This is a genomic window from Pontibacter harenae (assembly GCF_020907245.1).
Lineage (GTDB): Bacteria > Bacteroidota > Bacteroidia > Cytophagales > Hymenobacteraceae > Pontibacter > Pontibacter harenae.
On record NZ_JAJJWH010000036.1, the window covers coordinates 1 to 44,017 of the forward strand.

Sequence of the window (44,017 nt, forward strand, 5' to 3'; positions counted from 1 at the left end):
CAGCACTCTACAAATCCCCTCCAGGGAGAGCCGTTCAAGCAGAAGAAGCTCAATGAGCCTCTTCTGCTCTGGACTCAGACTACAGTTTTGCCGGTGAAAGACAAACTGCCTTCTGCAGTCCTTGCACTTGCCTCTGGCCTTACCATAGTAGGTTTTGCCATTTTTGACTATATTCACACTGCCGCAGTAGTAGCATGACCTGTTCATGATGGTGTAAAAGTTGTTCGCACTCCTTTTTACCACTACTGCGGTCTTTTTTGTTATGCCATCATTACTTCTGTAGGACTACCTTGATTGGGACTGGGATTAGGTTATAAAGACACAGGACGTAAGACACAAGACACAGGATTCTTTTTGAAGACAAGAGCCGCTGAAATATTTCAGCGGCTCTTGTCTTTATGTCTCAAGAACTATCTCGTGATATGAGGGGTTTGAGTAAAACTCAGTTATATATAAGACTATAAAACTCGGCTTCTGTGAAAAAGGTCACAAGCCGAAGGGCCTTCTTTGTGCTCTGCGAACCCGTGTAGTCAAAGACTCCACCTTATCCTTAAGTCATTAATCTGGAGATTCGCGAGAGTGCAAAAGTTTTTTGTCTTATGTCCTTCGTCTTAAGTCTTTTCTAATTCTGAAGAATCATGTCCTTTACTGCATCTACCCACATCGGTTCAGAATTCAGGCTTTCTACCAGTTGCCATTTCTCACCACCAGCTTCTAAAAACATCTCCTTAAATTCTTCGCCTACTTCTATAGTTGTTTCCAGACAGTCTGCTACAAAGGCGGGACTGTAGGCCAGTACTTTCTTGATGCCTTTAGCAGGTAAGTCCTGCAGAATGACATCGGTATAGGGCTTCAGCCAAGGGTCTTTACCTAAGCGTGACTGAAAGGCTACGGTATATTGGTCTTCGCGCAGACCAAGCTCAGCAGCCAGCAACCTGGACGTGGCATAGCAAGAGGCGCGGTAGCAATACTTGTTTCGTTTATTATAGGTGTTGCAGCAGGCACCTAACTGGCAATAACCTTTGTCGCTACCTTTTAGTACATGTCGCTCTGGCACTCCGTGGTAACTGAAAACTACAAAATCGTAGTTGTCTTTGGCCATGTGCTGTTTGCCAAGTTCTGCAAAAGCTTTTATAAAGCCAGGGTCGTCGCAGAAGCTGGAGATGAAGCTGATGTTTGGAATAACCCACCAGTCTTTTACAATCTCCATAATTTTATCCTGTACAGAACCTGTAGAGGCAGAAGCATATTGCGGAAACAGCGGCAGAACTATAATTCTATCCACACTCTGCTCGCGCAATTCTTCCAGTGCGCTTTTTATACTTGGGCTCTGGTAACGCATACCAAAGGCTACATAATAGCCATTGCCAAGCGCTGTTTGCAGCTTCTCTTTCAGGTCCAGGCCATGGTAAAGCAGCGGCGAGCCTCTTTCCGTCCACAGTTCTTTATAAATCTTGGCCGATTTTGGTGCCCTGAACGGAGCAATCACACCATTAATCAGAGCATAACGCGCAATGGCGGGTATATCTATCACACGCTTGTCCAGCAGAAACTCACGCAGGTATTTTCTTACGTCAGGGGTATTAGGTGTATCTGGGGTACCAAGGTTTACCAGTAGCACGCCAATTTTACCAGTGTTCTTTTTGCTCATTTACTTACAAATGCTTTTCTGATACAAAGATACGAAGTATAAACTGTTTGTTGCCCATCGAAAATTTCTATGGGAGATAGAGAAGTGTCTATTGCTAAAGCAGAAACAATAGAGAAAGTTTTAGTAGTTCCGAGTTCTTGGTTCCGATAAACAAAGTATTAACTGAGCTAAAACCGACGCTAGAACACTAAAGTTTTGTAAATGAAGCGCTATAAAAGTAACGGCTGCACGTGTCGTCGCTGCTACAGTACGCCAACTCCTTCGTGTATCGTCCATATTAGCACATTATCACAATTCTACCTGTCTGAAAATCAATAATTAAAACATTCGTACGGCATCTCGTAAAAAAGAAGTACTTTTGCATCCTTAAATTTAAGAGCATGGCCGAAACACCTCATAAAGCTGGTTTTGTAAGTATAGTAGGTAAACCAAACGTTGGTAAATCTACGCTGATGAATGCTTTGGTAGGGGAGAAGCTTTCCATTATCACGTCCAAAGCACAAACTACCCGCCACCGCATTATGGGTATACTTAACGGAGATGATTTCCAAATTGTATATTCTGACACGCCTGGTATTATAAAGCCGCAGTATGCGCTGCACGAATCCATGATGGGTTTTGTACGCACTTCGCTGGAAGATGCCGACGTGATTCTGTTCGTGACCGATATTTATGAGAAGCACGACGAGGACGATGTGATTAAGCGCCTGCAGCATGCGGAGGTGCCTATTCTGCTACTGGTAAATAAAATTGACCAAGCCACAGAAGAGGAGCTGACCGAGAAGGTGGCGTACTGGCAGGAGAAAATGAATCCGACGGAAATACTGCCCATTTCTGCGCTTCATAATTTCGGTTTAGAGCACTTATTTGGTCGCCTGCTGCATTATTTGCCCGAACATCCTGCTTTTTATCCGAAAGATGAACTGACTGACAAGCCTGAGCGTTTCTTTGTGTCGGAGATTATTCGGGAGAAGATTCTGCTCAACTATAAAAAGGAAATTCCTTACAGCTGCGAAGTTGTCATTGAGGAATTTAAAGAAGAAGAGGAGATTATCCGTATCCGCGCTGAGATAAGTGTAGAGCGCAAAAGCCAGAAAGGCATCGTGATTGGGCACAAAGGCGAGGCACTTAAAAAAGTGGGTATGCAAGCCCGTGTGGATATGGAAGAGTTTTTCCAGAAGAAGATATTTCTTGATTTGTATGTGCGCGTGAACGAAAACTGGCGAACTGACCAAAAGCTGCTACGGCGCTTTGGCTACAGCGAGTAAGTAGGCGCATTGCATAAAGCTTCGGGGCAAGGCGCTCCGAGGGCACTTTAACTATTTTATTTTTATTCGATGTCATCAAATGTCATTGCAATTGTAGGCCGCCCCAACGTGGGCAAGTCTACTTTATTTAACCGCCTGATTGGTCAACGTATGGCCATTATGGACAACGAGAGCGGCGTGACCCGCGACAGAAGCTACGGCCACGGCGACTGGATAGGTAAATTTTTTACTGTGATAGACACAGGTGGCTACGTACACGGTTCCGACGATATTTTTGAAGGAGAAATAAACAAGCAGGTAGAGTTGGCTATAAAAGAAGCCGACGTAATTCTGTTTATGGTGGATGTAGATGCAGGCCTTACCAGCTTGGATGAGGAGTTTGCTAATGTACTTCGCCGTACCAACAAACCTATTTACATTGTAGCTAACAAAGCCGATACCCATGCACGTGCGCACCAAATGGGTGAATTCTATGCTTTAGGCATCGGAGTAGATGTTTTCCCGATCTCTTCACAGAACGGTTCTGGAACTGGCGACCTTTTAGATGAGGTGGTGAAGCACTTTAAAGACGAAGGTGTAGAAGATCCTGATGCTGGTATTCCGAGGCTGGCCGTACTTGGTCGCCCGAACGTTGGCAAGTCTTCTTTTGTAAACCTGTTGTTGGGTGAGGACCGAAACATCGTAACTGATATTGCTGGTACTACCCGCGATGCTATCCATTCTCGTTACAATGCCTTTGGCAAAGAGTTTATTATAGTAGATACAGCTGGTCTTCGCCGCAAGAGCAAAGTGAGCGAGGACATTGAGTTCTACTCCGTAATGCGCTCGGTGCGCGCCCTGGAAGATGCTGATGTTTGTATCGTGATGCTGGATGCTACGCGTGGTATAGAGGCGCAGGACGTTAATATTATTACCCTGGCCGAGAAAAACCGAAAAGGCATTGTTATACTGGTAAACAAGTGGGATTTGGTTGAGAAAGACACCAATTCTACCAAAGAGTTTGAGGAGGAGATTCTGGAGCGCATTGCCCCAATTAAGTATGTGCCCGTTATATTTACTTCGGTGGTAACAAAGCAGCGTGTGCACAAGGCTGTAGAGAAGGCGATGGAGGTGTATGATAATAAAACTCAGAAGATTTCTACCTCTAAACTGAACGACCTGATCTTGCCAGAGATTGAGCGATATGGACCGCCAGCAATTAAAGGAAAGTTTGTGAAGATAAAGTATATCACGCAGTTACCAACACACAATCCTACGTTTGCTTTCTTCTGTAACCTGCCGCAGTACATTAAAGACCCGTATGTGCGCTACCTGGAAAACAGTATCCGCAAGCACTTTGGGTTCGAAGGCGTTCCGATTAAGTTGGTGTTTAGGAAAAAATAATTTGCGATAATTAAGAGATTCAAATATAGTAGTATATTTGCTCCTCAATTTATAAAAATCATCAAAAACATCATGAAAAAAGTATTTGGTTTACTTTTCGTTGCTGGCCTTTTCGCTTTTGCATCTTGCAACTCTGAGGCTACTACTGAGTCTGAAGCTACTGAAGAAACTGTAGTTGAAGAAGCTCCTGTTGAGGAGGCTCCAGTTGTTGAGGAAGCTCCTGCAGCTGACTCTCTTGAAGCTGATACAACTGTTGTACAGTAATTAGCAGCAAAAAAACCACCTGGCGCATGGCCAGGAAACAGAAAAGGCACCTCAAAAGGGTGCCTTTTCTGTTTTTGTAACTTACTCTTTGGTTGGTGCGTAAGCGTTTGGGTATTGCAGAAAGCTGTAGCAATACCTAAATTATAAAAACCAGAAGATCATGAAAAAGACATTATATTTATTCGCACTAGCTGGGCTTTTTACATTTGCTTCTTGTGAATCTACTGAGAGTAGAACAGAGGAAACCGAGCAAAATATTGAGGAAGGTTCTGAAGAAATGGAAGATGAAGCAGAGCAAACTGCTGAGGATATAGAAGAGGGAGGAGAAGAAGCTGCAGGCGAGATCAGAGACTAGATACCTAAACAAGTATAAAAAGCGATGACGGATCATCAACATGATTCGCCCTCGCTTTTTTATGTAAAATTATAAGAGCAAAAGATAGGAGAAACTCTAGCGCTAGCAGGAGTATTAACTGCGCTAGAGGGCACTTCAAAGCCTTTGTGCATTATTTACTTTTAACTTTGATAACTATGAAAAAAGTATTATTTATGTTCCTGGCAGTGGGAGTGCTTAGTTTTGCCTCTTGTGCCTCAACCGAAAACAGCGTTGAAGATACTGCCGAAGAAGTAGGCGATGAAGTAGAAGACGCAGCAGATGAGGTAGAGGACGAAATCGATAGATAATCTGAAGCAATGCAACAGCCAAAGCGGTATCGCTGGAAAAGCATGTGTCAACGCTGTGGATTAAGATTTTCTCTGCTCTAGAGGCTATGTGAAAACTGAAAGGGGCTGCCTGATTTATCAGGCAGCCCCTTTTTGCAGTTGGTCTACAAGTAATTATGGTCCAAGCCTTTTTTGAATAAGGCTATTCACCAGTTCGAACAGTCGCTTAGGGGCGAAAGTACGCCATGGAACTTGTTCAAGAGAGCCGCCATAGTTAATATAGTAATCTAGGTTGTAGTTCTTCATCTCGTCTATTACAAAATCCTGAAAACCAAGCGCTGCAATCCATCCTTCTTCAATATCCTCGAACCATTCTTCGTAATAAGAATCGTCGGAGCCATGAAAGTTGAAAACATTTTCGCCAATTATGATAAAGTGACTGATGCCTTCGTGTACCAGCGGGTCTATGATATTACGCTTCAGCTTCATGATATCATTATGCAGTGTATCATTCCACTCTCCGATAAATTCGATAACAGTGAAGCCTAATTCGTAATCAGCATAAAGTATCTTAAGAAAGAGTGTTTCAGAGTCGATATCGTCCCACTGCGGATGGATATAGTATCCGTAAATAGTATTGGTATACTGGGATAGACTGTTCTCTGCACCATAAAGAGGAGAGCGTGGGTCCTCTGACGCATAATAATTGTCAATCCAATTGTAAAAAGGTTCTATTGTATGCATAGTCTAAATATAGCTGCCGCTACCGCGATCAAATCATGCCTTATTTACTCCTAAGGCTCATTCGGAGTTAAGAGTTCCGCATGTTTTATTAAGAATTTATTGTTTCTGGATTAGTTTGAGGTTGCTACGGCAAAGATACAAAGTGCTGTACAACTGGAACTGTTTTAGCTTTATGTGCGATATAAAAGAAATTAGCGTTCAAATAATAAATTGAAATTATACCACTGCATGAATCTATTTTTTCTCCAGAACAACAATTATAGGCTCAGCTGGCAACCTTGTTATAAGTTGTGCTTGTTGTTATTCCTGTTAATAACTGCTGCTCAAACAGCTAAAGCCAATCCAGATTATGTTAAAGCATACTACCCGCTGATAAACGAGGCAGAACTGAAAGTTGTGTCTCAACAGTACGACTCTGCGCTTGTGTATTATCAGCAGGCTTTTACGACGGTGTCGGCTCCGCTTGCAAGAGATTATTACAATGCAGCAGTGTGTGCTATGCTTACCGCTAACCAAAAGCAGACGGTGGAATATTTAGAGCAGCTTGTGCTGAAAGGAGTGGCCTTCTCTTATTTAGAGAGTCAACCTGTTTTTGAAGAGTTGCATACTACCAGGCAATGGCGAAAGTTTAGGCGCAAATCCCGAAAGTACCGCCGTACATTTGAAAGCACAGCAAATTTGGATTTGCGTGCCGACCTGGATGAGCTTTACGCGCGGGACCAGTATTTCAGGCAAGCAGAAGGAGGGCTGCGGGTGTATCGTGATACGCTGCGCGAAATAGAATCTGCTAACGTAAAGATGCTGCTGAACTGGATTTCGCAGTACGGTTACCCTGGAGAAGCCTTGGTTGGAGTAGCTGATACACTGGAGGAATTGCCGCGCTATAGCATTGTAATTCAGCGGCAGACAAAATTAAAAGGGGGCTTCGACTTTACAAGCATACTAACGCAGGCAGTGCATGAGGGTAAGCTTGCGCCGCAGGCAGCTGCTTACCTCATGGACCAACAGGCAGGCAAACATATTTATAGCAGCAGGGCCTTTATAAAAGTAAATTGCAATAACCCTGAGGACTGTGCACAAGACAAAAAGCTTGAGAAAACGCAAGGTTATCTTGTAGAGAAGTTAAGTGCAGGTGAGCTAAGTGAAGTTAACGAGAGGCGCTCCAAGTTAGGTTTAGAACCTTTGGCAGATTATAGAAAAAAAGTGCGGTATAACCTTCAGGATGATAGGTTCAAGTTGAGCTATGGTTGGTCTGTAGCAAACTACTATGTACCGAGTAGAGAGGCTGTCGATGTGATTATGGAAGGCTTGGTTGAGGCGGAGTAGGTGTCGGTTTAAAGCAATGTAATACTCCGCAACACACTTAGTAAGAGGTAAGTACTTTTAAATCAAAAGCCCTGACAAAAGAACTTTGTCAGGGCTTTTGATTTTGGTTAGACGCTATCGCTCTTCCTGAAAGCTTCGATAGCTGCCCGAACGCTGCCATATTTTTGAAGCAGGGCGGCGGCTTCTGGTTTGGCAAGTTGTAATTCTTCCATTAGCATGCGGTTGCCTCTGCCTACCAACTTCTCGTTAGACAACTGCATGTCAACCATCTTATTTCCTTGCACGCGGCCTAACCGAATCATGGTGGAGGTTGTGAGCATGTTTAACGCAAGCTTTTGTGCTGTGCCAGCTTTCATGCGGGTGCTGCCCGTAACAAACTCAGGCCCCGTAATTACCTCTACGGGGTAGTCTGAGACAGCAGCAATCGCACTTTCTGTATTACAGACGATACAGCCAGTGGCGATGCCATGCTTGCGGCACGTTTCCAAGCCACCTATCACGTAAGGTGTTCTGCCAGATGCCGCAATTCCTACCACAATGTCATTTTCTGTGATACGGTATTTCTGTAGATCTTTCCATGCCTGGTGCTGGTCATCTTCCGCAAATTCAACCGCTTCCCGAATAGCGCTGTCACCTCCAGCTATCAAGCCTACCACCATGCCCTGCTGAACACCAAATGTAGGGGGGCATTCCGAAGCATCTATTATACCTAAGCGGCCACTGGTGCCTGCTCCTATATAAAATAAACGACCACCTTTCTGTAGTAGCTCTACAGTGGCAGTCACTAGTTTTTCAAGTTGCGGTATCGCTTTTTCTACTGCTAAAGGAACAGTTTTATCTTCACGATTGATATTCTCCAATAATTCCTGTACAGACATCCGTTCCAGGTGATTATAGTTAGAGGCAGATTCGGTGGTTGACACGTTGATCGTTTAAAGTGAAAATTATAGAAGGAAAAAGCCTTCCGAAGTAACAATTGAACTACGTTAGCTGAGTTTTGCTCAGCCTTTACAAGTTCGTTATACGGTGCCAGCTTTAGAAAGTAACTGCTGGTGGTATTCTACTAAGCCTTCGCTTGGGCTACCAATAATTCTGTTGATGTTGACGCCATACTTCTTTGCTACCTGCTTTAGCTCTTCAGAGAAATAATGAGCAACAGAACCTACAAAGTTTACTGGTAAATCAGGAAAACCATCATACTTGCTGATGTGCCTTTCGAATAAGAGAGTAAAGTTCTCATATATCATGGCATGTATAACTGGGTTTTTGCGCTTCTCGTGCATGAACTTCGCAAAGGAAGCCATGTAGCGGCTTGGCATACTCGAGCCGTAAAGCTCTTCCAGAATGCCATTTTTTGTGAGATTGTAGCGGTTCTGCAACGTTCTGGCCAACTCCTCAGGAAGTTCACGATATAGGTAAGCACTAATGAGCAATTTGCCCATGTAGGCACCGCTGCCTTCGTCGCCTAACAAAAAGCCAAGAGATGGAACATTATCTACTACATCTTTACCATTGTATAGGCAGGTATTGGAGCCAGTGCCTGCAATACAGGCAATGCCTGTCTCTTGGCCACAAGCCGCACGAGCAGCAGCTAACAAGTCATGGTCTACATAAATAACAGCGCTCGGGAAAAGGTGAGACAGGGCATCTTCTACACGCTTGTTGCGGTCTGGTGAGCTACATCCTGCACCATAGAAATGTATTTCGGAAGGAGTTTTATTTATCAGCTGCGGTAGCAGCGTTGTTTCTAAAACATTCTGTATCTCATCGGCCTCCTGGTACATAGGGTTGAAACCTAATGTATAAACCTGCTCCAGCATACTATCAGCGTCTATCATACGCCAATCTGTTTTCGTGGAACCGCTATCAGCAATTAGTATCATAAATATCGTTTTAGGATAATAATTATTAGTCGTTCTCTTAAGAGTGTTATTTTTTATGCCTTTTTAACTAGCCCTACTGCCTGAAACTTATCAAAAACGAATTCTTCATGAGGTGCGTCTTTCATTTCTGCTGTAAGGTCTTGTCCTGCCCAGTGCTCGTAGTGCTTACCATCTCGCCATAGTCTCGATTTCTTCACATCGTAGATAACGCCTTTGTAGGCAACCCAAATTTCATCACGGTCCTGGCCATTTCTTGATGCTAACTGCTGCAGTGTATATACTGGTAAGTCCATGTTTTAAATTTGGAGATTTGGAGATGGTAAATTAGGCAGAAAGTAAAGTGCATGATGGTAAAAATATACATCAAACATTAATAGTCATGTTTCTACAACATCAAATTTCCGCATCTCCTCATTTTCAAGTAAAATGATTAGCCTATGCGGGCTTGGGTCAAAATCCATCGGTTTGGTACTTCGCCTTTGCTTGCCTGCAAGTAATCTTCGTAGCTGCAAGGTACTATTCTGGAGCCTTTGTCGCTGGCAAGTGCCTCCACCTCCAGCCACCATTTTTCGCTTTGCTTGCTCTTATAAAAAACCATTCTGTCTGGGTTCTCATCAAAGGCAACGGCATACTTCGTGAATTGTTTGCTTCTAAAGCCTACTTCTTGCTTCCGATGGTAGAAGCCTTCAATAAAGTACCAGATCATGGTGGCAATCGTCATAGCTGTTAGTTGCTTCTCGTCCTGCTCAGGGTCGTACTCATAAATGCCGATAGACGTTAAGTTGTCGTTAAGGCCTGCGTACCAACAAAGCTGGCATGCTTCCTCGCCTGTCAGACCGAATGGGTTAGATGGCTCGTAGCAGGGGGCGTCCTGGTAACGGATAGCCTTGATATCGAAGGTTAACAGGTCTGCCATGCGTACTACTGGTTCCATTTCCTGCAGGCTTCGGTGTACCTCGCCTAAACGGTAAGCCTCAAAATGCAGCTTTTCCAAAGTAGCCATCACCTCCGTTTCAACCAAGTACGACTGGTAGCCGATCTGCCCTAAGCTAAAGAGGTAGTTTGGCTCGTGCATCAGAATTCTGCGTAGTTGCTTTCGGTTTGGAGAAGCTTCTACCAGTTCAGTCATGTCTACGCTGCTATCTACGGTTACCATGTTTACCGCACGCTCCATGTGCTCATACCCAAGGTATTGCCCGTACTCCAAATCGTGAGAGCCGCCTATAATAACAGGCAAGGTATTATGCGAAATTAGTACCTCAACAATCTCTTTCAGGCGCAGGTAAGTATCCTCTAGCGTAATGCCAGGCCTCAGGTTTCCGAGGTCAACAACCTTACAGCGGCCCGACCCTTTGTTTAGGTCGTACAGTTTCAGGCGTACAGCACGGGCTGGAGCTACGGCACTGTTTTGTTCGTCAGTGTTGGAGCTGCCTCTGCTTTCGTTTATGCCAAGCAAGGCGATATCTGCGTTTCGCCAGTCAGGAAACTTGCTTACAAAGCGATTAATGTAAGCCCCTAGCGTTCGTGGTTTGTCAAGGCTAACAAACACATCCTCGTTAAGTGGCTCGAAAAAGATAGAAAGGTTCATAAAGCTTTACTGAGAGAATCAAATATAGCAAAAAAACCAAGTTGTAGAGCTGTGCTAAAGCTCATATGTAACCTTAGGTATAGAATTACTTATAAATATTGGCCCTGCTCAATATTTTAGATGCATAAGTGGCAGATTTCAGAAAAAATACTTAAATCGCATTAATGAAAAGTTAAAAGTGAGTAAATACTAACTTTTTGTTTTGTTTCGCATAATCCCCTGTTACACTAGAAAAAAACATGAATACTACCCGTATACTCGATCTCCTTCCGCATCAGCTTCAGAAGTTTCCGCAGCCAGATTGTCTAGCTGCAAAAGTAAACGGGGAATGGGTGAAGTATAGCACGCAGGATGTGCAGGATAAAGCGGACCAGATAAGCCTGGGTCTTCTAAAATTAGGTGTTGGAAAGGGAGATAAGGTAGCCATTATATCAATGAACCGCCCAGAGTGGGTATTGGCAGATTTTGGTATTCAGCAGATAGGTGGCATTAGTGTACCAATGTACCCCACAATAACCGTTGAAGATTATCGCTATATCTTTAACGATGCAGAAGTAAAGGTTGTGTTTGTTGCAGACCAGGAGCTATACAACAAAGTGGCTGCTGCTACGGCGGGCATGGACAGTGTTAGAGAGATTTACACTTTTGATACGGTGCAGGGAGCTAAGCACTGGTCTGAGGTGGTAGAGTTGGGTAAAAGAGACGATCCTGCTAAACTGTTGCCTTTGAAAGCAGCTGTAAGCCCAGAGGATATACTTACCCTGATTTATACTTCTGGAACAACAGGCAGCCCTAAGGGTGTAATGCTCACACACAATAACCTGATGAGCAACGTGATGGGAACAGAGCCTTATGTGCCTGTAGATTATCGCCACCGTGCTCTTAGCTTTTTACCGTTGTCGCATATTTTTGAGCGCATGCTGCTGTATCTATATATGCGCATTGGTGTGTCGATCTACTATGCAGAAAGCATAGAGAAAGTTGCTGATAACCTGAAGGAGGTGCAGCCACATGTGTTTACTACTGTACCACGCCTGCTGGAAAAAGTATATGATAAAATCGTGGCCAAAGGCTTGGAGCTGACAGGTATCAAACGCAAATTATTTTTCTGGGCCCTTGAGCTTGGTTTAAAGTATGATACTCGCGAAAACCAAGGTTGGTGGTACAATAAACAGTTAGAACTAGCAAATAAGCTAATCTTTAATAAATGGCGAGAGGCCCTAGGTGGGAACATAAGAGCTGTTGTGTCGGGCGGCGCGGCATTGCAACCTCGTCTGGCACGCGTGTTCTGGTCTGCTAATATTCGGGTAATGGAAGGCTATGGCTTAACCGAGACATCGCCTGTGATTTCCGTGAACCGCTGGGAACCTGAAAACAATATGATTGGTACGGTGGGCATGGCTATAGACGGGGTAGAGATAAAAATAGCGGAGGACGGTGAGGTATTGTCGCGTGGGCCGCATATTATGAAAGGCTACTATAAAAAGCCTGACCAAACCGCCGAAGCCATCGATGCTGAAGGTTGGTTCCATACAGGAGATATCGGTGAGTTGCTGGAGGGAAAGTTTCTGAAAATTACAGATCGCAAGAAGGAAATGTTCAAGACTTCGGGCGGCAAGTACATCGCGCCTCAAATTATAGAAAATAAGCTGAAGGAATCTGTGGTAATTGAGCAGGTGATGGTAGTAGGGGAAGGGCAGAAGTATGCGTCAGCCCTTATCGTGCCTTCGTTCCTGGGGCTACAGGACTGGTGTCAGTTTAAAGGCATACCTTATACTTCGGATGAAGAAATGATTACAAGGCCTGAGGTAATAGACAAGTTTAAGCGCGAAGTTAACAAAACGAACGAAGGGCTGGCACAGTACGAAACAATTAAAAAGTTCAAGTTGCTACCGAAGCTATGGACGATAGAAAGCGGTGAACTGACACCAAAGCTTAGCGTGAAGCGCAGAGTTATTACTACAAAGTATGGCCACCTGATTGAAGCTATGTATAGTTAGTGCTTTAAATCAACAGCCACAGTTTATAAAAGCAGCCTCTTCCATAGCGGAAGGGGCTGCTTTTTTTATAACCATTTCAGCTTTTTCTGCATAAACAAAAGAAGCACTTAAGTCGAAGAAGTAAAATGGCTGATTGGCTTAGGTGTAAGCGAGTTAAAATTTTTGTTAAATTAGTATGCAAGCATAACATATTTCGTTATATTTGGTATACATCAATTTTAATGCATGAAGCCTGAAGAAACAGTAGATTATAACTTCAAAGTCTGTTGGCATGCCATTGCACGGATGTACAATACAGAAGCTGCCAAAAGCGATATAACCACATCTGTAGGGTTTGTTTTGCTGAACATCAACCAGGAAGCAGGAACACCCGCCACCAAAATAGCTCCCTTGCTTGGCTTGGAGGCCCGCAGCCTTACCCGCATCCTGAAAAGCATGGAAGAGCAGGGCCTAATCTATAAGGTGTCTGACGACAAAGACAAGCGCCTGGTGCGCATCTTTTTAACGGAGAAGGGGTTGGAGAAAAAAGAATTTGCCCGACAGACGGTAAAGCGATTTAATCATAAAGTACGGGAGGAGCTGTCGCAGGAAGATCTGGAGGTGTTCTTTCGTGTGTGTGCCCGCATACAGGACATGATAGAAAATAAAGACGTATTCTAAAACTATAGGTAACCATTCATACCATATGAAAAGAACCATTAAAAAAGTAGCCGTTCTGGGCTCAGGCGTAATGGGTTCTCGCATTGCCTGTCACTTCGCCAACATTGGCGTGCAGGTGCTGCTGCTGGACATTGTTCCGAAAGAACTGACGCCAGAGGAAGAGAAAAAAGGACTGTCGCTGGAAAATAAAACTGTACGTAACCGCCTGGTAGACGGGCACCTGCAGGCAGCTATTAACTCAAACCCCTCGCCGCTGTATCGTAAGTCTGATGCCCGCCTAATTAAAACAGGTAACTTCGACGACGACATGAAGGACATAGCCACAGCCGATTGGACTATTGAGGTGGTGGTAGAGAACCTGAAAATCAAGAAAATTGTCTACGACCAGGTAGAGCAGTTCCGCAAACCTGGCACCCTCATCTCCTCGAACACTTCGGGTATCCCAATCCACCTGATGCTGGAGGGCCGCTCCGACGACTTTAAAAAGCACTTCTGCGGTACGCACTTCTTTAACCCGCCGCGCTACCTCAAGTTACTGGAAATTATACCTACGCCCGAAACAGACAAGGATGTAGTAGACTTCCTGATGCACTACGGCGATCTATACTTAGGAAAGACCACGGTGCTGGCAAAAGACACACCTGCCTTCATCGCAAACCGTGTGGGCATCTATGGCATTATGCAAACGCTGAAAGCCATGGAGAAAACAGGTTTAACGATTGATGAGGTTGATAAAATAACAGGCCCAATCGTGGGCCGTCCGAAGTCTGCTACTTTCCGCACGCTGGATGTGGTTGGTTTGGACACTACTATCAACGTGGCCAACGGACTGTACCAGGCAGGGGAGAAGGATGAGTCGCGCGACTTGTTTCAGATACCTGGCTACGTGCAGCAGATGGCTGAGAACAAGTGGCTGGGCGACAAAACAGGTCAGGGTTTTTATAAGAAAACAAAAGATGCCAAAGGCAAAACCGAAATCCTGACACTGGACCTAAACACGATGGAGTACGGGCCGAAGCAGAAGGTGAAATTCCAGAGCTTGGAAGCCCTGAAGCCTGTGGAGGACCTGCGCAAACGCATCCAGGTATTTTCCCGCCAAACAGACAAAGCCGCTCAGTTCTTCAACGAGACGCTGTTCGGGCTTTTCCAGTATGTGAGCAACCGTATCCCTGAAATCTCCGACGAACTATACCGCATCGACGATGCCCTGCGTGCTGGCTTCGGTTGGGAGCTAGGTCCTTTTGAGTATTGGGATGCCATTGGCGCCCGTGAAGGTGTGCAGCGCATGATCGAGTCAGGCTATGAGCCTGCGGCTTGGGTAGAGGAAATGCTAAACAGTGGCAAAGAGTCCTTCTACATTGTAGAGAACGGCAAACGCCGCTACTACGACCTCGAAAGCAAGGAATACAAAGCTATACCTGGTGCCGAGAACTTTATAATCCTGAATAACCTGCGTGGCAGCAGTTTGGTGTGGAAAAACAGCGGCGCCTCTCTTATAGATTTAGGCGATGGCATCCTGAACGTGGAGTTTCACACGAAAATGAACGCCATGGGCGGCGATGTAATCCAGGCGCTGAACAAAGGTATAGACATTGCCGAGAAGGATTTCCGTGGTATGGTAGTGGGCAGCGACGCTGCAAACTTCTCAGCTGGTGCCAATGTGGGCCTGATTTATATGTATGCCCTGGATCAGGATTATGACGAACTGAACATGATCATCAGGCAGTTCCAGAACACCATGATGCGCATGCGCTACTCAGCTATTCCTGTGGTGGGCGCGCCCCACGGCCTTACGCTGGGTGGTGGCTGCGAACTGAATTTGCATTGCGACCACATACAGGCGGCTGCCGAGACTTACATGGGCTTGGTAGAGTTTGGTGTTGGTTTGATACCTGGCGGTGGCGGTACAAAAGAAATGACCTTACGTGCCGCGGATGCTTATGCTGATGGCGATATTGAGTATAACGACCTGAAAAACGTGTACCTCAACATCGGTATGGCCAAAGTGTCTACCTCGGCTAAAGAGGCTATTGACTTGGGCTATATCCGTGCAAAGGATTGTATTACCATCAACAACAACCGACTGATTGCCGATGCCAAAGCGCAGGCTATACTGTTGGCGGAAGCGGGCTATACCAAGCCTGTGCAGCGCACGAATATCAAGGTGCAGGGCAGAGGCGCTATGGGTATGTTCCTGACAGGTGCGAATGCCATGTATACGGGCCGCTACATGTCGGAGCACGACCTGAAGATTTCGCATAAGCTGGCTTACGTAATGTGCGGTGGCGATTTGTCTTACCCAACCGAGGTAAGCGAGCAATACCTGCTGGACCTGGAGCGTGAAGCCTTCCTGTCGCTGACAGGCGAGCGTAAGACGCTTGAGCGTATCCAAAGCATCCTGACCACAGGCAAACCGCTGAGGAATTAAGCCGAACCGTAAGGGCAGGTCGCGACCTGTCCTTACAACCACATACAATCGTTCTTTGTCATCCTGTAAGGATCTTGTTAGAAGGGAGTTAAAGCCTTTGCTATGAAAAGCCACAACTACTTTGTTTACATCATTACCAACCCAGGTAAGAATGTGCTTTATGTTGGTGTGACAAATGACTTGGTTACGAGGCTGTAACAGCACAGGGCGAATCGGGGAAAGCCTGAAAGCTTTGCTGGCCGCTACTGCTGCTATAAGCTGCTGTACTACGAGCGTTATACGTATGTGCGGCATGCCATTGAGCGGGAGAAAGAGCTGAAACTTCTTGGGCATGAGCAGAAGATGGATCTCATCAAAAGTGAAAATCCATACCTGCGGTTTCTGAAGGTTGATGACTAAACAAGCGCTTAACCTCCCTTCTACCAAGATCTTTACAAGATGACAAAAGGGAAGGTTAGTAAATGATGGGAAGCCCCGATGAATGTGCAAAGCATCTGGGAAAAGAAAAGTCCCCTCTCTGTCATTCTGAAAGAAACTTGGTAGAAGGGAGGTTAAGCAGGAGCAAAAAGCAGATACTTCTGTCAACAAAGATTCTTACAGGATAAAGAGAAGTTATAGAGTATAGCCGATAGTTTTAACTATAAAAAAGCATCAAAATGAACAATGCATATATCGTAGCTGGATTTCGTAGCGCCGTGGGTAAAGCTGGGCGTGGCGGCTTTCGGTTCACCAGGCCCGACGATTTGGCCGCTGAAGTAATCAAACATTTAGTTAAATCAGTGCCAGCCCTGGATCCTGAGCGGGTAGACGACCTGATTGTGGGCAACGCAGTGCCAGAGGCAGAGCAGGGCCTGCAGATTGGCCGAATGATCTCGCTGTTGTCGCTGCCCATGTCAGTTTCTGGTATGACGGTGAACCGCTACTGCGGCTCAGGTCTGGAAACCATTGCCATGGCCGCTAACCGCATACAGGCAGGTATGGCCGACTGTATTATAGCAGGTGGTACTGAGTCGATGTCGATGGTGCCTACGGCTGGCTGGAAAACAGCGCCCAACTATAAAATCGCCAAAGAAAATCCAGACTGGTACCTGAGCATGGGCCTTACAGCCGAGGCTGTGGCCAAAGATTACGATGTTTCACGTGAAGACCAGGATGAGTTTGCTTACCAGTCGCATCAGAAAGCGCTGAAAGCAATTGCCGACGGCGTGTTCAAAGACCAGATTGTGCCGATTACTGTGGAGGAAACTTACGTGGACGAGAACGGCAAAAAGAAAACCCGTTCTTACGTGGTAGATACTGATGAAGGGCCTCGTGCCGATACCTCTATGGAGGCGCTGGCCAGGCTGAAGCCTGTGTTTGCAGCAGGCGGTACGGTAACCGCTGGTAACTCTTCCCAGACTTCAGACGGTGCCGCCTTTGTGATTGTGATGAGCGAGCGCATGGTGAAGGAGCTGAACCTGGAGCCGATTGCCCGCATGTTAGGCTATGCCACAGGAGGTATAGATCCACGCATTATGGGCATGGGGCCAATTGCTGCTGTACCAAAAGTGCTGAAGCAAGTAGGTATGAAGCTGGATGATATCGACTTGATTGAGATGAACGAAGCTTTTGCGGCTCAGTCTATCGCTGTGATGCGCCACCTAGACTTTGATCCAGCCAAGCTAAACATAAGTGGCGGAGCCATCGCTTTAGGACACCCGCTGGGCTGCTCAGGCGCCAAGCTAAGCGTGCAGCAGTTTTCAGAGCTACGTCGCCTCGGCAAGAAATACGGTTTGGTAACAGCCTGCGTTGGCGGCGGACAAGGCGTGGCAGGAGTGTATGAACTTTTAAAATAGGCGCTAGATACTAGATCTTAGATGTTAGACTTTCTTCATGCACAGCTTTAAGAATTTAAAGATTTGGCAACGTTCAATGGAGTTAGCAAAGTTAGTGTATGAAACTACAGCTAGCTTTCCATCAAACGAGAAGTATGGTTTAACATCTCAAATCAATCGAGCGGCTGTTTCTGTCCCATCAAACATTGCTGAAGGGGCAGGTAGAAACTCAACCAAAGAATTTGCGCAGTTTCTAAGTATAGCATTAGGCTCAGCTTTTGAACTAGAAACACAGCTTCTTTTAGCAAGCTCAATTGGGCTTATAAAAGAGGCTTCACTTTATCCTCTGCTGGGTCAACTAGAGCAGATACAAAAGATGATTCACAGTTTTAGGAGTTCAATAATAAAAAAATCTAATATCTAAAGTCTAGCATCTAAAATCTAAAAAAATATGGCAAACCAAACAGCAACCATAAAAGGAGGCGAGTTCCTGATAAAGGAAACTAGCCCGCAGGATGTATTTACGCCTGCAGAATTTAATGAAGAACAACAGATGATGGCGCAGACATGCCGCGATTTTGTACGGGATGAAGTATACCCGCTGCTGGATCGGCTGGATGCCCATGAGGAAGGCCTGATGGAGAGCCTGATGAAAAAGGCAGGAGAACTGGGGCTTTTTGCTGTGTCTGTTCCAGAGCAGTATGGCGGCCTGAATATGGACTTCAATACTGCTCTGCTGGTAACGGAGGCAGTAGGTGGCGGACATTCCTTCCCGGTGGCCTTTGCGGCACACACAGGTATAGGTACGTTGCCCATCTTATACTTCGGTACAGATGAGCAGAAGCAGAAGTATGTTCCGAAGCTGGTAAGCGGCGAGTGGATGTCGGCTTACTGCTTAACAGAGCCAGGTTCAGGTTCTGATGCCCTGGCTGCAAAATCTAAGGCAGTGCTGAACGAGGCTGGAACACATTATATCCTGAACGGTCAGAAAATGTGGATCACTAACGCTGGCTTTGCCGACGTATTTGTGGTATTTGCGCAGGTAGACGGCGACAAGTTTACAGGCTTTATTGTAGAGAAAGACTTTCCTGGTCTTAGCCTAGGCAATGAGGAGCACAAAATGGGTATCAAAGGGTCTTCTACCCGCCAAGTGTTTTTCGAAGATTGCCAGGTGCCAGTAGAGAACGTACTGGGCGAGATCGGGAAAGGACACCTAATCGCGTTTAACATCCTGAATATTGGCCGCATTAAGCTGGCTGCTGCTACGCTGGGTGCTTGCAAAAAGGTAGCAGACCTATCGGTGAAGTATACAAATGAGCGTCAGCAGTTCAACTTGCCAATCTCAAAGTTCGGTGCTATTCGCTACAAGCTGGCAGAGCAGGCCATTCGTATTTATGCCGTAGAATCGGCGATGTATCGTGCTGGTATGGATATCTACCGCATGGAGCAGGAGCTTATGGCGCAGGGCAAAGACGAAAACGAGGCACTGCTTGGTGCAGCGCGTGAGTTTGCCGTAGAATGTGCCATATTAAAGGTAGAAGGCTCTGAAGTGCTGGATTATGTAGTGGATGAAGGAGTGCAGATTTACGGTGGTTACGGTTTCTCTGCCGACTACCCGATGGATCGTGCTTACCGCGATGCCCGTATCAATCGCATTTTCGAAGGAACAAATGAGATTAACCGCATGCTGACGGTGGATATGATTCTGAAGAAAGCGATGAAGGGTGAGTTAGACTTGATGGGACCAGCACAGTCAGTGCAAGAAGAACTAATGGCTATTCCTGATTTTGGGGCCGAAGAAGAAGGTTTGTTTACGGCAGAATACAAGGCTATCAGAAACCTGAAGAAAGCTATACTGATGGTGGCTGGCACAGCTGTTCAGAAGTACATGAATTCGCTAGCAAAAGAGCAGGAGATATTGATGAACGTAGCTGATATGGCTATCAAAACCTATGTAGCAGAGTCTACGCTGCTACGTGTAGATAAGCTGGTAGGTCAGAACGGTGAAGAAGCTGTGGCTAAAGAGATTGACATTGTGCGTGTGGTTGTGAATGATGCGGTAGATGCGGCCTTCAAAGCTGGTAAAGAGGCTATTGCCGCCATGACTGAAGGTGATGAGCAGCGCCTGTTGTTTATGGGCTTAAAACGCTTCACAAAAAAAGATCTTTTCAATACAAAAGAAGCTCGCCGCCGCATAGCAAGCAAGCTGATTGAGGCCAACGGGTACGTTTATTAATTTCTGACAAATTATAATATTGTTATTAAGGCTACTGTTTATATACAGTGGCTTTTTTGTTTTTTAGTATTCTAGATATTGTATAAATTTTCGGCTTAAAATCGGAAGTTCAACCAGTTTTTCCGTAAGGTGAGTAAGCACCTTAACTTGACCATAAATGAAACTATGAGTATTACTTGTCTGATTCCCTTTTTTAATGAAAAGGAAAGAATAGGATGTGTGTTAGAAGTGGTAACAAAGATAAAAAGTGTTACCCAGGTACTTTGTGTGGATGACGGATCAACAGATGGTACATCAAAAATCATAAAGTCGAAGTGGCCAAAGGTGCAGCTCGTGAAGCTTCCGAAAAACGGAGGAAAAACGGCTGCTATACGTTACGGACTTCAACATGTGAAAAATGAGCACGTGCTGATGATGGACGCAGATTTGCAAGGACTGAAGAAAGAAGAAATAGAAGATGCCATAAAAGCTTATACAGAATATGACGCTATTGATATGGTGATTTTACGGCGAGTTAATTCGCCTTGGTTTGTGAAATGGTACCGGAGCGACGTGCTCTTATCGGGTGAGCGCATTTTACGCACAGCCGACCTGAGAGAGATACTTGCGCAGTCCTTAAAGCCGTACCAATTAGAGGTTGCCATCAACCGCTATATGCTGCGGCATAAGAAGCAGGTGCGGTGGGTGCCTTGGTCGGCGCTTAACACTTATAAAGTCGATAAACTTGGTGTTTGGGATGGTTCGGTGCGCGAGTTTCTGATGTATGTAGATATTGTAAATTATGTCGGTCTCTCGCACATGATGCTGCAGCTGGCTTCATTCACTAAGCCCGTATCCACCTACAGCGAAAGCAAAGGCTTCAGATACGAGCTTAAATCAAAGTTACGTTACAGGCTATTTTAACTGTATATGGCTCAATCGTAATCCGTCTGCTTTCCTGTTTGGCCTCACAACCGTAATAATATCTTTTTCTGAAAGCCAGCTGGTGAAGTCTTTTACATAAGCCAAATTTGTATCGTTAGCTACTTTTAAACCTACTGCTTTAGGCGCTGTGGTAGTGCCTGTGCTGGTATCAATTTGGCGTAGGTATAAGTCGTGCTTGCCGTTCAGGTTTTCCAGCGTGAGTAGGTGTAGTGTTTTCCCCTGTAGGGTAGCAGCGTAAGAAATTCCCGAAAAAGCTTCTTCTGCAGGAGCCTCCTGGTTTTTCATCAACACAGAATTCCAGGCACTGTTCATGTATTCGTCGTAGGCAAAGAGATGTAGTTCCTTGGCAAAATACGGCGAGTCTTTTCCGCCCGCCACATACTTTTTCTCCGCTAACACCACCAGTTTTTGTTCTGGCGTAAGGTATAAGTCGGACAGGTAAATGTCTTCCAGGCGCTGTGGCTTGGGGCCGCTGCTTTTATCTAGCGTGTTAATCTTGGCCAGATAATCGGGTGTGAACTTAAATTCCTCTGCAAAAACCATGTCTTCTGCCTCAAAATCGAATTTAACGGCTTTTAAGCTGTAGTACTTGCTTGTTTGTTGGTTTGCAGTAAGCACCGCTCCGTAAAGCGAGCCCTGGGGCATTAGGTTGAATTTTGAATCGATGATGTACACCTTTTGCCCATCAAACACACCGCCTACCAACACCGACATAACTTTTGCTTCCTTTGCGTTTAGCTTATACAGGCGTACCGTTAGTCGGTTCATGTTATCAGAAATAAGACTGATAAATTGATCGCCGCTGTTGTTTACCTGTACGTCTGCCGAAAGTATAGCTGGTGTGTCGCTAAGATCATAGTTGGTGTCGCTCAGTTTGGAGAGGTTGCCATCGTACAGGGTGCCGCTTATTTTTTGTATTTGCTGATTCGCTGTGGTTTGGTAGCGGAAAACAAGAAGTTTGCTACCGTCGGCTGAGCTTGCTATACCCGCTCTTCTTGCTTTGGCAGGGGCCTCTAAGAGCAAAGTGTTTTGTTGCTTTTTACCAGTTGCAAGGTTTATGCGGTGCCCAAATAGCTGTTGAGAGCCTTGGCCATTATCGCGGCGTGTGATAACAATAGCAGCATCTTTGTTTGTGAAAAACGCTTCAACGGTTTCGGAAGGTTGTAACGGAATAGCCTCTTCCCATGTTTTTTTTAAATTAGCGCTATACTTCTCTACGGTGTAAGTGTCCGCTGCCTTTCGGCTAAGTATCAAAAAATCATCTTGACCAACAGGAATAGTTTTATGAGCGATGCGCTGGTTGTAGCGATCTTCACCAGCATCTGGTAAATAGCTAAAATCTACTGAGGCCTTGGTTCTGGACTGTGCCTGTATAACAGTAGCGCTGCAAAGGACACTTAAAAATAATATAGCTGTAACGAATAGTTTTTTCACGCGTGTAAATTCGAAATATTTTGGTGTAGTAAAATTCTGTAGCCTTTGATGCGTATCGGGTATAGAGCTTATACTATTGTTTCTCGTGGAACCAAACCCTTCGCTCTTTGTGCTATTTTTGTAACTGTTCGGAGGTATATATAAATATAGCAGAGCCTATTTTAATAATGGAATAAGTTATAGTTTTTAACAAGTTTACATAAAAATATTGGCTGTTCCGTAACCTGCTCCAGAAAGATTGGTACACTAAACTATGAAATTTTTACTCAAGATTTTCCTTTTTATAGCTCTCATTGTAACAGGTAAATTAGCGAAGGAGAATGATGTGAAAACGGCAGAGGCAATGCCTCTAAAAGCTCCTGCTGTGCCTGATTACAACTACAATCATAAAGCTGATGCTTTGAGAGGTTTAGATGAATTAGAAGAGGTTAACAATCAAACTATAACTTTGATTGATTAAAATTATACGCTAGAAATCTTAACTAATCCGGCTCCAGTTAACTGAGTTGACGCTTAAAGACTGAATATGCCTGCGAATATTCTGGTTTTGCGGCTGTTCCAGCTGTGGGTCCTCGTTCAGAATGTTTTGTGCTGCTGCACGCGCTTCCTGTAGTATAGGCGCATCTTTGGCAAGGTCCGAAATAAGTAAATCGAGCACGCCGCTCTGCTGCGTACCCATCAAATCTCCAGGCCCGCGTAGCTTCAGGTCTATATCAGCAATCTCGAAGCCGTTGTTGGTGCGTACCATCGTCTCCAGTCTTGTTTTGCTGTCTTTGCTCAGCTTGTAGCCCGTCATCAGTATGCAGTAGCTCTGGTCGGCCCCTCGGCCTACACGGCCCCGCAACTGGTGCAACTGCGACAGCCCGAAACGCTCAGCACTTTCAATAATCATCACAGAGGCATTCGGCACGTTTACACCCACTTCAATTACGGTGGTGGCTACCATTATCTGCGTCTCGTTCTTCACAAATCGCTGCATCTCGTAGTCTTTGTCCTGCGCCTTCATTTTTCCGTGCACCATGCTGATCTTAAACTCAGGGAAGGCACGTTTCACGCTCTCGTAGCCGTCCATCAGGTCTTTATAGTTCTCCATCTGCTCCGACTCTTCTATGAGCGGGTATACAATGTACACTTGGCGGCCCAACATTATCTGGTCGCGCACAAACTGGAACACCCGCAACCTGTGGCTATCGAAGCGGTGGGTAGTGATGATTTCTTTACGGCCCGCTGGCAACTCGTCTATTACCGAAACATCCAGGTCGCCGTAGAGCGTCATGGCCAGCGTACGAGGTATCGGTGTGGCCGTCATCACGAGCACGTGCGGGATAACGCGCGGGTTCTTGCGCCATAGTTTAGACCGCTGCTCCACCCCGAAACGGTGCTGCTCATCCACTATGCAAAGGCCCAGGTTCTGGAACTGCACCACATCCTCCAGCAGTGCATGCGTACCTACAATCATCTTCATTTCACCCGACTGCAGTTGCTCGTGCAAAATTCTGCGTTCTTTTGTTTTGGATGAGCCAGTTAGTTTGCCAATGTTAATGCCCAGGCTATCGGCGTATTGCTTCAGGCCCACATAGTGCTGGTCGGCCAGAATTTCGGTTGGTGCCATCAGCACCGACTGCGCCCCGTTATCGGCGGCAATCAACATAGTAATAAAAGCGACTATTGTTTTGCCTGAGCCTACATCGCCCTGCAACAGGCGGTTCATCTGCTTACCCGAAGTTAAATCAGCATAAATTTCCTTTACCACCCGCTTCTGTGCGTTAGTCAGATCAAAAGTGAGGTGGTTTTTGTAGAACTCAGTAAGCATGGGCACCTGCTTAAAAACCTGCCCTTTCAGGTCGGCTTTGCGCACCACTTTCTGGCGGAACAGGCGCAGCTGTATGTAAAACAGTTCCTCAAACTTCAGCCTGAACTTGGCCTTGTTATACTTGTCTACCGTTTCGGGGAAGTGGATATTCAGCAGCGCGTTGCGCTTGTCCATCAGGCGGTAGTGCTCAATCAGTTCTGGCGACAGCGACTCCTGTATGTTCGGGAAAGCCACCTTCAGCAATGCCTCCATCATCTTGCTGATTACTTTGCTATCGATGCGGTGGGCTTTCAGCTTCTCGGTGGTGTGGTACACGGGCTGCATAAAAGCAGTTGTTTGCTTTTCCTCGGCCAGCTCTTCCAGCTCGGGGTGCGCCATATTAAACTTCCCGTTAAAGGAAGTTGGCTTTCCGAACACAATATAGTCGGTGTGGTTTTTCAGCGTTTTCTGCATCCACTTTACGCCCTTGAACCACACCAGGTCCATTTCGTCACCGTTCTCGTCTACCAACGTAGCCGCCAAACGTTGCTTTCTGCCTTCGCCCAGTAGCTCCTTGCCTCGCACACGCCCGCGCACCTGCACGTAAGGCATGCTCTCGTCCAGGTCCCGAATTTGGTAAAACTGCGTGCGGTCGAGGTAACGGAAGGGGTAGTGCTGAATGAGGTCGCCGTAAGTGAAGATCTGCAGCTCCTTCTGCAACAGCTCCGCCCGCATCGGTCCCACGCCTTTCAGAAACTCAATTTTTGTGTTGAAGAAGTTGTTCACGCTTCGCGATTACGAATGAAGGATGATGAATACACAAAGATAAAAGATTCTAAGGTATAGGAGTAGCAGAATCGGCCGCTTTAGAGTATTGTTTGAAAGTAGAGGAGGGGCTGGCTGGAAAGGGGCAGTTACTTTGATACTCATCGAAAATCGTTTTTTGCGCCTGCCATTGTTGTGTGTTTTTACTAACAACCTCTTTGGGATTACTAACGCTACTTCCTCAATATTTGCGTTGTGGGCTTATGTAAAGGAGCCATTGTCATAGCTTTTAGTTTAGGTTTGGTTGTTGGTGAGAACACCAACAACGGCGGAAATAGCTTTAGAGGGAAAAAGAGATGAGAGTTAATACAGTAGGAAGCAGACTCAGGCAGCACTATAAAAAAGCAAAGGGCAAAGGTACTTTTACCTTTGCCCTTCAATACATATTCTTCCTGAAAATCAACAATCAATAATTAATTCTCCTTCCACTCCAGCGTATTGAGCAGGTGGATGATATCTTTTTTTACAAAATCAATTATAGGAGCCAGCGAATCGTTCTGGGTAGCGGTGCGGAAGTATAGGGCACCGCGCAGGAAATTATCGGTAGAGTCGGTTACGTAGAATTGGAATTGGCTTGGAACCTCGCCTTCTAATTCAAAAACAGAGGCAATGTGCCCCTGCGTAGTCTTGATTTCAGATTCCTCGATAGCGTAAGCTTTGGCTTGGTGTTTAGAGGTGAGTTTTCGTGCATCTTCCACTAACTTATTAAGATCCTCATTGCTAGTGTTAAGGTCTTTGTAGGTTAGCTGTACGTTGGCTCCAAGGCTTGGATAGATAATGTTAATCCAATGCGGCTGTGCAATTCCAGAAGAATCAGGGCGAATTTTGGCATGTTCCGAATACTCAAAGGTATAAGGGTGCTCTTCGGCTAGCTGCTGGTATGTTTGTGAGGGCAAATCGATACGGTTATACCCTTTAGGTTTTGGAGTAAATTCAGCACCGCAGGCTACCATAGCAGAAGCTAAGCCTACGTATAAAAGTACCTTAAGCTTAGCTAACTTTGTGGTATTGTTCTTTCTTTCTTGCGACATTAATCTTGATTCGTTTTACACGCTTAAAGTCCGCCGACTCTACTGTAAAGGAATATCGCCCATATGCTATGTCTTCTCCAACATGCGGTATGCGCGAAAAGAGAGCTGTCATAAGCCCAGCAACAGTTTCGTTGTCGCCCTTTACTTCGTTAAATGCATCAAAGGGGATTTCTGCTATTTTACAAAAATCGTGCAAAGAGGTCTTGCCATCAAAGATAAAAGTATTTTCATCTAATTGAGAGTATATAAGTTCGTCATCGTCGTACTCATCGTTTATCTCTCCAACAATTTCCTCCACAATATCTTCAAGTGTCAGCAAGCCAGAGGTACCGCCATACTCATTTATAACGATGGCCATGTGCACGTGCATTTCCTGGAAATCTTTGAACAGGTCAGCTATACGCTTCGACTCTGGTACACAAAAAGCGGGTTTAATAAGTTGTTGCCAATTGAAGTCGGACCCTTCGTTTAGGTGCGGCAGTAGGTCTTTTATATAAAGTATCCCTTCTATCTTATCCTTGCTCTCTGTGTAAACGGGCACACGGGAGTAGTTCCATTTCGCAATTTCTGGAAAGAGCTCAGGCAACGTCATGCTGGTGCTAAAAGCTATAACATCAACTCGGGGGCGCATAATCTGTTTTACCGATATAGACCCGAAATTCACGACGCCGCGTAAAATCTTGCGCTCCTCTGGTGATGTTTCTTCGTTAGTTAAAGCTTTGTCGAGGCTGTTATGCAACTCTTCAATCGTCTGGTTATAGCTGTTTACCCGGTAGCGCTTTTCTATAAAATTGCCAATGGTATAAAGTATCCACCTCAAGGGGCTTGCCAGCTTTTGTGCTGCGTTAACCTTTGGAGCCAACGCAGAGGCGATGTTAGCACGTTCTTTCTGAGCATACACCTTAGGTATTACCTCACCAAAAAAAACGATGAAGAAGGTTGCCGATAACACACAACCCGCCACTGCCCATGCTGATAACTGCGTGGAGCCAAACATTTTCCAGGTTATATAAGCAAACAGGGTAATGATACCGACATTAATGCCACTGTTTACAATAAGAAAGGTTGTTTGTAGCTTACGCGGGTACTGTAATAAATTATAGGCTGTTCGCTTGGCAGGCTGCTCGCTTGTTTTATAGCTGTCGAGGTCTTGCTCTGAGAGAGAAAAAAAAGCTGCCTCTGCCCCAGAGGTAAGGGCAGAAAGCAGCAATAATAAAAAGCAGGCTACTATAGCCGCTATGTATTCTATACTAAGTAAAGCGGAGGAGCTATGCAATAGCTTTAGTAAACTATAACTAAAGGGGTCTCCTGAATCTAAACTTTCCAAAATACTTTAATTAGATTAAACATTGGTTAGAACGGCAAGTCGTCTGGCTCGTCGTTCTGGAAGGATGAGCTGTTGTTGTTGCCAGCTGCGGCAGTTGTGCTTCCGCCACCGCCATAGCCACCACCTGATGAGGAAGCAGCTTCCTGGTAGTTGCCCTGGCCGCCACCGTTATCGCTGCGCCCGCCAAGCATGGTCATGTTATCGGCCACAATCTCGGTGCTATAACGCTGCACGCCTTCTTTGTCTTGGTATTGGTTTGTACGTATTTTGCCTTCAATGTACACAGACTGTCCTTTGCGGAGGTATTTTTCTGCTACTTCGGCTAGGCCTCTCCAAAGCACAATGTTGTGCCATTCTGTTCTTTCCTGGCGCTGTCCTGTTTTGTCTTTAAAAGACTCCGATGTCGCGATTGGGAAACGCGCCACGGCTACACCACCTTCGAGGTGCCTTACTTCTGGGTCTTTACCTAAGTTTCCTACCAGAATCACTTTGTTTACACTTGCCATGTCTTCTTTTGTTTTATATTGAGTTATTTGGGCTACTCCTGCAACCAAGCAGGAGGCAATTATGGCTACTAAACTATACAAATGCTAAATTTCTTGTATTAGTTCAGTCTATAAATTTACTAAAATTCTGGCATCTTTCAAATAGCTATTTATCAGAATAGATTTAGGCAAATTCTCTACTTCTTCTTTGCTATAAAGTCCGAGCCTGGCCTCCTGGGCTACTTCGTCTTTTAAACGATTTTTAAGCTTGATCAGGTAAAATTTAGCCATGATTTTTTGATGGCTGAGCACATGTTTATACTCCTTCGTGGGTGTCTGTATCTGTGCTTCCGAAACAGGAATGCCTGCTTGCTGTAACTCCTGCAGCAGTCCATCTTCGTTTAGGCTTTTGCTGTTGCTCTCGTACAGGTAAAAGTCATAAAGGCCTTGCCAGATGTCGCCCGCCAAGCGCTTGCGCAGGTAATATTGGTCTTGCCACTTAAATACAAAATAGTGGAAAAAGCGTGGCTTGGCCGCCTTTGCTTTCGACTTTACAGGCAGTTCCTGTACCATGCCGTTGTTAAAGGCAAAGCAGGTCTGTTGTAGCGGGCAGAACATGCAGTCAGGCATAAGAGGCGTGCACTGTATGGCGCCAAACTCCATAATTGCCTGGTTGAAGGTATCTGGAGAGGTTGCAGGCACTAACGTGTTTGCTAAAGACTGGAAAACTTTGCGGGAAGCAGGTGCGGCCGTGTCTTCTGTAACACCGAAGACACGGGCCAACACTCTAAATACATTTCCATCCAGCACAGCCACTTTCTCTTTAAAAGCAAAGGAGGCAATTGCTGCTGCGGTGTAACTTCCAATCCCTTTCAGTTTCAATAGTTCCTGTGCGGTTTCTGGGAAGCTGCCTCTGTGCTCATTTACTACCTGCTTAGCTGTAAAGTGCATGTTGCGAGCCCTGGAGTAGTAGCCTAAGCCTTGCCATAAACGCATTACTTCGTCTTCTGGAGCTGCTGCCAAGTCTTGCACCGTTGGGTAGGCTTCTACAAACTTAAGGTAATAAGGCATACCTTGCGCTACACGCGTTTGCTGTAAAATTACCTCCGACAGCCATATATGGTAAGGGTTTGTTGTTTCGCGCCAAGGTAACGACCGCTTGTGCCGCTCATACCAATCTATAAGTGTACCTGAATAAAAAGAGTTGTCCATGCATAAAATGTGGCAGGTTTATGACTAGGGCCACAAAGTGAAACAGACAAAGGTATAGCTTTGTTTTGTATGTAAGTTTAAAGGAGTTATTGAAATATACCTATTCTACCTTCGTTTGAACCTTGATTAAGGTATTGTAGCCTTTGCTGGAGCAGCGTTTTAAGGGCAAAATACGCTTGTTATAGCCCGTAATAATTTAGGGCTAAAGCTTTTACTTATCGAAAAGTAAAACTACCTTTGTGCCCCGAAAATCAGGGAATGGATAGGCTTTTCCTGATTTAAAGAGATCGAAAGTTAATTTATCTATTATTAATTTATAAATCTAAGAAAGTGACTAAAGCAGAAGTAATATCAGAGATTGCTGATAAAACAGGGATTGATAAAGCGGACGTGCAATCTACCATCGAGGCATTTTTCAAAGTAGTTAAAGACTCTATGGCAGAAGGTAATAATATCTACGTTAGAGGTTTTGGAAGCTTTGTGAATAAGAAGCGCGCGAAGAAAGTTGCTCGTAATATCTCGAAGAACACCTCTATCATCATTGACGAGCATTTTATCCCTAGCTTTAAGCCGTCAAAAACATTTATCCAGAAGATCAAGAACAGTAAGAAAATCAAAGAATTAGCACATTCTTAATTTTTTGTATCTTTGTCCTCTTTAGCAAAGTTTAATACTTTAAATCAACCATTTAGGAAAGAAGAATGTCACGGTCCCAAATACTGATAGTTGTTGCAGCCATCGCGTTGGTGGCCGCCATATTCTTCTTGCCTAAAGTGGTTGTAAACAAAGAAGATAAAGGCAGCATGGCCCAGGCCAATGCGGCAGGTAGTGAGGCCGAAGGCCACTCTGAAGACGATGGGCATAACCATGCAGCCGAAGAGACAACAGCTCATATGGCTGCCACTCCTGAGCAGGTAATGGCTTTAACAACAGCCCGCGCTAAGTATAATAAGGCTTCTGATGAGCAAACCAGAGGCCGTTTAGCCGTAGAGTTGGCTGAGGCTTTTGCAAACGCTAATAAATATGATAGTGCTGGCTACTTTTACGAAGTGGCCGCCAATGCCCGTCCAGGAGAGCAGAGCTTTAAGAAAGCGGGTAATGCCTATTATGAAGCCTTTACGTTTGCACCTACACAGGAACGCGCAAATGAGTTGGGAGGAAAAGCACGCAGCATGTATGAGCGTGTTTTAAGTAACAATCCTTCCGACCTTGATGCAAAGACGAATATAGCTATGACGTATATAGCTACATCGAACCCAATGCAGGGAATTACTTTGCTGCGCGAGGTTATTGTTACAAACCCAAATCACGAGAAGGCGTTGTTTAACCTGGGGATTCTGTCTATACAGTCTAACCAGTACGACAAAGCCGCAGAACGTTTTCAAAAGCTTGTATCTGTTAACCCAGAACATGTAGAGGGAACTTTCTACCTTGCAGTTTCATTAGCTGAAACGGGGCAGAACGAAGAGGCAAAGCGCTTGTTCAACAAAGTGAAGGGAATGAGTAACGATCCTGCACTGGCTGCTTCAGTTGATGAATACCTGGCGAAATTGAATTAAAAAGATTACTGAAACATAAAAAAACAAGACTATGCCTTGCGGAAAGAAAAGAAAAAGACATAAGATCGCTACACACAAAAGAAAGAAGCGTCTAAGAAAGAACAGACATAAGAAGAAGTAATTTCTTCTAAGTAGTATAAGGCCCACATTGCTCAGCAATAGTGGGCTTTGGTCTATACATCCAACTAATCTTTGAGAGAAATTGAGTAATGAACTAATCATCAATTCTACTCAAGATGGAGAACGTATTGCGCTTTTACAGGATAAAAGACTAGTAGAGTATCACTTCGAACGTAAAGATACCAATTACATCGTAGGTGATATTTTTCTGGGTACTGTAAAAAAAGTGATGCCAGGCCTTAATGCTGCCTTTATTGACATTGGCTACCAGAAAGATGCATTTTTGCATTATCATGATCTGGGAGCCAATGTCAAAACTTTAAACAAGTATGTAAAGGCGGCACAGACACAGAAGAACGCTTCACCGAAGCTTAACCAGTTAAAATTTGAGCCAGAGATAGACAAACTGGGCAAGATGGCTGATGTCCTTAAAAAGGGACAGCAGATCTTAGTCCAGATTGTAAAAGAACCTATCTCTACAAAAGGCCCACGATTGTCCTGTGAGATTTCGCTGGCTGGCCGTTACCTGGTGCTCGTACCGTTTTCAAACACGGTAAGTGTATCCAAGAAAATTGTCAGCAAAGAAGAGCGAACACGCCTTAAGCGTTTGATAACATCTATCAAACCAGAGAACTTTGGCGTGATTATCAGAACTGTGGCCGAAGGGCGTGATGTGGCAGAACTCGACAGAGACCTGCGCAACATGCTCGATAACTGGGAAGAAGGTTTTAAAACACTTAGGTCGGCTAAACCATCTGAAAAAGTAATCGGAGAGCTAGGCCGTTCTTCTTCCATTTTGAGGGATTTGCTAAACGAGAGTTTTGACAACATAGTAGTGGACGATCCGCTGCTCTATGACGAGATCAAGACATACATTGGAAGTATTGCTCCAGATAAATTAAAAATATTGAAGCACTACTCTGGCAAGACAAAAACCTTTGAACACTTTAACATTGAGAAACAGCTAAAAGCTGCGTTCGGAAAAACAGTAACGATACCAGGTGGCGGTTACCTGGTAATAGAGCATACAGAAGCCCTACACGTTATTGATGTTAACAGTGGAAACAAATCTAATACCGAAACCGATCAGGAGGGGACAGCAGTACATGTAAACATGATGGCTGCCAGAGAAGTGGTGAGACAGCTTCGCCTTCGGGATATAGGTGGTATAATAGTAGTAGACTTCATTGATATGAAGTCGATAGAAAACCGCCAGAAAGTTTTTGAGGTGGTAAAAGAGGAGATGCGCAAGGACAGGTCTAAGTCCACGGTGCTTCCAATCTCAAAATTCGGCCTGATGCAGATTACACGCCAGCGTGTAAGGCCAGAACAAAACATAGTGACTGGAGAGGTTTGCCCAACCTGCAACGGCACTGGAAAAATTACAGCCAGTATACTGGTTACAGACGAAATTGACGCAGCGGTAGACGACCTGCTGACGAGCCACAACCATAAGAGCCTGACGATATATGTACATCCGTTTGTGTATGCTTATTATACCAAAGGAGTAGTATCGAAACAGATGAGATGGTTTTTCAAATATTTTAAAAGGGTTAATTTGGTTAAGGATACCTCGCTCGGACTTACTGATTTTACAGTGATGGACGATAGAGGTGAAGAAATCGAATTACGTACTGCCCTCGCAGCTGTAGCGGTGGAAGTACCAAAAGAAAACGAAGCATAATAATATAAAAAGCCGCTGCTAAAACTTTAGCAGCGGCTTTTTACTTATAGTTGGTACAGGCTCAAGATGCAAGAGGAAACAGAGAGGCATCCTCTTTTACTTTATTTGCACCGAGTAACAATCAAGTGACAATAAGTTAGAACTTAATACCAAAGTCAATGGAAACGCTGTTGTTCTTAACAGCTATGTTTTTATCTCCTAAAAGATCTTTATAGTAATCGTCGATGTTGGTAAGACCGCGGTGATAAGTAAGACCAGCTAATAATTTTGTGCTTTCGCCCAGCTGAAATTCTACACCCGTACCTAAAAGAGCGTCTACTTCAAAAATATTGAAGCGTTTGATTACCTTTTCACCATCAATCACTTTTCTATCGTTTACCTGCGCTGCTACTTTAGTATTTAAAGAGCCTCCCACCTGAAAATATATAATAGTACCAGGGGCAACTTCGTTTGTAAATAGCTTCAGGGAAAGAGGTAGTTCTACATACTGCAGGGAGATGTCATCCTGGCCAGAAGTAGTAGTGGTGCCGCCGCCATCTTGGCGCGTATAGCGGTAAGAAATCTCGCTACCTTTACTGCGGTACATCACACCCGTGCTGAAGGCATAATTTTGGGCAAAGAAGTAATCGGCTATCACACCAACACCAAGGCGTAACTTGTTACTTTCTTTGTTAAACTGATAGACGTCTTCCGCAATAAAACGGTTGCTTGCTATAGTGGGTGATACCTGCAAACCAATTTCTATTTGAGCCATAGCTGTAAGGCCAAAGCAAAGAAACAGCATTAAGAGTGTAAATTTCTTCATGTGTGTAGTTAAATAAGTAATTGTGTTACCTTAAATACGTAACAACCTTCTATTTTTGTACAAATATAAACTATAATGTATTATCGAATTCTAGTATTTGCCCTTCTTCTTTTTGCTTACGGATGTAAGGAGAAGGGTTGTGAACTTCCAGATGAAATCGCGGAAGTGGCTGTGGATGTGAATATTGAGCGTTTGGAAAAACCTTTTTTTTCAGCTGAATCCAAGCAGGACATTGCACAGTTTCTTAGCCAAAACAATTTATTTGCTGCTAAATATTTGCAACGGAATCAGTACCCTTCTGACTCGTTGCTGCTAAATCCTCTGTATGCGTTATCGCAGAATGAGGCGCTGGATACACTCTACCAGGAGGCTACTCAAACCTTTGGCGATATGGGAGAAGAGCGGCAGAAACTAGAGACTGCATTTAAGGTGATAAAGTACCATTACCCAGAGTTTGAAGTTCCAGAGGTGAAAACGTTCGTGACGGGATTAGGGAGTATGGGTGCCGACTTGTTTGTGTCAGATAGCCTGATAGTTTTTGGCCTTGATTATTTTATTGGCGAAGGAGCTACATACAGGCCACAGGCATATGATTACATTCTGCAGCGCTACAAGCGGGAGAACATGGTGCCATCTGCTATGCTATTACTTTCAAACAGGTTTAATAAAACTAACTTCGCCGACAGAACTTTATTAGCTGAAATGATAAACGTAGGCAAAGCGTATTATTTTGTTAAAAGTGCTATGCCTTGTGTCGCTGATTCAGCCATTATTGGGTTTACGGGGCAGCAGATAGCTGATGTAAACTATAACGAAGGCCGTGTTTGGGCACATTTCATTGAAAAGAGCCTGTTGTACGAGAAGAGTCCTGTAGTACTTAACAGATACATTGGCGAACGGCCAAATGTGCCAGAAATAGACGCAAAAGCTCCTGGCAGAGTAGGAGCTTGGGTAGGCTGGCAGATCGTTAAAAAGTATATGGAACGTCACCCAGAGGTAACTCTTCCTGAACTGATGGCTGAAACAGACGCATCAAAAATCTTTAACGAATCGAAGTACAGGCCAGAGAGGAGGTAGGTATTTTAATTTGTTACCTGCAGTAGTTGCTACACAGGCCTTACCATTCTCATGCAGATTACGATACTAAACCAGCACCATACCAATCCTGATTGCCCCGCCACCAGCCGCCATTATTCTTTTTTGGAGCAGTTGACGAAAAGGCATAAGGTGACTTTAGTGACTACTGATGGCTGGAGATCTGCACGCATTACAAACAACTATAGCTGGGTGCCAGAAGGGGTTGAATTACATGAGAGCACGGTGCCTTATGCAAACAAAATGGGCGTGGTGCAGCGCCTGAAATCCTTTGCAGGCTTTGCTGCATTTAGCTTCAAGAAAGCAATGGAGCTTCCTAAACCAGACATAATTTGGGCAGTATCTACACCGCTTTCAACACCCTGGGTGGCAGCACAGGTAGCAAAGTTACGAGGTGTGCCATGGGTTTTTGAAGTACAGGATTTGTGGCCAAAGTTTCCGATTGAAATGGGAGCCGTAAAAAACAAATGGCTACAGCAGCGGCTTTATGTATTAGAGAAAAGTCTCTACAAAAGTGCGGCTCACATAATCACGCTATCGCCTAATATGACAGATTATGTAGCAAGCCTTGGCATCAGCAGGGACAAGATTACAACAAATTACAACGGTACTGATTTAAACATGATAGCGGCTGTAAAGCCTGCCGCGGTTGAACTGCTTCGGGAGAGGTACCAGTTAGAAGGTAAACGGGTAGTGCTGTATGCAGGCACCTATGGCCGCGCAAATGACATCCCTACCTTGATGAAGGCTATTGAGGTACTAGCCTCGGAGCCAGAGATAAAATTTGTTTTTACGGGTAGCGGATACTATGAGCCACAACTTCAGGAGCTGGCAGCGCGAATGCCTAACCTGCTGCTTTTGCCACCGCAGAACCGTCAGGACACTTTTGAGCTGTTTAAGCTAGCCGATCTGTCCTTAGTAACTTTCAGCAATTTACCAGTTTTGGCCGCTAATTCACCCGCAAAGTTCTACGATAGTCTGGGCTGTGGTACGCCTGTTATCGTTACCAACCCTGGCTGGACTAATAGCTTTGTCCAAAAGTATAATGTGGGGTGGTACACACCAGCCGAGCAGCATGAGCTTCTGGCACAGACAATAAAAAGCGCACTTGCAGATGCAGCGATCCTTCAGAAAAAAGGAGCGAACGGAGCTATTATAGCCAAGGAAATATTTGACAGACAAATGCTCGTAACAAAGGTGGAACAGGTTTTACAAAGAGCACAGCAACAATCGTAAAAACTTCTGTTTCATTACCTGTTCCACCTTTTTTTCATAAGCTGCTACTATCCTTCAAAGCCCTCTACTACCAGCATTTTAGTGTTGGAGGCGCTCTGCCTAATAGCTTTTGCTTTCGAATATTCAGGTGAGTTCCACCAGGTTTTTGCCCGCTCTACACTAGGAAATTCCAGCACCACAAGGCGCTGCGGTTGCCAACCGCCCTCTAAGCTTTCGGTGGTGCCACCTCTAACTACAAACTTGCCCTCATAAGGTGCAAGCGAGGCTGGTGTCAGTTTTTTATAATCTTCGTAAGTGGCTGGGTCGGTAACGTCTATCTCAACAATAATATAAGCAGGCATATTAATTAGGTTTATTTTCCCTAATGATACAAAGTGCAGGAGAAATATACAAGCTACAGTTGTGTCTTCCTTTACAAATGAATGTTGGTTTCTTATGGATGAATTATTAGACTGTTCTATGCTTGTTTCACACATGAGGCACCCTCTCCCTTTCTAACCTTCTACCTTTTTAACTTCATTTAGCTGTTTCACCATCAGCAAACGGGGAGTGCCATCTAGATAATAATCTTGTTGTGCCTCTGTTTTAACGAAGCCAGATTTCTCGTAAATTCTTATGGCAGAAGCGTTTTCAGGATGTACGGTAAGCGTAATTTTGCTGGCTCCCTTCGCTGCTATGTCATTTAGCAGCTCCTGTTGTAGTTTCTGTCCGATTTGTTTCCCTCTATGGCCTGGCATCACGCCAAGAGAAAGAACCCAGGCTTCGGCGGTTTCCTGGTTATAGTGGCCGATGGTATAGCCTACAGTTTCTTCTGCCAGGGCAGCTACTTTTACTAAACCGTTTGTAATGTCCAAAAACTGGCGCAGCACAAATACAGGATAGCTTTCATAGTTAAATAAATGCTTATCAATCTTTCGGATGGCTAGCAGGTCATCAAGATTAGCTTTTCTGATGGATAAGTTATGAGAAGTTATTGGCATAGGAGTAGCCTGTAACACTGCTAAAAAGCGGTGGCACAGGTAAAGTAGAAAGTCAAAAGTTTAGATCTTATCTGAAGGCAGGATTTACGTCTGGTTCGAAATCGAGCACAGCCGAATTCATGCAGAAACGCTTGCCTGTTGGCGGCGGACCATCATCAAAAATATGACCTAAGTGTGCATCGCAGCGGCCACACAGTACTTCAATCCTGACCATTCCAAGTGAGTTGTCTTGCTCATAAGCGACGCTTGTTGCACGCAGTTCCTGATAGAAACTTGGCCAACCGCACTGGCTGTCGTATTTGGTATCTGATTTAAAAAGTGCATTGCCACACGCTGCGCAGTAATAGGTACCTACTCCATGATGGTCCCAGAACTTGCCAGTATAAGCCCTTTCAGTAGCCTTTCCGCGTGCTATTCTATACACATCTGCCGACAACACTTTTCGCCAGGTTGCATCGGGGAGGTTCAGTTTTGTGGTATCGGTACGGGAGTAATAGGGGTTCTTAAGATTTTGCGCTGCTTCGCTTACCTGAAGTTCAGCGGCAGTAGTATTTTCTGTTGTGGGTTGGCAGCCAAACAAAGAGAAGGTAACCAGGATAAAGGATAAAAAGAGTCGCTCCATTTTATGATTTTAAGTGCAGTACTAACGAAATGCATGCTAACCTGGATTTATATGCCAGCTTAGCTGTGGTTTAAACTGTATAGTTTCTTAACCTATTTGTGGCGGAGAAAGTGCCACTAATTTCTCTTGTCGGTACTGCTGCTCTACTCTATTTTGCCAGTGCCAAAGCTTTGAGCCTTCATCTGCCCTAGCCTCTTTGTAAGGGAGCTATAGCAAAGGCTCAACATCTGTTGTAAATGCAGGATTGTTTAGTTCTGCATAACTGGCCTTAGCTCCACACTTCCACCAGTTTTAAAGATAGGGCATTGGCGGGCAATTTCTATAGCCTGTTCGTCTGAGGTGGCTTTGATGATAAAATAGCCGCTGATAGCTTCTTTACTTTCCACGAAGGGACCATCCGTTAAAAGTGCATCTTTGGTAATATGATAGCCTCCGAAGCCCAGTGGATCGCCGGCTACGAACTGGTCGGCTTGCGTTAGCTCCTCTACCCACTGCATGTATTGTTGCATGTCGGCTTCCATTTGCTCGGGAGTAAGTTGCTGTGCTGCCTGTAAATCTTCCTTCAGAAAAAGCATGTATTGTTTCATCTTGGCTGTTATTTTAAAGGTTAGAAATTTTCGTAAGAGGTGGCATATTTTATCAGTTTGCTGTCGTGTTTCAATCATGCTGATTGAAGGTGCTATGGGTTGCAAAAGAGTAGCGGTGGTAGCAAAGCGTAGTGCAGATGTTTGTTCATAATGTTTTACTTATAGACAAACACACCTGCCTAATAAAGATATTAGAGCTGAGATTTTTTGTAGCATGCTTACTTCCCATTGGGCAAGAAAACAGGTTGCTGCTTAGCTGGAATTACAAGGGCAGTGTTAAAATCAGGGAAAATGGTTTTTAAGGTGACTTCGTCTACTTGGGCAAGATCTAGAAAGGACCATTTGGTGCCATTGTCTTTCGAGATGCAGAGTAAGCTGCTGGTATTCGAAACCGTGCCGTTGGGAAGTTTAAGTACAGTTTTCTGAGGCAGAATGCAGTGCAGTTCGTTTCCTGCTTTTACTACCTGGCTTGGCTCCCCTAGTGTTACTTCCTGTATCGTGGCTCCCTGTGCAGCCATTTCTTCCATAGCCGACGATATCATGCTAATCATCTTTTCCTTGCCGCCCATCTGCGCCACTACCCACGGGTAAGTATAGTCAGCCATTAGCTCATAGTTCTTCTGAAAAACGGCATCAGACATGGCTTGTGCCTGCCTCTTTATATTTTCAGATTGCTTTTGAGCATGAGCGCTTATCATCAACAGGAAGAATAGCGGAAGTAGGAAAAGTTTTTTCATGGATGAGAGAAACAGTTTTATAGTGTTAACAAAATGAAAGATAGCGTTTTTGCATTTGTATCGCTACACTTTTTATGTCTGATAGCTGCCGAGGGAAGCATATTTTTTTTAGCTGTGAAAGCTACTTGATGTGATAACTTTAATTTCTGGCATGAGCTTTGGTATTAGGTCATCAAGAAGAGCATAGAACCAGGCCTGGACAATTGCTTTGGAAGTGTTGACCACAACTTTAATAAGAGAAAGAAGATGAAAAAGGTTATTGTAATGCTAGCCCTGGGTGTTATGGTTGCAGGAAGTTCTTTTGCACAAAACGCCCCACAAAAAGAAATAAAAGCCCGTACCGAGCAAAGAGCTGATAAAGGTGCCAGAAAATATAAGTCTAAAGACAAGAAAAGCCCAGAAGAAAGAGCGCAGCTAAAAACAGACAGGCTGAGCCAAAAGCTGGAGCTGAATAAATCGCAGACTAAAAAGCTACAGGCCCTTAACCTGAAGCATGAAAAGGAAATGGAAGCAATGCGTGGCAAAAGAAGCAATGCCAGCGACCGTGGCCAAATACGTAGCGAGATGCAGACCCGCCGCGCGAAATGGAATGATGAACTAAAAGACATCCTTACTAAAAAGCAATATGCTAAATATGAGGCCGATCAGAAAGAGATGAGAGCTCGTATGGAAAGCAGGAGAGACCACCAAGGCAAAGATTTTAAAGGAAGAAGTGCTCAGCGTCCGCAAAGAAGCTAAGGCGTTAGTTAGTACAACTGGCAAAAGGCAAGCGATAGCGCTTGCCTTTTTTGTTTAGTACGAGTTGCACAGAGACCTGCTGTGCCCGATAACCTTGCCTAGCCCACTTTCGCTATACCTATAGGACCTATACGATAGCTATGCAGCGATTTTACACCTGGCTACTGTTGCTTTTACTTGTGAGTGCCTGTACAGAGAAAGAGGCAGAAAAGACCTCTACATCTACACAAGCTTCTGAAAACGATGCCATTTTTTATGCTTCGCTGAACCAAGCTATACACCTTGGCCAATACAATGGAGTGCTCACGGTAAAAGAACTGAAACAGCATGGCAGCTTAGGCGTGGGCAGCACGGCCAGGCTGGTAGAGGAGTTGGTGATAATAAAGGGTGTGGCTTACGGTATACCAGCAAACGGAAATGCGCGTGAGTTGCCTGACAGTACGAAAGTAGCCTTTGCGGCTATTAAAAACTTTGAGCCAGACGATCAACTGAGTATTGACAGGCGTTTAACGCTGAAAGAATTGGAGGCTTACCTGGATTCTGTTATCACGAAGAATACCTTTGCTGCCATTAGAGTACGAGGCAAGTTTTCTTCCATTACCTACCGTACGTTTAATCCGCAGGACAAGCCGTTCCGCCCGACCGATGATGTACCAGAGGTTGTTTATAACCGCAGCGACATACAAGGTACGATGGCAGGCTTTTTCACCCCACAATCGGCAGAGGTACTTAACAGCCCAGTTTACCATTTCCATTTTGTAGACCAGAACAGAACTACAGGAGGGCATGTAAAGGATTTTGTGGCAGATCAGCTGGACATAGAAATAGATTATGCCAATGAGTTAAATGTACGGCTTCCAGACCCTGCTTTACTGCGACACATTGATTTGAATAAATCTGTATCGGAGTAGCTGTTATCTAGGTGAATTTGCCTGGAATACCCGCAGCAAGTTTCCGCCCAATATCTTGTTTATATCCTGCTGGCTGTAGCCTCTTGTCAATAAACCTTTTGTGATGAGCGGATAATCTTCTACGCCATCTAGTTGCTGTGGAGCCATAGAAATACCGTCAAAGTCAGAGCCGAGGCCTACATAATCCACGCCCACCAGCTTTACGATATAATCAATGTGGTCGAGCAATACCGAAAGTGGAGGTTGTACAGCGGTAGCCTCTTTCGGATATTTGTTCACAAGCCATTTCCTGATTCTGCTGTTAGACCAGCCACGGTTTTTTAAAGAGTCTATTTCTGTTTTATACTTTGCCATAAACTGTTGCTGGCGCTCAGGCACACCGCAGTCCAGGAAATCGGCAGCAAAGTTTAGCTGAACCACGCCGCCATTTTTAGCAATGGCTTTTATCTGATCGTCTTTAAGGTTTCGGAAATGAGAACAGAAATTGTGCACGCTACTATGGGAAGCTATAACAGGCTTGGTGCTGGTGTTGATCACATCCCAGAAAGTCTGGTCGCCCACATGGCTTATGTCTACCATCATGCCCAGTTCGTTCATACGCCTCACAATTTGCTTTCCGTGCTCGTTTAGGCCGCTTTTAGCGTTAGGTACCGTGCCTGCTGTTTCGTCTTTGGCCGAAGATGCCCAGGAGGTGGAGTTGTTCCAGGTAAGGGTAAGGTAACGTGCTCCTCTGTTGTACAGGCTATCGAGGTACGGAATACTGTCTTCTATCATGTGGCCGCCTTCTACACCAACAAGCCCAGCCAGTTTCCCTTGCTTTACCGCGTCCATTAGCTCCTGATAGTTGCCCACCATCACCATTTTATCAGGATTACGCGCGGCAATGGCCTGTAAAGAGTCTATCTGCCTGTTTGCATAAGCAAAGCCCTTTCCCTTGCCATAGGTCTCGTCGCTCCACACCGAAAAGAACTGCACATCCACGCCACCTTTTTTGAAGCGTGCTAGATCGGAGTGCGTTTTCCCTCTCAGGTCATCTTCCAGCCTTAGCCCTTCCAGCACATTGATGAGCACATCGTTATGAGTGTCAACTAAAATAGCTTTCTGATGGATTTTTTGGTAGTTCTGTGCATTGGCCGAATGAGCGGCACAGAAGAGGGCAAGGGCAGCTGCACCTTTGGCAAATAATTTCATGCTTCGTTTCTGTTTTGAGCAAAGCAGCCGTGCTTAAATAAGAATAACCAGGAGACGGTTAAGAGTTTTGTTGTGTGGCTGCAATGGTTATGCTTGCTGAATAAATACTATGCTTCTAATATAGCTTAAATATGTATAATGTGCATAACGTAGTTAAAAACAACAGCGGCTGAATTTTAGGGCCAGAATATTGTCCGCCGATGATAAGATAGTGAATAGCTGCTTCGCTTGCTACTCCAGTAAACCAGCCGTTGATGTTTTTTGTGGTTGTGCGTTCGTTTTTTATTTATCACCACGCTCATACTTTTCAAGCAATTCTTTTGTGATTGCACCATGTGAAAACCCTCTCAATTCCATTAACTTTTGAATAAATGGGTCTAGGAAAAAATAACATTGGTAGAGAATCTCTCTTTTTTCTTTAACTATCTGTAATGCTTCCTCTCTTCCTTTGATTGTTAAAAACTTTTCGCCTTCCTGATTTATAAATCTGTGAATTAAGTAATTTCTTGCATCAAGAGCCTCTTCAAGTCTTTCTGCAAATCTGTCATTTACTTCAATCAATTTTTTAAGTTGACTTATCAAACCACCCAAAGTTTTCTTGGAGAGATTAAGCATATAATCGTCTATCTTTTCATCTTGTTGCTTGTCTGTCAAATCAAATTCATTATCTGCCAGCAACATCATATATGCAATCGAATATTCCAGTTTTTGTGAGTCTAGAACTGCATAACCTAAAATATCAGTAATTGGCTTAATATCTTTCTTATCGATTCGCATATCTTTTGAAATGGCGCACAACTTCCAGTTAAACGTAATAACCTACGTTTAGCCTACCAAATATAGCAGATAGCAGTAGTTTCGCAAGCCCCTGAACAAGAAGCTGGTAGCGTTCAAAAACAAAACCTGCCGCAGTTTTGCACCACAGCAGGTTTTCTTATTTGTTATCACCGTTACAGTTACACTTTACCCTCCCAATTTGTTCTCAGGATCGTCAGGTATGTTCGGGAAATTTTTTTCGAAGAACTGACAGAAGTGGGTGAGGGGGCATTCTTCACACTTGGGCCTACGGGCAATACAGATGTAGCGGCCATGTAGTATAAGCCAATGGTGTGCTTTCGAAATAAGCTCCTGGGGCAGGTTTGCTATTAATTCTTTTTCTACCTCTAGTGGCGTTTTGGCTGCTTTGGCTACCAAGCCTAAACGTTTGCTAACCCTGAACACGTGCGTATCTACGGCCATGGCAGGCTGGTTCCAGATAACAGATACAATAACGTTGGCGGTTTTGCGGCCTACGCCTGGCAACTTTACCAACTCAGCCACTGTGCTGGGTACTTCGGAGTTAAACTGCTCTACCAGCATTTTGCCCAAGCCAGCCAAGTGCTTGGCCTTGTTGTTCGGGTACGATATGCTTTTAATGTAGGGAAATATTTCTTCTGGCGTAGCAGCAGCCAAATGTTCTGGCGAAGGATAAGCCTCAAAAAGGGCAGGCGTTACCATGTTCACACGCTTATCGGTACATTGGGCACTCAGTACCACAGCCAGTATCAGTTCATACGGGTTAGAATAAGCGAGTTCGGTTTCAGGCTCAGGAAAATTATTCGTGAAGTAGTCGATCAGGAGCCTGTAGCGTTCTTTCTTGCGCATAAAAAAAGTTTGCAGTCGTTAAGACTGCAAACTTAAGCTTTTTGAATAATTTAAGATATTCTCTATCGGGCGATCTTTAGGGCTTCTGATAGCGCCGTTTAACAGGTTTTGGATCAGCAGGAGTTCTGAGCAGGTTTCAGCTAACTCTTCGTCGTGCATAAATGCTGTCTCCAGTTGTTCACGGGCATCATCTGCCAGTTCGTTATAAACATACTGTATCAGCTCATTCTGAGTAGAGGTTTTTATCATAAGCAATATTACTGTTTAGCATCTTCTTCCGAAGGTTGATTAGCGCATAGCGCATACGACCTAAGGCGGTGTTGATGCTCACACCAGTAGCATCGGCTATCTCCTGAAAACTCATGTCGGCGTAGTGGCGCATCATAAGCACTTCGCGCTGCGTTTGCGGCAGCGTCTGGATTAGCTCGCGCAGACGGGCATGCGTGTCCTCCTGTATTTGTCGGGACTCAGCGGAGTCCTCGGCAAAAGATAGGTTGTTAAACACATAGCTGCCATCTTCTAGCGTGACCATCGGGCTTCGTTTCTCTTTACGGAAAAAGTCGATTGCCAGGTTATGGGCAATACGGCATATCCAGGAAGAAAACTTGCCTTCCTCGTTATAGCGGCCGCTCTTCATTGTATGAACCGCTTTGATAAACGTGTCCTGCAATAAATCCTCGGCTGTATAGGAGTCTTTTACAATTAAAAAGATCGTTGTGTAGACTTTGTTCTTGTGCCTGTTTACAAGCTGTTCAAACGCATTCTCATTACCTGCGATATAGAGCGACACTAAAGCAGAGTCGTTCAGCTGGGTAGTTGTATTCATCGTAAAGCTACATTAGGTTAACGTAGAGCTTTAAATCATATTGTTGCGTTTACTATTTAGAACAAATGTTTTTTGAAGTGTATATCAAATATATGCAAAGCTTTTAAACTGTGCAAGAGCTTTGGCTGCGGCAACTGAAAAAATAATTTACTTTTTATACCTGCCACAAAGTGTATCTCGTTGCAGCTGACTTATTTCTATATAATTATATAGGGCTTATTACTGCCTACAGCGCATTTTGTTGCATTAGTAGCCCCTCTGGGAGATTTTTTTAGCACCCGCATGATGCGCAGCTTAAAAAATAAAGTTGTGGTTCACAATGTATGATGTTTGCATTTTTGTTT

General features: G+C 44.7%; 47 protein-coding genes. 23 read left to right on the forward strand and 24 right to left on the reverse strand.

Annotated features, from left to right (window positions below; translation table 11 throughout):
* A partial coding sequence (locus LN893_RS20990) for an IS1/IS1595 family N-terminal zinc-binding domain-containing protein (RefSeq protein WP_439651218.1) occupies positions 1-207 on the reverse strand: 207 nt, incomplete at its 3' end.
* 415 nt (positions 208-622) lie between these two features.
* On the reverse strand, positions 623-1,651 hold the full coding sequence (hemH, locus tag LN893_RS15480; protein ID WP_229971638.1) for a ferrochelatase: 1,029 nt from the start codon (positions 1,649-1,651) through the stop codon (positions 623-625).
* Positions 1,652-2,031: 380 nt separating this feature from the next.
* Between hemH and era the strand changes: the two genes are divergently transcribed.
* The 5 genes from era (at position 2,032) to LN893_RS15505 (ending at position 5,250) form a co-directional block, all read left to right on the forward strand.
* On the forward strand, positions 2,032-2,919 hold the full coding sequence (gene era, locus LN893_RS15485) for a GTPase Era (RefSeq protein WP_229971641.1): 888 nt from the start codon (positions 2,032-2,034) through the stop codon (positions 2,917-2,919).
* A gap of 69 nt (positions 2,920-2,988) precedes the next feature.
* On the forward strand, positions 2,989-4,302 hold the full coding sequence (gene der, locus LN893_RS15490; protein WP_229971643.1) for a ribosome biogenesis GTPase Der: 1,314 nt from the start codon (positions 2,989-2,991) through the stop codon (positions 4,300-4,302).
* 72 nt (positions 4,303-4,374) lie between these two features.
* Positions 4,375-4,566: a hypothetical protein gene (locus LN893_RS15495; protein WP_229971645.1), complete on the forward strand. Its 192-nt coding sequence runs from the start codon at positions 4,375-4,377 to the stop codon at positions 4,564-4,566.
* Between the two features lie 160 nt (positions 4,567-4,726).
* A complete protein-coding gene (locus tag LN893_RS15500) occupies positions 4,727-4,921 on the forward strand; it encodes a hypothetical protein (RefSeq protein WP_229971647.1) in 195 nt (64 codons plus the stop codon).
* A 176-nt stretch (positions 4,922-5,097) separates the two neighbouring features.
* Complete coding sequence (locus tag LN893_RS15505) at positions 5,098-5,250, forward strand: hypothetical protein (protein WP_229971648.1); 153 nt, start codon at positions 5,098-5,100, stop codon at positions 5,248-5,250.
* Between the two features lie 153 nt (positions 5,251-5,403).
* Here the strand turns inward: LN893_RS15505 and LN893_RS15510 are convergent, their stop codons facing one another.
* The gene (locus tag LN893_RS15510) at positions 5,404-5,973 is read right to left on the reverse strand and encodes a hypothetical protein (RefSeq protein ID WP_229971649.1); all 570 of its coding nucleotides are present in this window, start codon (positions 5,971-5,973) and stop codon (positions 5,404-5,406) included.
* 297 nt (positions 5,974-6,270) lie between these two features.
* Here LN893_RS15510 and LN893_RS15515 point away from each other — a divergent pair, with 297 nt between their 5' ends.
* A complete protein-coding gene (locus tag LN893_RS15515; RefSeq protein ID WP_229971650.1) occupies positions 6,271-7,299 on the forward strand; it encodes a hypothetical protein in 1,029 nt (342 codons plus the stop codon).
* A 107-nt stretch (positions 7,300-7,406) separates the two neighbouring features.
* Here the strand turns inward: LN893_RS15515 and murQ are convergent, their stop codons facing one another.
* From murQ to LN893_RS15535, 4 genes are all read right to left on the reverse strand, one after another.
* The gene (gene murQ / locus LN893_RS15520; RefSeq protein ID WP_369427687.1) at positions 7,407-8,222 is read right to left on the reverse strand and encodes an N-acetylmuramic acid 6-phosphate etherase; all 816 of its coding nucleotides are present in this window, start codon (positions 8,220-8,222) and stop codon (positions 7,407-7,409) included.
* Between the two features lie 96 nt (positions 8,223-8,318).
* Positions 8,319-9,182: a BadF/BadG/BcrA/BcrD ATPase family protein gene (locus tag LN893_RS15525; RefSeq protein ID WP_229971651.1), complete on the reverse strand. Its 864-nt coding sequence runs from the start codon at positions 9,180-9,182 to the stop codon at positions 8,319-8,321.
* Positions 9,183-9,235: 53 nt separating this feature from the next.
* Entirely contained in the window at positions 9,236-9,475 is a 240-nt protein-coding gene (locus tag LN893_RS15530; RefSeq protein ID WP_229971652.1) for a cytochrome b5 domain-containing protein, read from the reverse strand.
* 137 nt (positions 9,476-9,612) lie between these two features.
* Complete coding sequence (locus LN893_RS15535; protein WP_229971653.1) at positions 9,613-10,770, reverse strand: formimidoylglutamase; 1,158 nt, start codon at positions 10,768-10,770, stop codon at positions 9,613-9,615.
* A 239-nt stretch (positions 10,771-11,009) separates the two neighbouring features.
* Between LN893_RS15535 and LN893_RS15540 the strand changes: the two genes are divergently transcribed.
* From LN893_RS15540 to LN893_RS15575, 9 genes are all read left to right on the forward strand, one after another.
* Complete coding sequence (locus LN893_RS15540) at positions 11,010-12,770, forward strand: AMP-dependent synthetase/ligase (RefSeq protein WP_229971654.1); 1,761 nt, start codon at positions 11,010-11,012, stop codon at positions 12,768-12,770.
* A gap of 225 nt (positions 12,771-12,995) precedes the next feature.
* Positions 12,996-13,430 carry a MarR family winged helix-turn-helix transcriptional regulator gene (locus LN893_RS15545; protein WP_229971656.1) on the forward strand — a complete coding sequence of 145 codons (435 nt, stop codon included), beginning with the start codon at positions 12,996-12,998 and terminating at the stop codon, positions 13,428-13,430.
* Positions 13,431-13,455: 25 nt separating this feature from the next.
* Positions 13,456-15,858, forward strand: a complete 2,403-nt coding sequence (locus LN893_RS15550) for a 3-hydroxyacyl-CoA dehydrogenase/enoyl-CoA hydratase family protein (RefSeq protein WP_229971658.1) — start codon at positions 13,456-13,458, stop codon at positions 15,856-15,858.
* 102 nt (positions 15,859-15,960) lie between these two features.
* On the forward strand, positions 15,961-16,056 hold the full coding sequence (locus LN893_RS20795) for a GIY-YIG nuclease family protein (RefSeq protein ID WP_369427688.1): 96 nt from the start codon (positions 15,961-15,963) through the stop codon (positions 16,054-16,056).
* A gap of 87 nt (positions 16,057-16,143) precedes the next feature.
* Entirely contained in the window at positions 16,144-16,257 is a 114-nt protein-coding gene (locus LN893_RS21015; protein ID WP_500797097.1) for a GIY-YIG nuclease family protein, read from the forward strand.
* 257 nt (positions 16,258-16,514) lie between these two features.
* Positions 16,515-17,693, forward strand: a complete 1,179-nt coding sequence (locus LN893_RS15560; RefSeq protein WP_229971660.1) for a thiolase family protein — start codon at positions 16,515-16,517, stop codon at positions 17,691-17,693.
* Positions 17,694-17,730: 37 nt separating this feature from the next.
* A complete protein-coding gene (locus tag LN893_RS15565; RefSeq protein WP_255710085.1) occupies positions 17,731-18,096 on the forward strand; it encodes a four helix bundle protein in 366 nt (121 codons plus the stop codon).
* A 27-nt stretch (positions 18,097-18,123) separates the two neighbouring features.
* Positions 18,124-19,908 carry an acyl-CoA dehydrogenase FadE gene (locus LN893_RS15570; RefSeq protein WP_229971664.1) on the forward strand — a complete coding sequence of 595 codons (1,785 nt, stop codon included), beginning with the start codon at positions 18,124-18,126 and terminating at the stop codon, positions 19,906-19,908.
* Between the two features lie 165 nt (positions 19,909-20,073).
* Entirely contained in the window at positions 20,074-20,811 is a 738-nt protein-coding gene (locus tag LN893_RS15575; RefSeq protein ID WP_229971665.1) for a glycosyltransferase family 2 protein, read from the forward strand.
* On the opposite strand, the gene LN893_RS15580 is transcribed toward LN893_RS15575, so the two are convergent.
* Complete coding sequence (locus LN893_RS15580) at positions 20,803-22,266, reverse strand: hypothetical protein (protein WP_229971666.1); 1,464 nt, start codon at positions 22,264-22,266, stop codon at positions 20,803-20,805. The genes LN893_RS15575 and LN893_RS15580 overlap by 9 nt on opposite strands.
* 253 nt (positions 22,267-22,519) lie before the next feature.
* Between LN893_RS15580 and LN893_RS15585 the strand changes: the two genes are divergently transcribed.
* The gene (locus tag LN893_RS15585; protein WP_229971667.1) at positions 22,520-22,726 is read left to right on the forward strand and encodes a hypothetical protein; all 207 of its coding nucleotides are present in this window, start codon (positions 22,520-22,522) and stop codon (positions 22,724-22,726) included.
* 18 nt (positions 22,727-22,744) lie between these two features.
* Here the strand turns inward: LN893_RS15585 and recG are convergent, their stop codons facing one another.
* The 5 genes from recG to mutY all read right to left on the reverse strand — a co-directional run bounded on the left by recG (position 22,745) and on the right by mutY (position 28,938).
* The gene (gene recG / locus LN893_RS15590; RefSeq protein ID WP_229971669.1) at positions 22,745-24,844 is read right to left on the reverse strand and encodes an ATP-dependent DNA helicase RecG; all 2,100 of its coding nucleotides are present in this window, start codon (positions 24,842-24,844) and stop codon (positions 22,745-22,747) included.
* 452 nt (positions 24,845-25,296) lie between these two features.
* The gene (gldD, locus tag LN893_RS15595) at positions 25,297-25,836 is read right to left on the reverse strand and encodes a gliding motility lipoprotein GldD (protein WP_500797098.1); all 540 of its coding nucleotides are present in this window, start codon (positions 25,834-25,836) and stop codon (positions 25,297-25,299) included.
* A gap of 37 nt (positions 25,837-25,873) precedes the next feature.
* Positions 25,874-27,241, reverse strand: coding sequence for a gliding motility-associated protein GldE (gldE, locus tag LN893_RS15600; RefSeq protein WP_229971673.1), 1,368 nt, complete (start codon positions 27,239-27,241; stop codon positions 25,874-25,876).
* A gap of 26 nt (positions 27,242-27,267) precedes the next feature.
* A complete protein-coding gene (locus LN893_RS15605) occupies positions 27,268-27,747 on the reverse strand; it encodes a single-stranded DNA-binding protein (protein ID WP_229971675.1) in 480 nt (159 codons plus the stop codon).
* A gap of 108 nt (positions 27,748-27,855) precedes the next feature.
* The gene (gene mutY, locus LN893_RS15610; RefSeq protein WP_229971677.1) at positions 27,856-28,938 is read right to left on the reverse strand and encodes an A/G-specific adenine glycosylase; all 1,083 of its coding nucleotides are present in this window, start codon (positions 28,936-28,938) and stop codon (positions 27,856-27,858) included.
* A gap of 312 nt (positions 28,939-29,250) precedes the next feature.
* On the opposite strand from mutY, the gene LN893_RS15615 reads away from it, so the two are divergent.
* The 3 genes from LN893_RS15615 to LN893_RS15625 all read left to right on the forward strand — a co-directional run bounded on the left by LN893_RS15615 (position 29,251) and on the right by LN893_RS15625 (position 32,301).
* Positions 29,251-29,574 (forward strand): HU family DNA-binding protein, encoded by a 324-nt coding sequence (locus LN893_RS15615; RefSeq protein WP_369427689.1) that lies wholly within the window; start codon positions 29,251-29,253, stop codon positions 29,572-29,574.
* 65 nt (positions 29,575-29,639) lie between these two features.
* Positions 29,640-30,497 (forward strand): tetratricopeptide repeat protein, encoded by an 858-nt coding sequence (locus LN893_RS15620; protein ID WP_229971679.1) that lies wholly within the window; start codon positions 29,640-29,642, stop codon positions 30,495-30,497.
* Between the two features lie 202 nt (positions 30,498-30,699).
* Positions 30,700-32,301 carry an Rne/Rng family ribonuclease gene (locus tag LN893_RS15625; protein WP_229971680.1) on the forward strand — a complete coding sequence of 534 codons (1,602 nt, stop codon included), beginning with the start codon at positions 30,700-30,702 and terminating at the stop codon, positions 32,299-32,301.
* 136 nt (positions 32,302-32,437) lie between these two features.
* Here the strand turns inward: LN893_RS15625 and LN893_RS15630 are convergent, their stop codons facing one another.
* Positions 32,438-33,106: a porin family protein gene (locus LN893_RS15630; protein ID WP_229971681.1), complete on the reverse strand. Its 669-nt coding sequence runs from the start codon at positions 33,104-33,106 to the stop codon at positions 32,438-32,440.
* 75 nt (positions 33,107-33,181) lie between these two features.
* On the opposite strand from LN893_RS15630, the gene gldB reads away from it, so the two are divergent.
* Together gldB and LN893_RS15640 are read left to right on the forward strand one after the other, a co-directional pair.
* Entirely contained in the window at positions 33,182-34,183 is a 1,002-nt protein-coding gene (gene gldB, locus LN893_RS15635) for a gliding motility lipoprotein GldB (RefSeq protein WP_229971682.1), read from the forward strand.
* A 51-nt stretch (positions 34,184-34,234) separates the two neighbouring features.
* On the forward strand, positions 34,235-35,437 hold the full coding sequence (locus LN893_RS15640) for a glycosyltransferase family 4 protein (RefSeq protein ID WP_229971683.1): 1,203 nt from the start codon (positions 34,235-34,237) through the stop codon (positions 35,435-35,437).
* 47 nt (positions 35,438-35,484) lie between these two features.
* On the opposite strand, the gene LN893_RS15645 is transcribed toward LN893_RS15640, so the two are convergent.
* The 5 genes from LN893_RS15645 to LN893_RS15665 form a co-directional block, all read right to left on the reverse strand.
* Complete coding sequence (locus tag LN893_RS15645) at positions 35,485-35,778, reverse strand: DUF1330 domain-containing protein (protein WP_229971684.1); 294 nt, start codon at positions 35,776-35,778, stop codon at positions 35,485-35,487.
* A gap of 153 nt (positions 35,779-35,931) precedes the next feature.
* The gene (locus tag LN893_RS15650; protein ID WP_229971685.1) at positions 35,932-36,417 is read right to left on the reverse strand and encodes a GNAT family N-acetyltransferase; all 486 of its coding nucleotides are present in this window, start codon (positions 36,415-36,417) and stop codon (positions 35,932-35,934) included.
* Between the two features lie 67 nt (positions 36,418-36,484).
* Positions 36,485-37,039, reverse strand: a complete 555-nt coding sequence (gene msrB, locus LN893_RS15655; protein WP_229971686.1) for a peptide-methionine (R)-S-oxide reductase MsrB — start codon at positions 37,037-37,039, stop codon at positions 36,485-36,487.
* A 248-nt stretch (positions 37,040-37,287) separates the two neighbouring features.
* Positions 37,288-37,626: a YciI family protein gene (locus LN893_RS15660; protein ID WP_229971688.1), complete on the reverse strand. Its 339-nt coding sequence runs from the start codon at positions 37,624-37,626 to the stop codon at positions 37,288-37,290.
* Between the two features lie 218 nt (positions 37,627-37,844).
* Complete coding sequence (locus LN893_RS15665) at positions 37,845-38,363, reverse strand: hypothetical protein (RefSeq protein ID WP_229971690.1); 519 nt, start codon at positions 38,361-38,363, stop codon at positions 37,845-37,847.
* A gap of 246 nt (positions 38,364-38,609) precedes the next feature.
* Between LN893_RS15665 and LN893_RS15670 the strand changes: the two genes are divergently transcribed.
* Positions 38,610-39,101 (forward strand): DUF4890 domain-containing protein, encoded by a 492-nt coding sequence (locus tag LN893_RS15670; RefSeq protein ID WP_229971692.1) that lies wholly within the window; start codon positions 38,610-38,612, stop codon positions 39,099-39,101.
* Between the two features lie 140 nt (positions 39,102-39,241).
* Positions 39,242-40,012 (forward strand): acetolactate decarboxylase, encoded by a 771-nt coding sequence (locus tag LN893_RS15675; protein ID WP_229971694.1) that lies wholly within the window; start codon positions 39,242-39,244, stop codon positions 40,010-40,012.
* Between the two features lie 3 nt (positions 40,013-40,015).
* Here LN893_RS15675 and LN893_RS15680 read toward each other — a convergent pair whose 3' ends face one another.
* The 5 genes from LN893_RS15680 to LN893_RS15700 form a co-directional block, all read right to left on the reverse strand.
* A complete protein-coding gene (locus LN893_RS15680; RefSeq protein ID WP_229971696.1) occupies positions 40,016-41,203 on the reverse strand; it encodes a dipeptidase in 1,188 nt (395 codons plus the stop codon).
* A gap of 282 nt (positions 41,204-41,485) precedes the next feature.
* Positions 41,486-41,980 carry a hypothetical protein gene (locus tag LN893_RS15685; RefSeq protein ID WP_229971698.1) on the reverse strand — a complete coding sequence of 165 codons (495 nt, stop codon included), beginning with the start codon at positions 41,978-41,980 and terminating at the stop codon, positions 41,486-41,488.
* A gap of 186 nt (positions 41,981-42,166) precedes the next feature.
* Entirely contained in the window at positions 42,167-42,847 is a 681-nt protein-coding gene (nth, locus tag LN893_RS15690; RefSeq protein WP_229971700.1) for an endonuclease III, read from the reverse strand.
* 18 nt (positions 42,848-42,865) lie between these two features.
* Positions 42,866-43,096 carry a hypothetical protein gene (locus LN893_RS15695; protein ID WP_229971702.1) on the reverse strand — a complete coding sequence of 77 codons (231 nt, stop codon included), beginning with the start codon at positions 43,094-43,096 and terminating at the stop codon, positions 42,866-42,868.
* Complete coding sequence (locus LN893_RS15700; RefSeq protein ID WP_229971704.1) at positions 43,071-43,673, reverse strand: RNA polymerase sigma factor; 603 nt, start codon at positions 43,671-43,673, stop codon at positions 43,071-43,073. Before LN893_RS15700 ends, LN893_RS15695 begins: the two co-directional genes overlap by 26 nt.
* Between the last annotated feature and the right edge of the window lie 344 nt (positions 43,674-44,017).

Coding starts and splice junctions, on each gene's coding strand:
- LN893_RS15700 (WP_229971704.1), bottom strand. CDS start 43,673: ATGAATACAACTACCCAGCTGAACGACTCTGCTTTAGTGTCGCTCTAT.
- LN893_RS15645 (WP_229971684.1), bottom strand. CDS start 35,778: ATGCCTGCTTATATTATTGTTGAGATAGACGTTACCGACCCAGCCACT.
- LN893_RS15530 (WP_229971652.1), bottom strand. CDS start 9,475: ATGGACTTACCAGTATATACACTGCAGCAGTTAGCATCAAGAAATGGC.
- LN893_RS15560 (WP_229971660.1), top strand. CDS start 16,515: ATGAACAATGCATATATCGTAGCTGGATTTCGTAGCGCCGTGGGTAAA.
- LN893_RS15605 (WP_229971675.1), bottom strand. CDS start 27,747: ATGGCAAGTGTAAACAAAGTGATTCTGGTAGGAAACTTAGGTAAAGAC.
- LN893_RS20795 (WP_369427688.1), top strand. CDS start 15,961: ATGAAAAGCCACAACTACTTTGTTTACATCATTACCAACCCAGGTAAG.
- LN893_RS15500 (WP_229971647.1), top strand. CDS start 4,727: ATGAAAAAGACATTATATTTATTCGCACTAGCTGGGCTTTTTACATTT.
- LN893_RS15585 (WP_229971667.1), top strand. CDS start 22,520: ATGAAATTTTTACTCAAGATTTTCCTTTTTATAGCTCTCATTGTAACA.
- LN893_RS15545 (WP_229971656.1), top strand. CDS start 12,996: ATGAAGCCTGAAGAAACAGTAGATTATAACTTCAAAGTCTGTTGGCAT.
- LN893_RS15650 (WP_229971685.1), bottom strand. CDS start 36,417: ATGCCAATAACTTCTCATAACTTATCCATCAGAAAAGCTAATCTTGAT.
- msrB (WP_229971686.1), bottom strand. CDS start 37,039: ATGGAGCGACTCTTTTTATCCTTTATCCTGGTTACCTTCTCTTTGTTT.
- LN893_RS15510 (WP_229971649.1), bottom strand. CDS start 5,973: ATGCATACAATAGAACCTTTTTACAATTGGATTGACAATTATTATGCG.
- LN893_RS15535 (WP_229971653.1), bottom strand. CDS start 10,770: ATGAACCTTTCTATCTTTTTCGAGCCACTTAACGAGGATGTGTTTGTT.
- LN893_RS15620 (WP_229971679.1), top strand. CDS start 29,640: ATGTCACGGTCCCAAATACTGATAGTTGTTGCAGCCATCGCGTTGGTG.
- LN893_RS15550 (WP_229971658.1), top strand. CDS start 13,456: ATGAAAAGAACCATTAAAAAAGTAGCCGTTCTGGGCTCAGGCGTAATG.
- LN893_RS15570 (WP_229971664.1), top strand. CDS start 18,124: ATGGCAAACCAAACAGCAACCATAAAAGGAGGCGAGTTCCTGATAAAG.
- LN893_RS15665 (WP_229971690.1), bottom strand. CDS start 38,363: ATGAAAAAACTTTTCCTACTTCCGCTATTCTTCCTGTTGATGATAAGC.
- hemH (WP_229971638.1), bottom strand. CDS start 1,651: ATGAGCAAAAAGAACACTGGTAAAATTGGCGTGCTACTGGTAAACCTT.
- mutY (WP_229971677.1), bottom strand. CDS start 28,938: ATGGACAACTCTTTTTATTCAGGTACACTTATAGATTGGTATGAGCGG.
- nth (WP_229971700.1), bottom strand. CDS start 42,847: ATGCGCAAGAAAGAACGCTACAGGCTCCTGATCGACTACTTCACGAAT.
- LN893_RS15670 (WP_229971692.1), top strand. CDS start 38,610: ATGAAAAAGGTTATTGTAATGCTAGCCCTGGGTGTTATGGTTGCAGGA.
- LN893_RS15495 (WP_229971645.1), top strand. CDS start 4,375: ATGAAAAAAGTATTTGGTTTACTTTTCGTTGCTGGCCTTTTCGCTTTT.
- LN893_RS15660 (WP_229971688.1), bottom strand. CDS start 37,626: ATGAAACAATACATGCTTTTTCTGAAGGAAGATTTACAGGCAGCACAG.
- LN893_RS15695 (WP_229971702.1), bottom strand. CDS start 43,096: ATGATAAAAACCTCTACTCAGAATGAGCTGATACAGTATGTTTATAAC.
- LN893_RS15540 (WP_229971654.1), top strand. CDS start 11,010: ATGAATACTACCCGTATACTCGATCTCCTTCCGCATCAGCTTCAGAAG.
- gldB (WP_229971682.1), top strand. CDS start 33,182: ATGTATTATCGAATTCTAGTATTTGCCCTTCTTCTTTTTGCTTACGGA.
- LN893_RS15565 (WP_255710085.1), top strand. CDS start 17,731: ATGCACAGCTTTAAGAATTTAAAGATTTGGCAACGTTCAATGGAGTTA.
- gldD (WP_500797098.1), bottom strand. CDS start 25,836: ATGGTAGCCTGCGGTGCTGAATTTACTCCAAAACCTAAAGGGTATAAC.
- era (WP_229971641.1), top strand. CDS start 2,032: ATGGCCGAAACACCTCATAAAGCTGGTTTTGTAAGTATAGTAGGTAAA.
- der (WP_229971643.1), top strand. CDS start 2,989: ATGTCATCAAATGTCATTGCAATTGTAGGCCGCCCCAACGTGGGCAAG.
- LN893_RS15640 (WP_229971683.1), top strand. CDS start 34,235: ATGCAGATTACGATACTAAACCAGCACCATACCAATCCTGATTGCCCC.
- LN893_RS15505 (WP_229971648.1), top strand. CDS start 5,098: ATGAAAAAAGTATTATTTATGTTCCTGGCAGTGGGAGTGCTTAGTTTT.
- LN893_RS15525 (WP_229971651.1), bottom strand. CDS start 9,182: ATGATACTAATTGCTGATAGCGGTTCCACGAAAACAGATTGGCGTATG.
- LN893_RS15575 (WP_229971665.1), top strand. CDS start 20,074: ATGAGTATTACTTGTCTGATTCCCTTTTTTAATGAAAAGGAAAGAATA.
- LN893_RS15630 (WP_229971681.1), bottom strand. CDS start 33,106: ATGAAGAAATTTACACTCTTAATGCTGTTTCTTTGCTTTGGCCTTACA.
- LN893_RS15680 (WP_229971696.1), bottom strand. CDS start 41,203: ATGAAATTATTTGCCAAAGGTGCAGCTGCCCTTGCCCTCTTCTGTGCC.
- LN893_RS15675 (WP_229971694.1), top strand. CDS start 39,242: ATGCAGCGATTTTACACCTGGCTACTGTTGCTTTTACTTGTGAGTGCC.
- LN893_RS15685 (WP_229971698.1), bottom strand. CDS start 41,980: ATGCGAATCGATAAGAAAGATATTAAGCCAATTACTGATATTTTAGGT.